Source organism: Embleya sp. NPDC020630 (assembly GCF_044334985.1).
Taxonomy (GTDB): Bacteria; Actinomycetota; Actinomycetes; order Streptomycetales; family Streptomycetaceae; genus Embleya.
The window spans coordinates 228,290-285,960 of record NZ_JBIRUB010000003.1 but is presented as its reverse complement, the minus strand read 5'-3'; the positions used below and the strand labels follow the sequence as shown (position 1 = coordinate 285,960).

At 72.8% G+C, this 57,671-nt stretch carries 50 protein-coding genes and 1 riboswitch (2 of these 51 running past the window's edge); of the genes, 34 read left to right on the top strand and 16 right to left on the bottom strand.

The genetic code is table 11. The features are described 5' to 3' along the window. Both ACH4XV_RS12730 and ACH4XV_RS12725 read left to right on the top strand, forming a co-directional pair. Positions 1 to 601, top strand: the 3' portion of a protein-coding gene (locus ACH4XV_RS12730; protein WP_395789076.1) for a response regulator. It extends 104 nt beyond the left edge of the window; 601 of the gene's 705 nt are visible here — the last part of the coding sequence; its start codon lies beyond the left edge, outside the window; the stop codon is at positions 599 to 601. Positions 602 to 737: 136 nt separating this feature from the next. After that, positions 738 to 1,763 carry a 6-phosphofructokinase gene (locus ACH4XV_RS12725; protein WP_078977559.1) on the top strand — a complete coding sequence of 342 codons (1,026 nt, stop codon included), beginning with the start codon at positions 738 to 740 and terminating at the stop codon, positions 1,761 to 1,763. A gap of 28 nt (positions 1,764 to 1,791) precedes the next feature. On the opposite strand, the gene ACH4XV_RS12720 is transcribed toward ACH4XV_RS12725, so the two are convergent. The 3 genes from ACH4XV_RS12720 to ACH4XV_RS12710 all read right to left on the bottom strand — a co-directional run bounded on the left by ACH4XV_RS12720 (position 1,792) and on the right by ACH4XV_RS12710 (position 6,407). Further along, positions 1,792 to 3,150: a hypothetical protein gene (locus ACH4XV_RS12720; RefSeq protein ID WP_395789074.1), complete on the bottom strand. Its 1,359-nt coding sequence runs from the start codon at positions 3,148 to 3,150 to the stop codon at positions 1,792 to 1,794. A gap of 149 nt (positions 3,151 to 3,299) precedes the next feature. Further along, on the bottom strand, positions 3,300 to 4,193 hold the full coding sequence (locus ACH4XV_RS12715) for a phosphotransferase family protein (RefSeq protein WP_395789072.1): 894 nt from the start codon (positions 4,191 to 4,193) through the stop codon (positions 3,300 to 3,302). Between the two features lie 348 nt (positions 4,194 to 4,541). Beyond that, a complete protein-coding gene (locus ACH4XV_RS12710) occupies positions 4,542 to 6,407 on the bottom strand; it encodes an anthranilate synthase family protein (RefSeq protein WP_395789070.1) in 1,866 nt (621 codons plus the stop codon). 370 nt (positions 6,408 to 6,777) lie between these two features. On the opposite strand from ACH4XV_RS12710, the gene ACH4XV_RS12705 reads away from it, so the two are divergent. Together ACH4XV_RS12705 and ACH4XV_RS12700 are read left to right on the top strand one after the other, a co-directional pair. Next, on the top strand, positions 6,778 to 8,112 hold the full coding sequence (locus tag ACH4XV_RS12705; protein ID WP_380043008.1) for a class II 3-deoxy-7-phosphoheptulonate synthase: 1,335 nt from the start codon (positions 6,778 to 6,780) through the stop codon (positions 8,110 to 8,112). Between the two features lie 80 nt (positions 8,113 to 8,192). After that, complete coding sequence (locus ACH4XV_RS12700; RefSeq protein WP_395789068.1) at positions 8,193 to 9,218, top strand: threonine aldolase family protein; 1,026 nt, start codon at positions 8,193 to 8,195, stop codon at positions 9,216 to 9,218. Here ACH4XV_RS12700 and ACH4XV_RS12695 read toward each other — a convergent pair whose 3' ends face one another. Both ACH4XV_RS12695 and bfr read right to left on the bottom strand, forming a co-directional pair. Further along, entirely contained in the window at positions 9,219 to 9,536 is a 318-nt protein-coding gene (locus tag ACH4XV_RS12695) for a bacterioferritin-associated ferredoxin (RefSeq protein WP_395789066.1), read from the bottom strand. Between the two features lie 155 nt (positions 9,537 to 9,691). Further along, positions 9,692 to 10,174 (bottom strand): bacterioferritin, encoded by a 483-nt coding sequence (gene bfr / locus ACH4XV_RS12690; protein ID WP_078977566.1) that lies wholly within the window; start codon positions 10,172 to 10,174, stop codon positions 9,692 to 9,694. Positions 10,175 to 10,445: 271 nt separating this feature from the next. Here bfr and ACH4XV_RS12685 point away from each other — a divergent pair, with 271 nt between their 5' ends. Continuing rightward, on the top strand, positions 10,446 to 11,090 hold the full coding sequence (locus ACH4XV_RS12685; protein WP_380012653.1) for a sulfite oxidase-like oxidoreductase: 645 nt from the start codon (positions 10,446 to 10,448) through the stop codon (positions 11,088 to 11,090). A gap of 115 nt (positions 11,091 to 11,205) precedes the next feature. Here the strand turns inward: ACH4XV_RS12685 and pknB are convergent, their stop codons facing one another. The 4 genes from pknB to thiO all read right to left on the bottom strand — a co-directional run bounded on the left by pknB (position 11,206) and on the right by thiO (position 15,547). Next, the gene (pknB, locus tag ACH4XV_RS12680; RefSeq protein ID WP_395789064.1) at positions 11,206 to 13,242 is read right to left on the bottom strand and encodes a Stk1 family PASTA domain-containing Ser/Thr kinase; all 2,037 of its coding nucleotides are present in this window, start codon (positions 13,240 to 13,242) and stop codon (positions 11,206 to 11,208) included. Positions 13,243 to 13,338: 96 nt separating this feature from the next. Further along, positions 13,339 to 14,133 carry a thiazole synthase gene (locus ACH4XV_RS12675; RefSeq protein ID WP_395789062.1) on the bottom strand — a complete coding sequence of 265 codons (795 nt, stop codon included), beginning with the start codon at positions 14,131 to 14,133 and terminating at the stop codon, positions 13,339 to 13,341. Between the two features lie 5 nt (positions 14,134 to 14,138). Next, positions 14,139 to 14,366, bottom strand: coding sequence for a sulfur carrier protein ThiS (gene thiS, locus ACH4XV_RS12670; protein WP_395789060.1), 228 nt, complete (start codon positions 14,364 to 14,366; stop codon positions 14,139 to 14,141). Beyond that, positions 14,363 to 15,547 carry a glycine oxidase ThiO gene (gene thiO, locus ACH4XV_RS12665; RefSeq protein ID WP_395789058.1) on the bottom strand — a complete coding sequence of 395 codons (1,185 nt, stop codon included), beginning with the start codon at positions 15,545 to 15,547 and terminating at the stop codon, positions 14,363 to 14,365. Before thiO ends, thiS begins: the two co-directional genes overlap by 4 nt. Beyond that, positions 15,543 to 15,654, bottom strand: a riboswitch (TPP riboswitch). It overlaps the preceding gene by 5 nt. Before the next feature lie 116 nt (positions 15,655 to 15,770). Here thiO and ACH4XV_RS12660 point away from each other — a divergent pair. The 4 genes from ACH4XV_RS12660 to ACH4XV_RS12645 all read left to right on the top strand — a co-directional run bounded on the left by ACH4XV_RS12660 (position 15,771) and on the right by ACH4XV_RS12645 (position 18,670). Continuing rightward, positions 15,771 to 16,955, top strand: a complete 1,185-nt coding sequence (locus ACH4XV_RS12660) for an NAD(P)/FAD-dependent oxidoreductase (protein ID WP_395789056.1) — start codon at positions 15,771 to 15,773, stop codon at positions 16,953 to 16,955. 46 nt (positions 16,956 to 17,001) lie between these two features. Further along, a complete protein-coding gene (locus ACH4XV_RS12655; protein WP_380012671.1) occupies positions 17,002 to 17,367 on the top strand; it encodes an Rv2175c family DNA-binding protein in 366 nt (121 codons plus the stop codon). Between the two features lie 10 nt (positions 17,368 to 17,377). After that, positions 17,378 to 18,022 carry a thiamine phosphate synthase gene (thiE, locus tag ACH4XV_RS12650; protein ID WP_395789054.1) on the top strand — a complete coding sequence of 215 codons (645 nt, stop codon included), beginning with the start codon at positions 17,378 to 17,380 and terminating at the stop codon, positions 18,020 to 18,022. Between the two features lie 135 nt (positions 18,023 to 18,157). After that, positions 18,158 to 18,670 carry a ribonuclease domain-containing protein gene (locus ACH4XV_RS12645; protein WP_395789052.1) on the top strand — a complete coding sequence of 171 codons (513 nt, stop codon included), beginning with the start codon at positions 18,158 to 18,160 and terminating at the stop codon, positions 18,668 to 18,670. Between the two features lie 490 nt (positions 18,671 to 19,160). Here the strand turns inward: ACH4XV_RS12645 and ACH4XV_RS12640 are convergent, their stop codons facing one another. Continuing rightward, positions 19,161 to 20,252 (bottom strand): polyprenyl synthetase family protein, encoded by a 1,092-nt coding sequence (locus ACH4XV_RS12640; protein ID WP_395789050.1) that lies wholly within the window; start codon positions 20,250 to 20,252, stop codon positions 19,161 to 19,163. Between the two features lie 164 nt (positions 20,253 to 20,416). Between ACH4XV_RS12640 and metF the strand changes: the two genes are divergently transcribed. Together metF and ACH4XV_RS12630 are read left to right on the top strand one after the other, a co-directional pair. Beyond that, the gene (metF, locus tag ACH4XV_RS12635) at positions 20,417 to 21,370 is read left to right on the top strand and encodes a methylenetetrahydrofolate reductase [NAD(P)H] (RefSeq protein ID WP_395789048.1); all 954 of its coding nucleotides are present in this window, start codon (positions 20,417 to 20,419) and stop codon (positions 21,368 to 21,370) included. A 232-nt stretch (positions 21,371 to 21,602) separates the two neighbouring features. Further along, positions 21,603 to 21,896: a hypothetical protein gene (locus tag ACH4XV_RS12630; RefSeq protein WP_395789046.1), complete on the top strand. Its 294-nt coding sequence runs from the start codon at positions 21,603 to 21,605 to the stop codon at positions 21,894 to 21,896. A gap of 27 nt (positions 21,897 to 21,923) precedes the next feature. On the opposite strand, the gene ACH4XV_RS12625 is transcribed toward ACH4XV_RS12630, so the two are convergent. Then, the gene (locus tag ACH4XV_RS12625; protein WP_395789044.1) at positions 21,924 to 23,414 is read right to left on the bottom strand and encodes a phytoene desaturase family protein; all 1,491 of its coding nucleotides are present in this window, start codon (positions 23,412 to 23,414) and stop codon (positions 21,924 to 21,926) included. A gap of 536 nt (positions 23,415 to 23,950) precedes the next feature. After that, positions 23,951 to 24,817, bottom strand: a complete 867-nt coding sequence (locus tag ACH4XV_RS12620; RefSeq protein ID WP_395789042.1) for a 1-aminocyclopropane-1-carboxylate deaminase/D-cysteine desulfhydrase — start codon at positions 24,815 to 24,817, stop codon at positions 23,951 to 23,953. Between the two features lie 344 nt (positions 24,818 to 25,161). On the opposite strand from ACH4XV_RS12620, the gene ACH4XV_RS12615 reads away from it, so the two are divergent. The 6 genes from ACH4XV_RS12615 to ACH4XV_RS12590 all read left to right on the top strand — a co-directional run bounded on the left by ACH4XV_RS12615 (position 25,162) and on the right by ACH4XV_RS12590 (position 32,286). Next, entirely contained in the window at positions 25,162 to 25,449 is a 288-nt protein-coding gene (locus ACH4XV_RS12615; RefSeq protein ID WP_126638310.1) for a DUF6504 family protein, read from the top strand. 12 nt (positions 25,450 to 25,461) lie between these two features. Next, positions 25,462 to 25,977 (top strand): SAV_6107 family HEPN domain-containing protein, encoded by a 516-nt coding sequence (locus ACH4XV_RS12610; RefSeq protein WP_395789040.1) that lies wholly within the window; start codon positions 25,462 to 25,464, stop codon positions 25,975 to 25,977. A 56-nt stretch (positions 25,978 to 26,033) separates the two neighbouring features. Continuing rightward, the gene (locus ACH4XV_RS12605; RefSeq protein WP_395789038.1) at positions 26,034 to 29,513 is read left to right on the top strand and encodes a DNA polymerase III subunit alpha; all 3,480 of its coding nucleotides are present in this window, start codon (positions 26,034 to 26,036) and stop codon (positions 29,511 to 29,513) included. A gap of 52 nt (positions 29,514 to 29,565) precedes the next feature. Then, positions 29,566 to 30,324: a methyltransferase domain-containing protein gene (locus ACH4XV_RS12600; protein ID WP_126638308.1), complete on the top strand. Its 759-nt coding sequence runs from the start codon at positions 29,566 to 29,568 to the stop codon at positions 30,322 to 30,324. Between the two features lie 63 nt (positions 30,325 to 30,387). Beyond that, a complete protein-coding gene (gene dinB / locus ACH4XV_RS12595; protein WP_395789036.1) occupies positions 30,388 to 31,599 on the top strand; it encodes a DNA polymerase IV in 1,212 nt (403 codons plus the stop codon). Positions 31,600 to 31,890: 291 nt separating this feature from the next. Beyond that, positions 31,891 to 32,286: a DUF3040 domain-containing protein gene (locus ACH4XV_RS12590; RefSeq protein WP_380012707.1), complete on the top strand. Its 396-nt coding sequence runs from the start codon at positions 31,891 to 31,893 to the stop codon at positions 32,284 to 32,286. Positions 32,287 to 32,517: 231 nt separating this feature from the next. Here ACH4XV_RS12590 and ACH4XV_RS12585 read toward each other — a convergent pair whose 3' ends face one another. The 4 genes from ACH4XV_RS12585 to ACH4XV_RS12570 all read right to left on the bottom strand — a co-directional run bounded on the left by ACH4XV_RS12585 (position 32,518) and on the right by ACH4XV_RS12570 (position 38,339). Continuing rightward, positions 32,518 to 34,971, bottom strand: a complete 2,454-nt coding sequence (locus ACH4XV_RS12585) for a transglutaminaseTgpA domain-containing protein (protein WP_395789033.1) — start codon at positions 34,969 to 34,971, stop codon at positions 32,518 to 32,520. Continuing rightward, positions 34,968 to 36,377, bottom strand: coding sequence for a DUF58 domain-containing protein (locus ACH4XV_RS12580; protein ID WP_380012713.1), 1,410 nt, complete (start codon positions 36,375 to 36,377; stop codon positions 34,968 to 34,970). Before ACH4XV_RS12580 ends, ACH4XV_RS12585 begins: the two co-directional genes overlap by 4 nt. A 1-nt stretch (position 36,378) precedes the next feature. Further along, entirely contained in the window at positions 36,379 to 37,566 is a 1,188-nt protein-coding gene (locus ACH4XV_RS12575; RefSeq protein WP_395789031.1) for an AAA family ATPase, read from the bottom strand. A gap of 248 nt (positions 37,567 to 37,814) precedes the next feature. Continuing rightward, entirely contained in the window at positions 37,815 to 38,339 is a 525-nt protein-coding gene (locus ACH4XV_RS12570) for a beta-class carbonic anhydrase (RefSeq protein ID WP_395789030.1), read from the bottom strand. Between the two features lie 347 nt (positions 38,340 to 38,686). Here ACH4XV_RS12570 and mraZ point away from each other — a divergent pair, with 347 nt between their 5' ends. From mraZ to ACH4XV_RS12485, 17 genes are all read left to right on the top strand, one after another. After that, positions 38,687 to 39,127, top strand: a complete 441-nt coding sequence (gene mraZ, locus ACH4XV_RS12565) for a division/cell wall cluster transcriptional repressor MraZ (protein ID WP_078977589.1) — start codon at positions 38,687 to 38,689, stop codon at positions 39,125 to 39,127. A gap of 283 nt (positions 39,128 to 39,410) precedes the next feature. Beyond that, a complete protein-coding gene (rsmH, locus tag ACH4XV_RS12560) occupies positions 39,411 to 40,364 on the top strand; it encodes a 16S rRNA (cytosine(1402)-N(4))-methyltransferase RsmH (protein WP_395789029.1) in 954 nt (317 codons plus the stop codon). Between the two features lie 25 nt (positions 40,365 to 40,389). Continuing rightward, entirely contained in the window at positions 40,390 to 40,992 is a 603-nt protein-coding gene (locus ACH4XV_RS12555) for a hypothetical protein (RefSeq protein WP_395789027.1), read from the top strand. 1,416 nt (positions 40,993 to 42,408) lie between these two features. Further along, on the top strand, positions 42,409 to 44,172 hold the full coding sequence (locus ACH4XV_RS12550; RefSeq protein ID WP_395789025.1) for a peptidoglycan D,D-transpeptidase FtsI family protein: 1,764 nt from the start codon (positions 42,409 to 42,411) through the stop codon (positions 44,170 to 44,172). Positions 44,173 to 44,220: 48 nt separating this feature from the next. Further along, a complete protein-coding gene (locus ACH4XV_RS12545; protein WP_395789023.1) occupies positions 44,221 to 45,894 on the top strand; it encodes a UDP-N-acetylmuramoyl-L-alanyl-D-glutamate--2,6-diaminopimelate ligase in 1,674 nt (557 codons plus the stop codon). After that, a complete protein-coding gene (gene murF / locus ACH4XV_RS12540) occupies positions 45,891 to 47,312 on the top strand; it encodes a UDP-N-acetylmuramoyl-tripeptide--D-alanyl-D-alanine ligase (protein ID WP_395789021.1) in 1,422 nt (473 codons plus the stop codon). The genes ACH4XV_RS12545 and murF overlap by 4 nt, the downstream gene beginning before the upstream one ends. Continuing rightward, the gene (gene mraY, locus ACH4XV_RS12535) at positions 47,309 to 48,367 is read left to right on the top strand and encodes a phospho-N-acetylmuramoyl-pentapeptide-transferase (protein ID WP_078977595.1); all 1,059 of its coding nucleotides are present in this window, start codon (positions 47,309 to 47,311) and stop codon (positions 48,365 to 48,367) included. The genes murF and mraY overlap by 4 nt, the downstream gene beginning before the upstream one ends. A gap of 20 nt (positions 48,368 to 48,387) precedes the next feature. Then, positions 48,388 to 49,872 (top strand): UDP-N-acetylmuramoyl-L-alanine--D-glutamate ligase, encoded by a 1,485-nt coding sequence (gene murD, locus ACH4XV_RS12530; RefSeq protein WP_395789970.1) that lies wholly within the window; start codon positions 48,388 to 48,390, stop codon positions 49,870 to 49,872. 9 nt (positions 49,873 to 49,881) lie between these two features. Next, entirely contained in the window at positions 49,882 to 51,201 is a 1,320-nt protein-coding gene (ftsW, locus tag ACH4XV_RS12525) for a putative lipid II flippase FtsW (protein ID WP_395789019.1), read from the top strand. A 5-nt stretch (positions 51,202 to 51,206) separates the two neighbouring features. Continuing rightward, a complete protein-coding gene (gene murG / locus ACH4XV_RS12520; RefSeq protein WP_078979537.1) occupies positions 51,207 to 52,301 on the top strand; it encodes an undecaprenyldiphospho-muramoylpentapeptide beta-N-acetylglucosaminyltransferase in 1,095 nt (364 codons plus the stop codon). A gap of 21 nt (positions 52,302 to 52,322) precedes the next feature. Further along, complete coding sequence (locus tag ACH4XV_RS12515) at positions 52,323 to 53,147, top strand: cell division protein FtsQ/DivIB (RefSeq protein WP_395789017.1); 825 nt, start codon at positions 52,323 to 52,325, stop codon at positions 53,145 to 53,147. A 290-nt stretch (positions 53,148 to 53,437) separates the two neighbouring features. Then, positions 53,438 to 54,613 (top strand): cell division protein FtsZ, encoded by a 1,176-nt coding sequence (gene ftsZ, locus ACH4XV_RS12510; protein ID WP_395789015.1) that lies wholly within the window; start codon positions 53,438 to 53,440, stop codon positions 54,611 to 54,613. Positions 54,614 to 54,686: 73 nt separating this feature from the next. Continuing rightward, complete coding sequence (gene pgeF, locus ACH4XV_RS12505; protein WP_395789013.1) at positions 54,687 to 55,418, top strand: peptidoglycan editing factor PgeF; 732 nt, start codon at positions 54,687 to 54,689, stop codon at positions 55,416 to 55,418. A 43-nt stretch (positions 55,419 to 55,461) separates the two neighbouring features. Continuing rightward, a complete protein-coding gene (locus tag ACH4XV_RS12500) occupies positions 55,462 to 56,187 on the top strand; it encodes a YggS family pyridoxal phosphate-dependent enzyme (protein WP_395789011.1) in 726 nt (241 codons plus the stop codon). Between the two features lie 73 nt (positions 56,188 to 56,260). Further along, positions 56,261 to 56,905: a cell division protein SepF gene (locus ACH4XV_RS12495; RefSeq protein ID WP_078977600.1), complete on the top strand. Its 645-nt coding sequence runs from the start codon at positions 56,261 to 56,263 to the stop codon at positions 56,903 to 56,905. 65 nt (positions 56,906 to 56,970) lie between these two features. After that, positions 56,971 to 57,255: a YggT family protein gene (locus ACH4XV_RS12490; protein WP_020552920.1), complete on the top strand. Its 285-nt coding sequence runs from the start codon at positions 56,971 to 56,973 to the stop codon at positions 57,253 to 57,255. 45 nt (positions 57,256 to 57,300) lie between these two features. Then, a protein-coding gene (locus ACH4XV_RS12485) for a DivIVA domain-containing protein (protein WP_078977601.1) crosses the window boundary here: on the top strand, positions 57,301 to 57,671 show its beginning. 919 nt of this gene lie beyond the right edge of the window; the window shows 371 of its 1,290 coding nt (coding positions 1-371); it begins with the start codon at positions 57,301 to 57,303; the stop codon falls past the right edge of the window.

Below are 57,671 nucleotides of genomic sequence, written 5' to 3'. Positions count from 1 at the left end.
CGACCTCGCGGCGGCGGGCTACGACGTGGTCGCCACCGCCGGGGACGGCCCCGAGGCGGTCCGCCGGGCCCGGGCCACCTCGCCGAACGTGGTGATCCTGGACCTGAACCTGCCCAAGCTGCCGGGGGTCGAGGTGGCCCGCGAACTGGTCCGCCACGATCGGGCGGTGCGCATCCTGGTGTTGTCCGCCAGCGGTGAGCAGGAGGACGTCCTGGAGGCGGTCAAGGCCGGCGCGACCGGATACCTGGTCAAGTCCGCGAGCCGCGAGGAGCTGGTCGACGCGGTGCGCCGGACCGCCGTCGGAGACCCGGTGTTCACCCCCGGGCTGGCCGGCCTGGTGCTCGGCGAGTTCCGCCGGATGGCCACCGATCCGCCGCGCCGGGACGCGGCGGGCGGCCCGACCGCGCCGCGGCTGACCGACCGGGAGACCGAGGTGTTGCGCATGGTCGCCAAGGGGCTGTCGTACAAGCAGATCGCGGAGCGCCTGTTCCTGTCCCACCGCACGGTGCAGAACCACGTCCAGAACACCTTGAACAAGCTGCAACTGCACAACCGGGTCGAACTGGTCCGCTACGCCATCGAGAAGGGCCTGGACGACTAGGTCCTGTCCGGGACGCGATCAAGCCGACTCGATCAAGTCGGGTACCTCGAACGGGTGGTGGGAAGAGTCGAGGTGGCTTCTCGCAGCGGTAGCGTGGGCCGCGAATCGTGCCGGACGGAAGAAATCGGAGATTTCGATGCGTGTCGGAGTACTGACCGGCGGCGGCGACTGCCCGGGTCTCAACGCGGTGATCCGGGCGGTCGTCCGCAAGGGCGTCCAGGACTACGGGTACGAATTCATCGGCTTTCGGGACGGCTGGCGCGGTCCGCTCGAAGGCGACACGATGCCGCTCGACATCAAGGCGGTACGCGGGATCCTGCCGCGTGGCGGAACCATCCTCGGCTCGTCCAGGACCAACCCGATCAAGGTCGATCGCGGCATCGAGCGGATCCGGGAGAACCTGGGCAAGTTCGAGGTGGACGCGCTCGTGGCGATCGGCGGCGAGGACACCCTCGGCGTGGCGACCCGGCTGCACGAGCACGACGTCAAGGTCGTCGGTGTGCCCAAGACCATCGACAACGATCTGAACGCGACCGACTACACGTTCGGCTTCGACACCGCGGTCAACATCGCCACCGAGGCGATCGACCGCCTGCACACCACCGCCGAATCGCACCGCCGGGTGCTGATCGTCGAGGTGATGGGCCGGCACGCGGGCTGGATCGCGATCCACTCCGGCATGGCCGGCGGTGCCAACGTGATCCTGATCCCCGAGCAGAACTTCGACGTCGAGGAGGTCTGCGCCTGGGTGGACAGCCGGTTCCGCACCAACTACGCGCCGATCATCGTGGTTGCCGAGGGCGCCATCCCGCTGGCCGGTCAGATGGTGACCAAGGACCAGACGCTGGACGCGTTCGGCCACGTCAAGCTGTCCGGGATCGGCGACTGGCTGGCCTCGGAGATCGAGAAGCGCACCGGACACGAGGCGCGCACCACCGTGCTGGGCCACGTGCAACGCGGCGGCACGCCCACCGCGTTCGACCGCTGGCTGGCCACCCGGTTCGGGTTCCACGCGATCGACGCGGTCAACGCGGGCGAATGGGGCCGGATGGTCGCGCTGCGCGGGACCGACGTGGTCACCGTGCCGCTGGAGGCGGCCACGCGCGAGCTGAAGACCGTGCCGCCGGCGCTGTACGAAGAGGCGAAGGTGCTGTTCGGCTGAGGCCGTGCCGGCGCGCCGGAGTCGGGCGTCAGGCGTCGGGCCCGAGCGGGGTCCCGGCGCCCTGCCGGCGGTTCTTGCGGGCGAAGTACACGATGGTGGCGCCGAGGGCCGCGAGGGTGATCCAGATCGCGACGGTGGCGAACGTGAACGTGTCGTCGTGGTCCTCCCGGCGCTGCCCGGCGGCCGAGTCCGGGGCGGTCGGCGGCAGTTCGGGCCGCAGCGTGGGCGCGCGCGTAGGCCCGCCGGGGTTGGGCACGTGGAGCACCTGGTAGTCGCTGCGCGAGGAGAGGTCGGGGCCCACCCCGTTCGGGGCCGCGCCGCCGGCCAGTACGGCGAGGTCGCCGCCCGCCACCGGCGAGCCGGCCGGGATCGATACGCGGAGCGAGATGGTCGCGAACTCGCCAGGCGGAAGCTGCCGTTGGCCGTCCCACGGCTTGGGCGTCAGCGCACCGGCGAGGTGCGCGTCGCGGCCGTTGGCGGGGTCGGTGAGCACCTGGAGCGACACCGGACTCCAGCCCCGGTCGTAGGAGTCGTACACCTCGACCATCAACTGCCGCGGGGTGATCGGGGACTGGCCGGTGGTGAACACCACTTCCGGCCGCACGCCGGGGATGATCCGGCCGGTGTCGTTGGTGAAGGTGACCTTGAACTCGGCCGCGCCGCCGCCGGCCTGGAGCCGACCGGGCACACCGACGAGGTTGAACGTCGGCCCGTCCCCGCGCCGCGCCGTGGGGAACGTCTTCGCGACACCGCCGGACCGGTCCGGGCCCGCGTTCGGCACGGACGGCGAGCGGGTCTCGTCCGGGGACGGTGGGCGCGTGGGCGCGCTGCCGTCCGGCCCGAGCAGCGCGGCGTCGACGGCGAAGCCTCGGGTGAAGCGCGGCTCGTCGCCGGCGCTCGGGGAGTGGCTTCGTCCGCCCATGGAGACCTGGACGAACTGCGTCGGAACGTTCGCCGCGATCGTGAACCGCATATGGAACTCGACGCTCGCGCCGGGTGCGAGTCGACCCGAGGTCTCGGTGCTCGCGCCCGCGCCGGGGAACGGCAGCGACGCCGAGCCGAGCGTGCCCAGGGCCCTGAGCACCCAGGTGCCGCGGACCGGGTCGAGGACCTCCAGGCGCACCTGCTCCGGGGCGATCCCCCGATCCCCGCCGATCGACACCTCGGGCTCCAGGAGCAGCGGGGTCGGACCGGCGTTGCGCATCGTCGCGGTGATCTCGACGGGAACGGCCGGCCGGATCCGGTCCGGCACCCCGGTCAGCTCGACCTGCCCGTCGGCCGCCGGCACCTCCGCCGCCGGAGCGGTGGGGACCGGCACGGCGCCGGCCGGCGGCGACCCGAGCAGCACGAGGAACGCCGTCGAGGCGAGACAGCGACGCAGACGCATGCGGGGTACCCGTCGTAGGAAGGAGCCTGTTCGACCGAATGTACGAACGGCCGGAGCCTACCGGGCGGTAGACCGTCGGACCCAGGGGATATCCGGGCAGCCTGGTCGGCGGCCTCGCCGGCGGGGGATGGGCCCAGGGGTGGCGGGGGTCAGTCCAGTGTCGAGCGGCGGCGCGAACCGACGGGGCGGGTGAGGCAGGCGCGGCGGTGGGTCCGGGCGGCGCGGGCCTCGGCCAGAGCGGTCAGACGGGCGTTCCAGGGGGCGGCGTCGGCGGCGCCGATACCGCGCGAGCACTGGTTGGTGGCGGCGAACACGAAGGTCTCCATCGCCTCCCGCGAGACGGTGCGCCAGCACGCGAAGCGGTCCGCCCAGGACGCCGCCTGTTCGGCGGTGTGGCCCTCGTCCATCAGCCGGCCGGCGACCATGGTGACCTCGATCCAGGCCGGGCCGCGGGCCGGTTGGGCCCAGTCGACCAGGTACGCGCGCGGCCCCCGGTCGCCGATCAGCACGTTGTGCGGATGCAGATCGGTGTGCAACAGGCTTTCCCCACGCAGCAGTTCGAGTTGACGGTGGGTCAACAGCGAACGCCAGCGGTCCTCGATCCGCGGCAGCGGCAGGTCTCGTACGGCGACCCGGCCGAGTCGGCGCAGCGCGTCGGCGACCAGCGGCAGATCGGCGGTGCCCGGCGCGAAGTCGGCGTGTCGGCCGGTGATGTGGTCGAAGCCGAGCAACACCCAGTCGTCCAGCCGCACCTCCCAGCGCAGCCGGGGCGCGACGGTGTGCACATGCGGCGCGACCCGGACCTCGATCCCCTGCTGCGGGGCGGCCGGATGATCGCGCGGAACACCCTTGACGAAGAAGCGTGATCGTTCGGTGGTCACCGTGGCGGCGAACTCGCAGTTGAATCCGGCCCACACCGTGGCGACCCCCAGCACGCGCCCCGCACACCGTTCGACCGCGGCGCGCGCGTCGGTGGGCAGTGCGTCCCACGGAGTGCGCGGCGCCGTATGGAAGTTCGGCGGCGGGGGCGGCGAATCAGCCATCTGCGTCCGGTGGCGAGGGGGGCAGCGGGCGCGGTCCGCCGAAGGTGACTCCACACTTGCGACAGCGCTTGCGACCGCTCCAGTCGACGGGGTCGTGCGGCGGACAATCGGAGCCCACGGGAACCCCCTCCACTGGGATCGGTCAACGAACGGGGTCGAGCATCCTCCGTCGTACCGCGGCGAGCAACGCGATTATGTTCGCATGCCGGTGCGACACCGGAGGCGTACCCGCCGGAACCGCGCCCCCGTGAGCGACCCGGCGCCCGACCGCGCGCCGCCCGGCGCGGACCGGGTGTCCACCCGGCCCGCGCCCGCCGTCGGCGCCCACCCGCGGTGCCCTCGCGGCGCTCACAATCCGGCGAGCAGCTCCCGCATGATGGCCAGGCCGTTGTGGGTGAGTACCGACTCGGGGTGGAACTGCACCCCCGCCAGCCGCATCCGGCTCGACCGCAGCGCGTGCACCCGGCCGCTGAACGAGTCCGCGGCGAACTCCACGTTGGGCACCCCGGCGGTCGGCCGCAGCGCGGTGAACGCGTTGTAGAAGCCGACCCGTTCCGGTCGGCCGAACAGGTCGATGGTCTCCTGCTTGCCCTGGTACGGCCGCTGTTCGCGGATCAGTTCCAGGCCCAACTCGTGGGCGAGCAACTGGTGTCCCAAGCAGACCGCGAGCAGCGGGGCGCTCGCGTCGAGCCGGGTCCGCAACAACGCGCCCATCAGCCGGATCTTGCGGTGCGCGGTGTCCCGGGGATCACCCGGCCCGGGACCGAGCACGACCAGGTCGGCGGTGCGCACCCGCCGCGAGGTGACGTCGTCGTGCGACCTGACCTCGACCCGCAGGCCCAGCGTGCGCAACACGTGCGCGAGCATCGCGGTGAAGGTGTCCTCGCCGTCCACCACCAGGACGTGCCGCCCCGCCAGCTCCGGCGCGCGCAGCGCGTGCCCGTCCCTCGGCCGCAACCAGAACGGGGCGAGCGCGGCATTACGCTCCGCCAGTACCGCGTGCACCTCGGGATCGGCCGCGAGCGCCGTGTTCCCGGCGACCCCGGCGGCCGGTACCACGCCGAGCGCGGCCAGCACCCCCGCCGCCTTCGCGTGTGTCTCGGCCACCTCGTTCTCGGGCGTGGAGTGCCGGACCAGGGTCGCGCCCGCGGGCACCCGCAGGCCGCCGTCGGGGGTGATGTACGCGGTCCGGATCAGGATCGGCGCGTCCAGGGTGCGTCGCCCCTCCCCGTCGCGCCCGATCAGCGCGAGTACGCCCGAGTAGTAGCCGCGCCCGGTCGGCTCGTGCCGACGGATCACCCGGCACGCGTTCTCCAGCGGGCTGCCGGTCACCGTCGGCGCGAACATGGTGCCGCGCAGCACGGTGCCCACGTCGTGCGAGGTGACCCCGCGCAGCAGGTATTCGGTGTGCGTGAGGTGGCCCATCGGCTTGAGGAAGGGGCCCTCCACCGCGCCGCCGAGGTCGCACACCTCGCTCATCATCTTCAGTTCCTCGTCGACGACCATGAACAGCTCGTCGATCTCCTTCGGATCACGCAGGAAGGCCAGCAGCCCCTCGCGCGAGGGCCCCTCGGCGGGATGCCGATACGTTCCGCTGATCGGATTCATCACCACCTCGCCGCCGATCGAGCTGACGTGCCGCTCGGGGCTGGCGCCGACCAGGGTCAGCTCGCCGGTGTGGATCAGGTAGGTCCAGTACGCGCCGCTCTCCCGGGTCAGCAGCCGGTGCAGCAGGGTGCCCGCGGAGGCCGGCGTGTAGTCCTCGATGTGGTCGCAGTAGTCGCGGCGGATGACGAAGTTGGCGCCCTCGCCCCGGCCGATCTCCTCCTCGATCACCCGCTTGACGATCACGGCGTAGCTCTCGTCGTCCACGTCGAAACCGCCGCCGCGCAGCGCGACCGGCACCCGCGGCAGCGCGGCCAGCACCTCGGCCAGGGGCAGCTCGTGCTGCTCGGTGACCCGCAGGCAGCGCAGCGGCGTGCCGTCCTCGCGGTACTCGAACCCGCGCTCGCGGATCTGCCCGTACGGCACCAGGGCGAGCAGTTCGTGCCCGGGCCCGTCGCCGGCGGCCGGCAGCGGCAGCGCGTCGAGGCCGGGCGCGTCGACGATCTCGCCGGTCAGGAGTTCGACCACGGACGAGTTCTCGCGCCGGATCAGCGCGAACGGCGGCGGGGCGGCGCAGAACAGCGGGGACAGGACGTCGGCGGTGCGCATGGGTGCTCCTCGGTCGAGAGAGACGCCCTCCCGACCGGGCGATCCGCCGGTTGTCCGTCCGGCTCGGGCGGGTGTGCCGCCGGGTCCGGGACAAACAAAGGGCCGCCCTGCCGGGCGGCCGTCGGATCGTGGGGTGATCGCGAAGTCAGTGGGCCGCCGCAGGGACGGGCCACCAGGAGTGCCGATGGAAGCTGATCGCGATCACGCCCGAATCCTAGTGCCTCGACCGCGCGGGGTCACCGCTTTCCGGCGGGGTTCGCCGCTTCCCGGGGATTCGCGCCGGGCACCGGGCGCACCGGGCCCGATGCTCGGCGTCTCGCTCTCCGGGCGCCGGCCTCAATCGGGTTGCCACTCCGCTTAGTCTTGAGCGGTGACCCTGAACGACATCGAATCCTGGCGAACCCTCCCGGCGGCGCAACAGCCCGAGTGGCCGGACAACGAGGCCCTGGGCTCCGCCCTCGCGGACCTCCGTTCCTATCCGCCGCTCGTCTTCGCCGGCGAGTGCGACCAGCTTCGTGGTCGGCTCGCGTCGGTGGCCAAGGGCGAAGCGTTCCTGCTCCAGGGCGGCGACTGCGCCGAGACCTTCGCCGGCAACACCGCCGACGCGATCAAGAACAAGCTCAAGACGCTGCTGCAGATGGCCGTCGTGCTGACCTACGCGGCCTCGGTGCCGGTGGTCAAGGTCGGCCGGATGGCCGGGCAGTACTCCAAGCCGCGCTCCAGCGGCACCGAGACCCGCGACGGGGTGACCCTGCCGTCCTACCGGGGCGACGCGGTCAACGAGCTGGCCTTCACCGAGGCCGCCCGCATGCCGGATCCCGAGCGGCTCAAGCGCATGTACCACTCGTCCTCGGCGACGCTGAACCTGGTGCGCGCGTTCACCACGGGCGGCTACGCCGACCTGCGCCAGGTGCACGCCTGGAACCAGGACTTCGTCGCGCTCTCGCCCTCCGGCGAGCGCTACGAGCGGCTCGCGGCCGAGATCGACGGCGCGATGCGCTTCATGCACGCGTGCGGGACCGACCCCGAGGAATTCCGCACCGTGGAGTTCTACGCCAGCCACGAGGCGCTGATCCTGGACTACGAGGACGCGCTCACCCGGGTCGACTCGCGCACCGGCGACCTGTACGACGTGTCCGGCCACATGGTGTGGATCGGTGAGCGCACCCGGCAGCTCGACGGCGCGCACATCGAGTTCGCCTCCCGGATCCGCAACCCGATCGGCGTCAAGCTCGGCCCGACCACCTCTCCCGAGGACGCGCTCGCGCTGATCGACAAGCTCGACCCGAACCGCGACCCGGGCCGGCTGACCTTCATCGTCCGCATGGGCGCGGGCAAGGTCCGGGACAACCTCCCGGCCCTGGTGGAGAAGGTGGCCGCGGCCGGCGCGCAGCCGGTGTGGGTGTCCGACCCGATGCACGGCAACACGTTCGAGGCGTCCAGCGGGCACAAGACCCGTCGCTTCGACGACGTCCTCGACGAGGTCAAGGGCTTCTTCGAGGTGCACCGCGCGCTCGGCACACACCCGGGCGGCATCCACGTCGAGCTGACCGGCGACGACGTCACGGAGTGCGTGGGCGGCGGCGACGAGATCTTCGTCGACGACCTGCACCAGCGCTACGAGACCGCGTGCGACCCGCGGCTGAACCGCAGCCAGTCGCTCGACCTGGCCTTCCTGGTCGCGGAGATGTACCGCAAGAGCTGATCCGGCCCGACCCACACGCCCCGAGGGCGGACCCTCCGACCGGAGGATCCGCCCTCGACGGCGTCTGTAATGCTGCCGCCATGACCTTCACCGACCTGCGCAGCGATACCGTCACCAAGCCCGGCCCCGCGATGCGCGCGGCGATGGCCGCCGCCGAGGTGGGCGACGACGTCTACGCCGAGGACCCGACCGTCCGGGCCCTGGAGGAGTACGTCGCCGACCTGTTCGGGCAGCCGTTCGCGCTGTTCACGCCGACCGGCGTGATGGCCAACCAGCTGGCCGTACGGCTGGCCGTCCCGGCGGGCGGCGAGCTGGTCCTGGACGCCGACGCGCACATCGTCGCGCACGAGGACGGCGCGGCGTCGGCACAGGGCGGCGTCCAGACCCGGACCACGCTCAGCCCGCGCGGCCTGCTCGACCCGGCCGACCTGGCCCGGTTGATCCGGGTCGGCAACCCGTACACGGTCGGCACCGACCTGGTCGCGGTCGAGCAGACGCACAACCGGGGCGGCGGCTCGGTGTACCCGCTGGAGCAGCTGACCGCGATCCGCGAGCTGGTGAGCGGATATGGCCTGCCGCTGCACTGCGACGGCGCGCGGATCTGGAACGCGCACGTGGCCACCGGCACCCCGCTGCGCAGTTATGGGGCGCTGTTCGACTCGCTCAGTGTGTGTCTGTCCAAGGGGCTCGGCGCGCCGGCCGGGTCGGTGCTGATGCTGCCCGCGGAGTACGAGGCGGAGGCGCGGCGGATGCGGCACCGGATGGGCGGCGGCATGCGTCAGGCGGGCATTCTCGCCGCGGGCGGCCGGTACGCCGTGGAGCACCACGTCGAGCGGCTGGCCGAGGACCACGAGCACGCGCGGGAGCTGGCCGGGCTGTTGCGCGACGCGGGCTTCGCGGTGGCCGACCCGGAGACCAACATCGTGCTGGTCGAACTGGGGGAGCGGCAGCCGGACGCGGCCACGATCGCCGAGCGCTGCCGGGCGGAGGGGGTGCTGGTATCGGCGTTCGGGCCGAGGCTGGTGCGCCTGGTCACCCACATGGACGTGGACGCGGCCGGTTGCGCGCGCGCCGCGACGGCGATCGTGCAGGCGGCGAAGGGCTGATCAGGCGGCGGAGTGCCGGCGAAGCGGGACCACGTTGTCGGGCAGGGCCGCGGCGACGACGGTCGGCATCGGCAGCGCGACGGGCTCGACGGTGCTCTCGCACGCGGTCGCGCAGGTGTCCGCCTCGCCGCACAGCTCGCGCCGCCGGCGTCGGGACTCGTCGCGGGGCAACATCGCGGTGATGCTCTTGACGCACCGGCCGCAGTCGGTGCCCGCGCCGCCGCAGGACTGGGCGATTTCGCGCATGGTGCGGGCGCCGTCGGCTATCCGGTCGTTGACCTGACGGTCGGTGACACCGAAGCACATGCAGACGTACACGGAGATTTCCCCCCAGCGGCGAGGTTACTTAGGTAAGGGTAACCTCAGGGCTCGCCGGGGGGAATACCGGGTGATCGGTGACACAAGCCCCGATCGCTCGTGCGCTTCGGGTCGGGGCTCGGTCGGCTCGCGCTCGGCGCTCGGCCGGCTCCCGGTCAGCTCTCGTTGGGCTGCTTGAGCAGGCCCGCGATGTAGAGCTGCTCGCCCACCTCGGAGAGCAGGCCGAGCTGCGTCTCCAGGTAGTCGACGTGCTCTTCCTCGTCGGCCAGGATGTCCTCGAAGATGTTGGCCGACGTCACGTCGCCCTTCTCGCGCATCAGCGGGATCCCGCGCCGCAGCCGCTCCACGGCCTCCATCTCCACCGCCAGGTCGGCGCGGAACATCTCCTCCAGGTTCTGGCCGATCCGCAGCGCGTTCAGGCGCTGGTAGTTCGGCAGGCCCTCCAGCATCAGGATGCGGTCGGTGAGCCGTTCGGCGTGCTTCATCTCGTCGATCGACTCGTGGCGGGTCCAGGCCGCGAGCTTGATGTAGCCCCGGTGCTCCTGCATCTTCGCGTGCAGGAAGTACTGGTTGATCGCGGTGAGTTCCGCCGTGAGCTGTTCGTTCAGGAGCTCGATGATCTGCGGGTCACTGTGCATCGCGACGCACCTTCCGGTGTGGGACGGGCTGTGAACATGGGAGACGTGGGGGAACCCCGGGCACACGTGGGGCAGGAGTTCCTCCGAATCCTGTCACTTTTGGTAGTACTTCCGCCACGAAGGGCAGCCTTGCCTTCCAATGTCGAACATGTCCTGCCGCGTGCCTCCTGCCCGCCGGTCTCGGGCGGCGCCGGAAAACGGGTCGGTCCGCGGCTTCGGCGCCGGCAGGGGCGGTCGAGAGTCGGTCGGGGCGTCTGGGACCATGTGAGGTATGGGGCATACGGAAGCGGCACAAGGTGGGACCGAGGCTCCGGATCGCGATCCGCGACTTCCGCCGGGCCAGCGGATCCAGCGCGGCTGGCCCGTTCTGCACTACGGACCCGTCCCGCGGTTCAAGCCCGAGATCTGGGACTTCCGCGTCTTCGGCGCGACCGCCTCGGGGGAGAAGCACTGCTGGAACCACGACGAGTTCTCGGCGCTGCCGCACGAGACCGTGGTCGCCGACTTCCACTGTGTGACCAAGTTCAGCATGCTGGGCAACGAGTGGACCGGGCTGACCATAGCCAAGCTGATGGAGATCGCCCCGCCCGCGCCGGAGGTCACCCACGCGATGGTGTGGGCGGAGTACGGCTTCAGCTCGAACCTGCGCATGTTCGACTTCGCGAGCGACCAGACGATCCTGGCCACTCACCACAACGGCGAGCCGCTGACCGCCGAGCACGGCTTCCCGGTCCGGCTGATCGTGCCGCACCTGTACGCCTGGAAGGGCCCCAAGTGGGTGCGCGGGATCGAGTACATGGTCGCCGACAAGCGCGGCTTCTGGGAGGAGCGGGGCTACCACAACATCGGTGACCCGTGGCAGGAGCAGCGCTACTCCTACCAGGAGGAGACCGGCCAGGGCCCCGCGCTGACCTGAGCCGAACCCGCCCGGACCCCGCGCACACCCGAAGGCCCCGCCCGACGCGAGTCGGAGCGGGGCCTTCGTACGGGTCGCCCCGCCGGGCCCGAAGAGCCGGCGGGGCGGAGCGCGCCTAGAAGTTCGAGATGAAGACCTCGCTGTTGCGCTTGACCATCGAGCCGGCCGCCGGGTCCTGCTTGCCCACGTTGGCGGGGATCAACGGGATCATCCGGTTGTTGACCCGCAACCCCGCGGCCTGGAGCGCGCGGCCCGCGTCGTCCGGGTTCATCCCCGTCACCGGCGGTACCTGGACCAGGTCCGGACCCTTGGACAGCACCACCACGATCTTCGTGCCGTACTGCACGTTGGTGTTGACGCCCGGCACGAACGACATGATCCGGCCCTGCGGCACGGTGTCCGAGAACTGCGGAGTCGGGTCCGCCTCGACGGTGACCCCGGTCGTGGGCTGGAACCGGGCCTTGGCCTCGTCCAGGCTCAGTCCGGTCAGGTCCGGCACCACGGTGTCCGGGCCCCGGCTGACCGTCAGGGCGACCACGCTGTCCCGCTGCAACTGCTCGCCGGCGGCCGGCGTGCTGCCCACCACCGTGCCCGGCGGCTTGGGGCTGGCCACCTTGGTCTCGGTGCCTGGCTTGAGCGCGGCGTCGGCGAGTGCCTTCTTCGCGTCCTCCAGCTTGAGGTTCGCCAGCGCCGGCACCAGGTGCCGCTCCGGGCCCTTGGACAGCTTGACCTTGACGGTCGATCCGCTCGTCACGTTCTTGCCGGGGGCCGGGTCGGTGGAGATCACCGAGCCCTTGGCGACGATCTCGTTGAACTCGCCGTCGCCGACGTACTGCACCTTGAGGCCGGCGTTCTTGATGCGCTTCTCCGCGTCGGCCTGGGTCATGTTCAACACCCCGGGCACATCCGCGTAGCGGCCCGAGCCGTACCACCACGCGCCGCCGCCGATCGCGGCCGCCACGAGCAGCACGACCGCCAGCACGAGCACGCCCCGCGACGGCCCGCGCCGGCGCCGTCGGCCGGGCAGCGCCGGCTGGTGGGGATACCCGCCGCCGGTGGCCTGGGCCGGCACGCCCGGGGCGGCGGCCGGCGCGTAGACCTGGTGCTCCTCGGAGTAGGGCTCCTCGTAGCCCCCGCCGTAGCGCGCCTGCTCGTCGTCCATCGAGTCGACGCTCAACCCGAGCGGCGCCAGATGCGGCGGCAGCATCACCTCGCCCGCCCGGAACACGCTGGTGGCGTTGTCGTTGATCGGCTCGGGCGGCGGCGGCAGGCGCAGCGCCGCGCCGAAGTCCAACTCCGCGTCGGGCATCGCGTGCCGGGTCCGGCGGACCAGACCGAGCAGCTCCTCCGCGTCGCTCGGCCGCTGCTCCGGGTCGCGCACGGTGGCCGTGCGCACGAGCGTGTCCAGCGTGGTGGACAGGCCCGGCACCGCGTGCGAGGGCGGCGGCACGTCGGCGTGCACGTGCTTGTAGATGACCTCGACCGCGGTCGCGCCGTGGTGCGGCTGACGTCCGGTCAGCATCTCGTAGAGCACCACGCCCGCCGCGTACACGTCGGAGCGCGGGGTGGACTCGCCGCGTTCGACCTGCTCGGGCGCGAGGTAGGCGACCGTGCCGACCAGGACCTTGCCGGTCGCCGCGGTCGCGGTCGTGGTGGTCGCGCGGGCCAGCCCGAAGTCGCCGAGCTTGATCCCGCCGTCGTCGGAGATCAGTACGTTCTCCGGCTTGACGTCGCGGTGCACGAAACCCGCCCGGTGTGCGGCGGAGAGCGCGGCGAGCATCGGCTCCAGCACCCCGAACGCCTCGCGCGGGGTCATGTTGCCCAGGTCCTGCAGCAGTTCGCGCAGCGTGCGGCCCTCGACGTATTCCATCGCGAGGTAGGCGACGGTGCCGTCGGTGCCCTGGTCGAAGACGTTGACCACGTTGGGATGCGACAGCCGGGCGGCGGCCTTCGCCTCCAGGATGAAGCGGCGGGTGGACTCGGGGTCCTGGGCGAGCCCGGCGTGCATCACCTTGAGGGCGACGACGCGATCGAGTCGAGTGTCGAGCGCCCGGTACACCGTGGCCATGCCACCTGCGGCAACTCGGGCATCGACCCGGTATCGACCGTCGAGCAGCCGCCCGACGAGCGGATCATTCAAGGTCGTGTCCATGTTCAGGAGTGTAGGGTCCACTGCCTCGTGGACGCCGACGGTCTTCCCCATGGTTCCCCCGTCGCCGGGCCGACGCGGCGCACGGGCCGGTACGGCTCAGAAGGCGGGATGTTCGGGGCTTGCGTCCAGCATGCCGGCCATGGGTGACGACGCGTGCGCGTGGTGCCGCATCGGGATGCGCCCGGCGCGGTACGCGAGTCGGCCCGCCTCCACCGCGTGCCGCATCGCCTCGGCCATCAGCAGCGGCGACTGCGCCCGGGTGACCGCGGTCGCCAGCATCACCGCGTCGCAGCCCAGCTCCATCGCGAGCGCCGCGTCGGAGGCGGTGCCCAGACCCGCGTCGAGCACCACCGGGACGCCGGCCTGCTCGGTGATCAGTCGGATGTTGTGCGGATTGCGGATGCCCAGACCCGAGCCGATCGGCGACCCCAGCGGCATCACCGCCACACAGCCCACCTGTTCGAGCCGGCGTGCGAGCACCGGGTCGTCGTTGGTGTACGCGAGCACCCGGAAGCCGTCGTCGACCAGCCGTTCGGCGGCGTCCACCAGTTCGACCCCGTCCGGCAACAACGTGCGCTCGTCGGCCACGACTTCGAGCTTGACCCAGTCGGTCTCCAGCGCCTCCCGGGCCAGCCGCGCGGTGAGCACCGCCTCGCCCGAGGTGAAGCACCCGGCGGTGTTCGGCAACACCCGGATGCCGAGGCGGCGCAGCACGTCGAGCACCGAGCCCGCGGTCCCCGGGTCCACCCGGCGCATCGCCACCGTGGTGATCTCGGTGCCGGACGCGATCAGCGCCTGCTCCAGCACCTCCAGGCTCGGCGCACCACCCGTTCCGGTGATCAACCGCGACGTGAAGGACTCCCCGCCGATCACCAGCTTGTCGTCGGCCATCGTGGTCACCCTCCCTGCACGGCGGTCAGCACCTCGACGCGGTTGCCCGCGTCGAGCACGGTCTCGGCCCACGCGCCGCGCGGCACCACGGCCTCGTCGACCGCGACCGCCACACCCTTGGCGGCGGTGGTCAGCGTGGCCACCAGATCGGCCACGGTGGTGCCGGTCGCCACATCGCGCCGGTCGCCGTTGACGGAGACCTCGATGCTCCCGATGTCGTCGATGTCGGTCATGCCATCACCTTCCGGGCGGCGCTCGTCGTGAAACGGTCGGGCCCGAAGGGCGCGATGAGGTCGGGGGCGGTGCCGTGCGCGAGCACGTCGGCCACGGTGTCGGCGGTGATCGGGGTGAGCAGGATGCCGTGCCGGTAGTGGCCGGTTGCCACCACCAGACCGGCCAGCGCGGAGCGACCCAGGATCGGCGCGTTGTCCGGGCTGCCCGGGCGCAGCCCCGCGAGCGTCTCGACCAGCGGCAACTCGGTCACGCCGGGGACGAGTTCGTGCGCGTCGCGGAGCAGTTCGTAGACCCCGCCCGCGGTGACCTCGGTGTCGAATCCGAGGTCGTGCTCGGTGGCGCCGATCACCAGTTCGCCGTCCACGCGCGGGACCAGGTACATGCTGCCGCCCTTGACCACGCCCCGGATGTTGCGGGACAGCAGCGGGCGCAGCGCCGGCGGCACGGCCAGCCGCAGGATCTCGCCCTTGACCGGACGCACCGGGGGCACCACCTCGGGCGGCAGGCCCGGGATCCGCGCCGAGCGGCACCCCGCGGCGAGCAGCACCTGATCGGCGGTCAGCGCCCGCCCGTCGCGCAGCCGCACACCGTACGCGCGCTCGTTCGCGACCAGCACCCGTTCGACGCCCTCGCGCACGATCGTCACGCCCGCCCGCGCGCAGGCCGCGAGCAGCGCCGCGACCAGGGCGCGGTTGTCGATCTGGTGGTCGTCCTCGACGTACAGGCCGCCGGTGATCGCCGGGGACAACATGGGTTCGAGGCGGCGGCACTCGCGGCTGGTCAGCCGGTCCGAGCGCAGGCCGAGGCGTTCCTGGTAGGCGTGCAGGTCCTTGAGCACCGCCCGGTCGTCCGCGTCCAGCGCGACCGCGATCGTGCCGCACGCGCGGTAACCCGAGGGCAGCCCCGCGGCGTCGGCCAGCTCGGCGGCGAACTCCGGGTAGCGCCGGGCGGATTCGATGCTCAGCCGAAGCAGGCTCTCCTCGCCGTACTGGAGTTCGGAGACGGGCGTGAGCATGCCCGCCGCGGCGTGCGAGGCGCCGGTGCCGGGGGCGGGGTCGACCACGGTGACCGCGAGGCCGTGCCTGGTGCGGGCGCGCCAGGCGATCGACAGTCCGACGACGCCCGCGCCGACGACCACGACGTCGACGCCCGGGGGGCCGGCCGTGCCGGTGTTGGACATGATGAGCAGAACTCCCTTCGCCGGTATGACCCGGATCAGGTTCGGACGGTCGGGGGCTCGCAGCCCCCCTCTCAGCCCGGTCTCACCGGGCTCCCGTGACCTCTCCACACTACGACACGTCCCGGACGCCATCCGGGGCGCCCGAGCGGCACCCGCCGATCTCCTTGACTGAGTCAAGACCCTGCTCGTCGGCGACCCGGGCGCGCGTCATAGGCTGCCCCGCATGGACAACGTGCTCGTCGTGGGTGCCGGCATGGCCGGCCTGCAAACCGTGGTGGCGCTGCGGGAACAGGGGTACGCCGGGCGCGTCACCCTGCTCGGCGCCGAGGCGCACGCGCCGTACGACCGCCCGCCGCTGTCGAAGGAGGTCTTGGCCGGCAAGACCGACGACACCTCCTTCGAGGCGGACTGGGCCGCGCTCGACACCGAGGTGCTGTTCGGCCGCACCGCCACGGGGCTGCGCGAGGGTGTGGTGGACACCGACGCGGGACCGATCGCCTACGACCGCCTTGTGATCGCCACCGGATCGCGCGTGCTGCACCTGCCCGGCGCCGCCGAGGTGCCCGGCGTGCATGTGCTGCGCACCATCGACGACGCCCGCGCGCTGCGCACCGCGCTCGTGCCCGGCGCGCACGTGGTGATCGTCGGCGCGGGCTGGATCGGCGCCGAGGTGGCCACCGCCGCGGCCGCCGCCGGCTGCCCGACCACCGTGGTCGAGGCGCTGCACGCCCCGCTCGCCGGGCCCTTCCCCGACGCGATCGGCGAGCGTTTCGTGCCCTGGTACGCCGAGGCCGGCGTGGAACTGCTGCTCGGCGCGCGGGTGGATCGCCTGGAGCCGGGCGCGGTACACCTGAGCGACGGCCGCCGGCTGCGCGCCGACGCGATCGTGGTCGGCATCGGCGTGCGCCCGGCCACCGACTGGCTGGCGGGATCCGCCGTCGCCCGCAACGCGCAGGGCTTCGTCGAGGTGGACCAGTACCTGGCCACCTCGATGCCCGGGGTCCACGCCGTCGGCGACTGCGTCGAGTTCCCGTCCGCCCGTTACGGCACCCGGATGCACGTCGAGCACTGGGACAACGCGCTCCAGGCGCCGCGCGTGCTCGTGGCCAACCTGCTCGGCGGCGAACAGGCCTACGACCCGGTCCCGTACTTCTGGTCCGACCAGTTCGGCCGCATGGTGCAGTACGTCGGCCGGCACGGCGAAGGCGACGAACTGGTGTTCCGCGACGCCGGCGAGGACGGCAAGTGGTCCGCGGGCTGGTTCGCCGGCGACCGGCTCGTGGCGCTGCTCGCGGTGGCCCGTCCGCGCGACCTCGCCCAGGGCCGCAAGCTCGTGCAGCTGGCCACCCCGGTGGACCGGGAACGCTTCGCCGACCCGGAGAACCCGCTCAAGTCGACGGCCCGGTGACCGGCGCCGGCAAGCGGGACCGGCCGCGGAACCTAGACTTGGCCGGATGAGCGAGATCGACCCGAAAATCGAAGCCCTCGTCCCCGCCTGGGTGACCCTCCCCGAGATCGCCGAGATCCTCGGTGTGGACATCCTCAAGGTCCGGCAGCAGCTCAAGGAGCGCAAGTTCCTCGCGGTGCGCCGCGGCGAGCACCGGGCGCTGCAGGTGCCCGCCGACTTCTTCCAGGACGGCAACATCGTCAAGGGCCTCGTCGGCACGCTGACCCTGCTCGCCGACTCGAACTTCTCCGACGAGGAGGCGCTCGAGTGGCTGTTCACCGCCGACGACACGCTGCCGGGCACACCGGTACAGGCGCTGCAGGAGAACCGGATGACCGAGGTGCGGCGACGCGCCCAGGCGCTGGCGATCTGAGGCCGGGCCGATGACGAGCCGTCAGGAACGGTTGGCCGACGCGCGCCTGTACCTGTGCACCGACGCGCGGGAGCGGCAGGGCGACCTGCCCGCGTTCCTGGACGCGGTGCTCGGCGCGGGCGTGGACATCGTGCAGTTGCGACAGAAGGGCCTGGAGGCCCGACCGGAGCTGGAATACCTGGAGGTGTTCCGGGACGCCTGCCGCCGACACGGGAAGCTGCTCGCGGTCAACGACCGGGCCGACGTCGCGCACACGATCGGCCCCGACGTGCTGCACCTGGGACAGGACGACCTGCCGGTCCCCGCGGCCCGGGCGATCATCGGCGGCGACGTGCTGATCGGGCGCTCCACGCACGCCGAGGCCGAGGTGGACGCGGCGATCGTGGAGCCGGGGGTGGACTACTTCTGCACCGGACCGGTGTGGCCGACCCCGACCAAGCCCGGCCGCCCCGCGCCGGGCCTGGACCTGGTGCGGTACACCGCCGAGCTGCGCCCGACCCGGCCGTGGTTCGCGATCGGCGGCATCGACCTGACCAACCTCGACCGGGTGCTGGCCGCCGGGGCGACCCGGGTCGTGGTGGTCCGGGCGATCACCGAGGCCGCGGACCCGGCCGAGGCGACGGCCCGGTTCGTCGAACGGCTGACCTCGGGCTGACCCCGGGCCGACCTCGGGCCGACCTCGGGCCGACCGACCGCGCCCGAGCGGCGGTGTACGCGGTTCGGGTGTCGTTCGGCGCGTACGTCCGCGGGCTCGGCTCGGTGCGGCGGGTGGGCCGGCACGATGCGGGACATGTCCGGTGCCCAGCGGCGCAATCTGATCGTCGTCACGGTGCTCGCGCTCGTCGCGGCACTCGCGTTGGTCTTCGCGCTCACACGCGGCGACGGCGGCGGCGACGGGTCGCGTCCCGGCGCCGGGGCGACCCGGGCGCCTGTGGCGTCCACCGCGGCCGGCACGTCCGTCGGCACCGCGTCGGTGTCGCGCCGCGGCGACACCGCGTCCGCGCGTCCCACCTGGGTGCCCGCCCGGATGCGTACCGTCGCCGCCGGCGACCTGCCCGCCGAGGCCCGCGAGACGCTGGCCCTGATCGCGGCCGGCGGCCCGTTCCCGTACTCCCGCGACGGCATCGTCTTCGGCAATCGGGAGAAGCTGCTCCCCGGCAGACCCGACGGCTACTACCACGAGTACACGGTCCGCACCCCCGGGTCCGCCGATCGCGGCGCACGGCGGATCGTCACCGGAAAGAACACCGAGCGCTTCTACAGCGACGACCACTACGCGAGCTTCGCGGCCGTCCTGCCCTGACCCGCGACGCGGTGTGCGCCGATCGGGTGGTTGGGCTCGCGGATGGCGCATTCCGGCCGAACCGGATCGATCCGGCGGCCAGACTGCCGAGATGGACACACCCGACGTCTCCTTCCGTCCGGGGTCCGCAGAGGATGCCCGCGCCCACGACCTGCCGCACCCCGCGACACCCACCACGACGCCCGGCCGGACCCGGATCCCGACCCCTCGGCTCGCGGTCGGCGCCCCCGGGACGCCGGTGTCGCGCCCGAGCGCGACACCGGACAACGGGGGCGCGCTGCTGTTCCCGCTGCTCGTCCTCGTCGCCGTGATCGGCGGGATCTACCTGGTCGGCCGCAATCCGCCGCAGGCGCTGTCCGAGGACGGGGACGAGCACCCCGCACACCCGCACCGGGGACGGATCGCCGAGCCCGAACACCACCGACCCGCGGCCCTCGGCACACCCTTCGCGCTCGCTCCGGACACCCCGCCAAGATCCGCCGGACAGGGCCTAGACGCTGCGCACCGTGGCGGCGTCGACCAGCTCGCGCAGCACTTCGCGCGCGTCCTCGGCGATCGGCGCGCCGGCCAGCGCGGTCAGGGCCCGCGCGGTCAGGTCGGTGATCATCGTCTCGACGTCGGCGAGCGCGCCGGTGTCCTCGATCACCGCGCGCAGCTCCTTGACCCCGGTGTCGCTCAGCGCCGGATCGCCGACCAGCGCGGTGAGCACCTCGCTCTGGGCGGCGTCGGCCCGCTCGCCCGCCAGCGCGAGCAGCACGGTCCGCTTGCCCTCGCGCAGGTCGTCCCCGGCGGGCTTGCCGGTCAGCTCGGGGTCGCCGAAGACGCCGAGCACGTCGTCGCGCAGCTGGAAGGCCTCGCCGAGGGGCAGCCCGTAGGCGGAGTAGGCGGCGAGGGCGGCCGGGTCCGCGCCGGCCAGAGCGGCCCCCACGTGCAGGGGGCGCTCGATCGTGTACTTGGCGGACTTGAACCGCATCACCCGTCGTGACCGCTCGACCGAGCCGCCGCCCATCGCCTGCTCCAGCACGTCGAGGTACTGGCCCGCCATCACCTCGGTGCGCATCACGTCGAACAGCGGCTTGGCCGCGCGCAGCGCCCGGTCGTCCACCCCGCTGGCACCGAACATCTCGTCGCACCAGGACAGGCACAGGTCGCCGAGCAGGATCGCCGCCGCCGAGCCGAACGACTCGCCCGAGCCCGTCCAGCCGCTCTCCCCGTGCAGCCCCTCGAACCGGCGGTGTACGGCCGGCTTGCCGCGCCGGGTGTCGCTGCTGTCCATCAGGTCGTCGTGGATCAGCGCGCTGGCCTGGAGCAGCTCCAGCGCGGTGGCCGCCCGCACGATGGCCTCGTCCGCCTGTCCCGGACCGGCGATCCCGCGCCACCCCCAGTAGCAAAAGCCTGGGCGCAGCCGCTTGCCGCCGTCGAGCACGAAGTCGTTCAGCGCCGCGGTGACCGGGACCATGCCCTCGCCCACGTCGGCGAGCACGCGCGCCTGTCGGTCCATGAACTCGCCCAGCGCGGCATTGATCCGCTGCCGGAGGCCGCCCCGGTCCAGGGGGTGTACGGGGAAGGATTCGGCAGCCATGGAGTCTTCCGTCGAAGGCGGGGAAACGAACAGGAAATACGGGGCAGCCTAACTTGCGCCGGGTGCGAGTCCCCTGGTCGCCCGCCGCCGAGCCCGGCGCGCCCGGTCGTCTCGCGGAGTGGAAGGTCTACCTCGCCGCGCGGAACGCCCGATAGCCTGCCTGCATGTCTCTCGGTGCGGCAGCCACCCGAATCAGTCGAACTCCGGCCATTCGCGATCTCCTCGCGGACGGCACCCGGTCCTTCTCCTTCGAGTTCATGCCCCCACGCACGGAGGCGGGCACCCGCACCCTGTGGGAGGCCATCCGCCGCGTCGAGGCCCTGGCACCGACCTTCGTCTCGGTCACCTACGGCGCGGGCGGCTCCAGCCGGGGCCTGACCGTCGACACAACCGAGCGGATCGCCACCGAGACCACGCTCACCCCCGTGGGGCACCTCACCGCGGTCGGCCACTCGCGCGCCGAGCTGCGCAACATCATCGGGCAGTACGCCAACGCGGGCGTGCGCAACGTGCTCGCGCTGCGCGGCGACCCGCCGGGCGACCCGAAGGGCGAGTGGATCGCCCACCCCGACGGCTTCACCTACGCCGTCGAGCTGGTCGAGCTGCTGCGCGCGTCCGGCGACTTCTGCGTGGGCATCGCCGCGTTCCCGGAGATGCACCCGCGTTCGAACAACTGGGACGAGGACATCCGGCACTTCGTGGCCAAGTGCCGCGCGGGCGCCGACTACGCGATCACCCAGATGTTCTTCGACGTCGAGGACTACCTGCGCCTGCGCGACCGGGTCGCGGCGGCCGGGTGCGACATCCCGATCATCCCCGAGGTGATGCCGGTGACCAGCCCGACCACGCTGGTGCGTGCCGGCGAGCTGAGCGGCTGCTCGGTGCCGGCCGACCTGTCGGCGGCGGTCGAGGCGGCGGGCGACGACCGGGCGGCGGTGCGCACGATCGGGGTGGAATACGCCACCCGGATGTCCGAGCGGCTGCTCGCCGAGGGCGCGCCGGGCCTGCACTTCATCACCTTGAACCGGTCGACCGCGACCACCGAGATCTACCAGAACCTCGGGCTGGACAGGGAGGCGGGCGCGGCGCGGGGCGCCGGCTCGACCGAAGTCGGCTGACACGCTTGCGTCCCGACGGCTGGTTCACCCTCTAGTACGTGTCTTCAGGCCCCCGTCGGGCTCCGCGGCGTTCGGTGCCGTGCATCGGCGTGCCGGAGAAGCAGGTGCAGAGTGGTTCTATTCGCCTGTTTCTCCGGGGTGGCGAGGTGCGGTGCCGGGTGTCGTGGAGCCCGACGGGGCCTGAAGACGCGCGCTAGGGTGAGGCCACGAACCGGTAACGGAGGGATCGACCGTGCAGTTCGGCCTGGTGGTGCTCTACATCCTGTTCGTGCCGATCGGACTGTGGCTGCTGACCGAGGTGTTGTGGCAACACGGCGCCCCGTTCCGCTACCGCGTGCTGGCCTTCGTCGGCTTCGTCGGCGTGGCCGCCGGTGTCGGCATCAAGAACCCGGTGGTGGTCGGCATCGGCGTGTTCTGTTTCGCGGTCGGCCAGTTCCTGACCACGCGCTATGTGCGCAAGGCGTACCACCACGGCTGGACGGTCAGCGGTCGCCGCCCGAAGGGCCGCCGGGCCAAGGCCCGCTGAACCCGGCCGCACACCGCGAGCCGCGCCCTACGCGCGCCCGATCAGCTCGGCCACCAGCGCCGCCGACATGCCGACCCGGGGCAGCCCGCCGCCCGGATGGGCACTCGCGCCGACCGAGAACAGGCCCGGTACGGCCGACCGGTTCGGCACCCGGCGCGGCGCGCTGCGCGGCCCGTCGGCGCCCGCGCCCGGCACCGCGCCGCCCGGGGCACCGGTGGCCGCCGCCACGTCGGCCGGGGTGCGCAACTCCGACCACAGGACCCGGTCGCGCACGTCGAGGCCGCGCCGGGCCATCAGGTCGAGCAGGGTCGTGGGGTAGGCGTCCCGGACGGCGGCCGAGGCCCAGTCCACGATGCCGTGCGGCGGCACGCGCAGCTGTACCGTCCACGCGCTGTGCCCCTCGGGGGCCAGCGTCGAGTCGTCGGGGGCGAGCACGCACACCGTCGGATCGTTCGGCGGCGCGGGGCGTCGGGCGAACAGCGCGTCCGGCTCCCGGCCCGGATCGTCCGCGAACAGATAGGTGCGGTGCGGCGTCCCGGGGGTGTGCCCACGCAGCGCGAGATGCAGTTCGAGCGTCGCGGAGGCGGCCGGCACCCGCCGCGCCCCGGCGGCCCCCGGGCCGGACAGCAGCCCGGCCGCGTGCGGGTCGGTGGGCAGGTCGGTGATCACGATGTCGGCGGCCAGGCGCCCGCCGTCGGCCAGGCGCACCCCGCCGACCCGGTCGCCCTCGCGCTCGATCGCGACGACCTCGGTGTCGGTGCGCACCTTCACCTTCCGCTGCAGGCAGCGCGCGTGCAGTGCCTCGGTCATCCGGTGCAGGCCGCCGCGCACCCACCACACCCCGAAGGTCTCCTCCAGGTAGGGCAGCGTGGCCAGCGTCGCGGGCGCCTTGCCCGGATGGCAGCCCGCCTCGGCGGCGAAGCGCTCCAGGTGGGCGCGCAACCGGGGATCGCTCAGCGTGGCCCGGCCGAGCGAGCGCAACGAGCGCCACGGGGCGGTGACGCGCAGGTCGGCCCGCCCGCTCCCGGCACTGCGCAGCCGCTCGGCCCGCCGGGCCGGGTCGGCCAGCAGCGGCGCCTCGATGAAGCTCTTCCGGGTGACCCCCCACATCTCGCCGGCCCGGTGCAGCAGCCGCTGCCAGTCGTCGCCCGCGCCCGCCCCGAAGCCCGTCTCGAACGCGTCGTGGGTCCCGGACCGGGAGGCGTTGGGGAGGTCGACGACGGTACGCGCCCCGGTCGTGGCGGCGAACGACTCGCGGGTGGGGGAGGCGAGCGGGACCAGGTCCACCACGTCCTCGATCGCGGCGCCGGTCTTGAGGAACAGGTCACGGTAGACGGCCGGCAGCGTGAGCAGCCCGGGGCCGGTGGTGAAGGTGAAGCCGTCGCGGACGATCGACCCGGAGGCGCCGCCGGTCGAGGACGATCGTTCGCAGATCGTCACCTCGTGCCGAAGCGTGGCCAGCCGAGCGGCCACCGCCAATCCACCGATACCTGCGCCGACGATCACAATGCGAGCCACGTCGGTAGAGCGTATATGCGGAAGCGGGGGACCAGGCCCGCCCCCCGGGCCTGGTCCCCCGCTCCGTCCCGCGACCGCTCCCCACGGTCTACGGGCCCACCCCCCAGCGGGTCACGATTGGTAAGACTCGCGACCCCCGTCCAGGGTTGTACGCGCGGGGAAGATTTATTTCCCCGGATCCGCGGTGCCCCGAAAACGATGATCGACGGGGGATATGGGCGCCCGTACTCGGTGCGTTTCTGAGTATTCGTACGGATGTCGCGCCTTCGTGCCGACCGCCAGAGTTGTCTGCACGGGGAGAGCCCAGGGGGAGCCTCGGGGAGTGCCGTTCGAGGGGGACGGCGGAGGCGAGCGACGACATCGGGACCGGCGACACGGGGCGACGGAACGGATGGACGGGGACGACGGCCGCGGGGGCGGCGGGTCGTTCGGAGCGGTGGTCCGGTCGTGGGGACGGCGGACCACCGCTTTTCGCGGCGCGCGGCCCGGCCCGCGCGCGCCGGCCGGCCCCGGTTCGAGCGCGTCGGGCGGCCGGGTCAGCCGGTGACCACCGCGACCAGGCGGCTGCCCGGGGCGAACACGCCGCGCTCGGCGAGGGCGAACAGCCCGAACAACATCTTGCCGACGTAGACCGGCTCGGGCGCGAAGCCGTGTCTGGCCGCGAAGTCGGCGAGGAAGGTGTCCAGTTCCGGGCCGCGCCGGGCGTAGCCGCCGTGGTGGAAGTCGTTCTCCACGTGCCAGTTGTCGGTCGGCGCGCCGTAGGTGCGGCGCTGGAGGTCTGCCACCTCGTCGGCGAGGAAGCCGCCCCTGAGCGCCGCGAAGCCGATCGCGCGCCGCCCGGCGGGCAGTCCCGCCGCGATCCCGGCCAGTGTGCCGCCGGTGCCCACCGCGACGCAGACCGTGTCGACGTCGTCGCCGAGTTCGGCGGGCAACTCCGCGCATCCGCGCACGGCGGCCTCGTTGCTGCCGCCTTCGGGCAGTACATACGCGGGTCCGTGTGCGGCGAGCAGTCGCTCCAGCACCGGTGGCGTGTGCTTGGCCCGGTAGGTGGCGCGGTCCACGAACACCAGCCGCATGCCGCGTTCGGCCGCGAAGGCGAGCGACGGGTTGAGCGGGCGGTCGGCGAGTTCCTCGCCGCGCACCACGCCGACGGTGGCCAGGCCGAGCGCGCGGCCGGCGGCGGCGGTGGCCCGGAGGTGGTTCGAGTAGGCGCCGCCGAAGGTCAGCAGGGTGTGCTCGCCCCGCTCGCGGGCCGCCGCCAGGTTGTACTTCAGCTTGCGCCACTTGTTGCCCGGCACCTCGGGATGGATCAGGTCGTCCCGTTTGAGGCACAGGCGCAGGCCGAGGGTGGTCAGCCGGGGATCGGACAGCTCGCACAGCGGCGAGGGCAGACGTGGTCGCACCCGGGCAGGGTCGCACGTCGGCCGGCTCGGCGGCGGAATCGATGGCGGCGTCGGTGGTCGGAGTCGTTGGCGGGTCGGCTGTCGGAGTGGCCTGTCACGGTGGACGGGACGGGGGTCGTTCGACGCGAACATGCTCGAACATCGATCGAACACGCCGGTTCGCCCGGTACTGCGGCAATGACGTTGACGTGGGTGGGGGAGCGAGCTTTACTGGCAAACGGGATCGAACTTTTGTTCGATAGAAAAGTTCGACTCGAACGGCACGGGGCAAACGGATGGGCAGCCGGGGTCGCGGTGCGTGGGGAAGCGCATCGCGGCCCGGGCCTCGGCAGAGGAGGAGCCGTATGACGCGTCTGCACACCGATCCGGTGGAGGTGCTGCGCAGTGGTGGGGACCCCGCGCGGTTCCTGTGGCACGACCGGCTCTACGTGGTCCGGGAAGTGCTCGGCCACTGGGTCGAGACCGGCGAGTGGTGGCAGCACGCGCGTTCGCGGGCCGCCGTCGTGACGACGGGGGAGCGCGAGGTGTGGCGGGTGGAGGCCGGAGCCGGTCGCAGCGCGCCACTGGGTGTCTACGACCTCAGCCTGGACGCCGGCGCCGGGACCTGGACGCTGGCTCGGACCGCCGATTGAGGAGGTGACTCCGTGAGCGCAAGCGCGAGCGCGAGTGTGCGCACGAGTGTGAACCAGTCCGCCCACATACCCGAGCCGCCGCCGATCCGACGGGCGCCGGTGCGCTGGTCGTCCGCCCCGCGCGGCGCGCTCGACCTGCTGGCCCAGGCCCGGCGCGGGCTCACGGAGGCCGCTGTCAACCCCGACGCGGCGGAGCGCTACGCCACCGCCCACCTGGCCGCGCTGCGGGTGGCCGCGGCCGTGCTCGCCGCCCGGGCGCAGGCCGACGAGCAGCGTCCGGGCCGGCGTCGGCGGGCCCCGCGCAGCGCATGGGAGCTGCTGCCGAAGGTGGCGCCCGAGCTGGTCGAGTGGGCCGTCTTCTTCGCGTCCGGCGCCCGCAAACGCGCCGCCGCCGAGGCGGGCCTGCCCGGCGCGGTCACCGGCCGCGAGGCCGACGACCTGATCCGCGACGTCGAGACCTTCTTCCGCCTGGTGGTGCGCCTGCTCGCGCTGCCCCCGATCCCGGCCCCACCCCCGCCCGTCGACTGAACGCCGTTCCTCGAACGCCCCGCCACCGAACCCCCACCCAAGAACCGGCACCACCCATGAACCGACCGAATCGATCGAACCGCCCCTTCGCCCACCTGCACGTCGCGTCGGGGCATTCGATGCGCTACGGCGTCTCGCACCCGAGCACCCTGATCGAGCGCGCGGTCGAACACGGCCTGGACACCCTCGCGCTGACCGACCGGGACGGGGTGTACGGCGCGGTCGCCTTCGCGCGCGGCTGCCTCGCGGCGGGCATCCGGCCGATTCTGGGCGCCGAGCTGGGGGTGCTGCCCGTCGAGCCGGATCCCGTCGCGCCGGGCCGGATCCGGCGCACCCCCGCGCGCGGCGGCGCGTTCACCGACCCCGGGCATCCCCGGGTCACCGTGCTCGCCCGGGGCAAGGCGGGCTGGGCCGCGCTGTGCCGGCTGATCAGCGACGCGCACCGGCGCGACCGGGCCAACCCGGTGACCACCTGGGAGGCGCTGGCCGCGACCGACGGCGCCGTGGTCGTACTGGCCGGACCCGACTCCGAGATCGGCCGGGCGCTCGCCGCCGACCGGCCCGCGCTCGCCGAACGACTGCTCGCCCGGGCCCGCGCCGGCATGCCCGACGACGCCCTGTACCTCGAACTGGTGTGCCACCTCGCGCCGCCGGGCCGCGCCGGATCCGCCGTCCACGCGGCCCGGATGCTCACCCTCGCCGACACCCACCGCGTGCCCGCCGTGCTCACCAACGCGGTGCGCTACGCCGACCGCGAGGACGCCGTGGTCGCCGACGTGCTCGACTCGGCCCGCCGCCTGGTCCCGCTCGGCCCGCACCACCTGGCCCGCACCGGCTCCGAGGCATACCTCAAGCCCACCCTCGACATGGTCGCCGTCGCCGCCGAGATCACCTGCCTGGCCGGCCGGGGCACCGCCGCCGCGCTGCTCGGCGCCGGCCGCGCGCTGGCCGACGAGCTGGTCCTGGACCCGGCCCGGGACCTGGGCCTGGGCAGCGTGTTCTACCCCGAGCCGGAGGTGCTGGGCGTGCCCGCGAGCCGGGCCGGCGCCGAGCTGCGCGCACGGTGCGAGGCGGGCCTGGGGCTGCGCGGCATCGCCCCCACCACCGAGGCGCTGGGTCGCCTCGACGACGAGCTGGCGCTGATCGGCCGACTCGGCCTGCCGTCCTACTTCCTGACCGTGGCCGGCGTGGTCGACCTGATCCGGGACATGGGCGTGCGCTGCGCGGCCCGCGGCTCCGGCGCGGGCAGCCTGGTCAACCACCTGCTCGGCATCTCCGGCGTCGACCCGCTCCGACACGGCCTGCTGATGGAGCGTTTCGTCTCGGACCGGCGCACCGCGCTGCCCGACATCGACGTCGACGTGGAATCCGCCCGCCGTACCGACGTCTACCGGCGGATCATGGAGGTCTTCGGCCCGGAGCGCTGCGCCTGCGTGTCGATGGCCGAGACCTACCGCGCCCGGCACGCCATCCGCGACGTCGGCGCGGCCCTTGGCCTGGCCGCCGGCGAGATCGACGAACTGGCCAAGGCGTTCCCGCACATCCGCGCCCGCGACCTCGGCCCGGCCCTGCGCGACCTGCCCGAACTGCGCAACCACCGACTCGCCCGGGACGGCGGCTTCGACGGCCTGTTCGCGCTCGCCGCCCGGCTCGACGGCCTGCCCCGACACCTCGCCCTGCACCCGTGCGGCGTACTGCTGTCCAACCCCACGCTCCTCGACCGCACCCCCGTGGAGACCTCCGCGCAGGGCTTCCCGATGAGCCAGTTCGACAAGGAGGACGTCGAACACCTGGGACTGCTCAAGCTCGACGTGCTCGGGGTGCGGATGCAGTCCGCGATGGCGCACGCGGTGGCCGAGATCGAACGAGTCGACGGCGCCGCCCCCGACCTGGACACGATCGCGCACGACGACCGGGCCACGTTCGACCTGATCCGCTCCACGCGCACCCTCGGCTGCTTCCAGATCGAATCGCCCGGACAGCGCGAGCTGATCGGCAAGTTCGCCCCGGAGACGTTCGAGGACATCATCGTGGACATCTCGCTGTTCCGGCCCGGCCCGGTCAAGAGCGACATGGTCACCCCCTTCCTGGCCGCCCGCCAGGGCTGGACCGAGCCCTACTACATCCACGAGAACTTCCGCGAGGCGCTGGCGGAGACCTGCGGCGTGGTGGTCTTCCACGAACAGGTGATCCGGATCATCCACATCGCCACCGGGTGCGACCTCGCCCGCGCCGACGTGGCCCGCCGCGCGCTGGGCAGCCACGAGCGAAAACCCGCCGTCCGGGACTGGTTGTACGAACTCGCCGCGCACCGCGGCTACAGCCGGCCGGTGATCGACAAGATCTGGGACGTCCTGGAGGCATTCGCCTCGTTCGGCTTCTGCAAGGCGCACGCCGCCGCCTTCGCGCTGCCCACCTACCAGTCCGCCTGGCTCAAGACGCACCACACCGCCGCGTTCCTGGCCGGCGTGCTCACCCACGACCCCGGGATGTACCCCAAACGGCTGATCCTGGACGACGCGCGCCAGTTCGGCGTGCCGATCCTGGGCGTCGACGTCAACCGCTCCGACGACGTCTACCGGGTCGAACCCCTCCCCGAGGGGCCGCCCGGCATCCGGATCCCACTGGCCGAGATCAAGGGCATCGGCGCCGACGAGGTCGCCCACGTGCTGGCACACCGCCCGTACACCTCCCTCGTCGACTTCCGGGCCCGCAGCGGCGCGTCCCGCCCGACCACCGAACGGCTGATCACCATCGGCGCGTTCGACGCCGTGCACCCGGCCCCGACCACCCGCCGCGACCTGCTCCTGCAACTCGCCGACCTGAACCGCCTCGGCCGGGCCGGCCGGGCCCGGGGCAGCCGACACCAGGAGGGCGCCGAACTCGACCTGGGCCTGGCCCCCGACATCCCGCCGGCCACCGGCCTGCCCGAGTTCACCGACGTGGAACGGGTGCGGGCCGAACTCGACGTGCTCGGCCTGGACGCCGGCCGCCACGTGCTCGACTTCCACGCGCCGTTCCTGGCCGACCTGGGCATCACCCGCGCCCGCGACCTGCTGAACCGGCGCAACCGCGCCGAACTGCTGGTCGCCGGGGTCAAGGTGGCCACCCAGACACCGCCGATCCGCTCCGGCCGCCGGGTGATCTTCCTGACCCTGGACGATGCCACCGGACCGGTCGACACCACCTTCTTCGAGGACGCCCAGGACCCGTACGCGGCCACGCTGTTCCACTCCTGGCTGCTGGTGGTGCGCGGGGTGCTGCGCCGCACCGGACCGCGCGGTGTGTCGCTGCGGGCCACCGGCTGCTGGGAGTTGGGCGCGCTGCACGACGCCTGGAGCATCGGCGGGGTCCCGGCGGTGCACGAGCTGATGGCCCAGGCACGGCCGGCGCCCGCCGCGCCCGCCGAGCGCCGGGTCCTGGTGCACGCCAGCGGCTTCAAGGTCTCCCCGTACGCCGACCTGCGTCCCGCCGGCACCGCCGCCAAGCAGGCCCCGCGCAAGCTGTGGCACGCCAGCCCCGGGAGCGCGGGATGACCTCCGTACACGCTCTAAGGTGGAACCCGACCGGTTCCGGAGGAGGGTGTTCGTGTCCGACCAGACGCGCAGGCGCAGCTCGATGCGCACCGCCGTCGTGTGGCAGGTGCTGCGCGAGGCGTTGGACCGACGGGCCGAGGCGGCCGGGCGGGACGTCCTCGACGTGCTCGACACCGGCGGCGGCACCGGCAACCTCGCGGTGCCCATCGCCCGACTCGGACACCGGGTCACCGTCGTCGACCCCAGCCCCGACGCGCTCGCCGCGCTGGAGCGCCGGGCAGCCGAGGCCGGGGTCACCGACCTGGTCCGCGCCCTCCAGGGCGACACCCACGACCTGTTCGACGTGGTCGAGCCGGACGCCGCCGACGTGGTGCTGTGCCACGGCGTCCTCGAGGTGGTGGACGACCCCGCGGCCGACCTCGGCCGGATCGTCCGCGCGCTGCGCGCCGGCGGCACGCTCAGCCTGCTCGCGGCCAACCGCACCGGCGCGGTCCTGGCCCGCGCCCTCGCCGGGCACTTCGACCAGGCCCGCGACCTGCTCGCCGACCCCGAGGGCCGCTACGGCCCGGCCGACCCGATGCCGCGCCGGTTCACCGTCGCCGACCTCACCGCGCTGGTCGCCAAGGCCGGCCTGGAGGCGGGCCCGGTGCACGCGATCCGGGTCTTCGCCGACCTGGTCCCGGGCGTCCTGGTCGACGACCCGGGCTCGTTCGACGCCCTCCTCGACCTCGAACGCGCCGCGGCCGAACAGCCCGAGTACCGCGCCCTGGCCACCCAGCTGCACCTGCTCGCGGGCAAGCCGGCGAACTAGGACCGCTTCCCGCCCGGGGCCCGCTTTCCGCCCCGGCCGCGACGCCCGGACGGGCGGTGCCGGATGAGCACCGCCCGATCCGCGCCGCCGCAGGCGATCATGCACGTCGACATGGACGCCTTCTACGCGTCCGTCGAGATCCGCCGCGACCCGACCCTGCGCGACACCCCCCTGGTGGTGGCCGGCCAAGGCCCGCGCGGGGTGGTGCTCTCCGCCACCTACGACGTGCGCGCGCTGGGCGTGCACGCCGGCCAGGCAACCTCCCGGGCCCGCCGGCTCGCCCCGCACGCGCTCTTCCTCTCCCCGGAGTACGACGACTACGCCCGCGTCTCCGGCGGCGTCATGGAGGTGCTGCGCTCGATCACCCCACGCGTGGAGCCGCTGTCTCTGGACGAGGCGTTCCTCGACCTCGCGGGCGTCACCCGCCGCCTGGGCCCGCCGGAGATCGTGGGCGAGTCGATCCGCGCCCGGATCTTCGACGAGCAGGGCATCACCTGCTCGGTCGGCATCGCGGACACCAAGTTCACCGCCAAGCTGGCCGGCGCGCTGGCCAAACCCGACGGGCTCAGCGTGATCCGCCCCGAGGAGGTGGTGGACTTCCTGCACCCGCTCCCGGTGGACCGCCTGTGGGGCGTCGGCGAGCGCACCGGCGCGTTGTTGACCGATCTGGGCCTGACCACCATCGGTGATGTCGCCCACACTTCGGTCGAGACGCTGAGCCGCGCGCTCGGCGCCGCCGCGGGCCGCGGGCTGTACGAACTCGCCTGGGGACGGGACCGCCGGCCGGTGATCCCCTGGGAACCCGAACGCAGTATCGGCGCCGAGGAGACTTTCCCCACCGACGTGGACGACCCGGTGGCGATCCGCCGCACCCTGCTCGCCCTCGCGCACCGCACCGCGACCCGGCTGCGCCGGGCGAAGACGGCCGGGCGGACCGTCACGATCAAGATCCGGTTCGCCGACTTCAGCACCATCACCCGCAGCCGGACCCTGCGCGAGGCCACCGACGTGGGCCACGAGATCTACCACGTGGCCTGCCTGCTGCACGGCGCGCTGGGCCTGGAACGGGCCCGGCTGCGCCTGGTCGGGATCCGGGTGGAGGGCCTGGTCGGCGGCGGCTCTCCGCGCCAACTGGTGCTCGGCGAACGGGATCCGGGCCGGCGCGAGGTGGAGCGCGCGGCCGACGCGGTGCGCGGCCGATTCGGCGACTCGGCGCTCACCGCCGCCACCCTGCTCGGTCGCGGGCCCCGGACACGGGGTCCGCGAGGGCGCTGAACCGCCGCCCGCCGCCGACCCCGGGCACCCCGCGCGCCGCCCACCCGGACCCACCCGGCCCCATCCCTCAGCGCGAACCCGCCCGGGCCGCATATCATCGAAGCCCTGACCGGGGGACATGAGCGTGCGTCGGGCAGGGCACAAGTGTGGGAAGGGGCGGGAATCGATGTGGTGAACCCTCACGCGGTGTCGGGCGTCGAGCCCGTGCCGAGGGTGGCTTTCACGACAGCGATTACCTGCCTATCCTGAAAGGGCCGCAAGGTCGCGTCGCGGCCGACGAAGGAGGACGCCGTGCCGCTCTCAGAGCACGAGCAGCGCATGCTTGAGCAGATGGAGCGAGCGCTCTACGCCGAAGATCCCAAATTCGCGACAGCGCTCGAAGCAGCCGGCATGCGCCGGCATACCCGGCGACGCACCGTTCAGGCGATCCTCGGATTCCTGCTCGGCATCGTCCTGTTGATGACCGGCATGATGGTCCAACAGATCTGGGTCAGTGTCATCGGCTTTCTGGCGATGCTCGGTGGGGCGCTCCTCGCGGTCACCGGTTGGCGTCGGGGACCGGCGACGGCCGACGCGGGCGAAGGCGGCGGCGCGGGCCGCGGCCGTGCACCGCGGCGGCGCAACAAGGCCAAGGTGATGAACCGCATCGAGGACCGCTGGCGTCGTCGACGCGAGGAGAACGGCTGACGTTCGGCGCATACCGCACCGCGTCGACGACGCGACCGGGGAGACCCGGTCGCCACGGGTGGAGTCCCGGGCGCGACGTCGAGACGGGGCGGCATACGAAACGACAACGCCGGTGGCGGTGACCTCCGAGGGAATCGGAGGTCACCGCCACCGGCGTTTTGTCGTCGTGCCCCGGTGCCCAGGGCGGCCGGGCGGCCCCGGGTCGGGCGGGCGGCCGGGGCCGCCCGCCGCTCAGCCGAGGTCGGCCGGCTTCGGTGTGCCGCCCGGGCCCCCGCCCCGGCGGCGCCGCGGCAGCCGGGGCCGGAACCGCTCGGCGAGCGTGTACCGCCGCTCGGCCCGGCTCGGCCCGCCCCGGCGGCGCAACGACGGCGGGAGCAGGCTCGCCCGCAACCGGCGACCGCGTCCGGCCTGGGCCAGCAGACCCCGGCGGACCGCCCGCACGTCCTCGCCGAGGCCCGGCTCGCGGACCGGCGGGGTGGCCGCGTACAACAGCCGTTCGGTGGCGAGCGCGATCCGCGGCAGCGCCTCGCGGGCGGCGAGCACGGCCGATCCCGCCGCGAGTCGCCCGGTGTCGTCGGCGTCCCCGGCATCCTCGCCGGCGGCGGCGTCGACCGCCAGCACGGCGAGCAGCCGTTCGGCGGCCTGGCGCGGGGTTTCCGCGTCCGGCGCCGGATGGCCCAGGTCGCGGGCGGTGTCCAGCACCTCGGCCCACCCGCCGAGCACCGGCCCGGCGCGGTCGTCGGCATCGACGTCGGCCGCCACGTCCCGGGTGAGCGCCGCGAACCGGCGTCGGCGTACCCGGGTGCGGACCAGCATCGGCGCCACCACGAGCAGCAGCACGAGCAGCACGGCGCCGCCGATCAGCAACACCCGGCCGGACAACCGCGGCCCGTCCGAGGAGGCGCCGACGGCGGCCGGCGCGCTGGTCGTGGCGGTCGACGGCCCGGCACTCGGCACCGTCTGCGGCTGCTTGGTGGGCAGGTCGCCCGCACTGCCCGGTGTGGCCGACGGCGCGACCGGTGCCACGTCCTGCTGGGCGTAGGACGGCGAGTTGCCCCGGGAGGGGGTCGGCTCGAACCGGATCCAGCCCGCGCCGGAGAAGTACAGCTCCGGCCACGCGTGCGCGTCGTGGCTGCTGACCTTGTAGCTCATGTCGGCCTGCTGCGTGCCGGGGATGAAGCCGACCGCGATCCGCGCCGGGATGCCCAGGGTGCGGGCCATCACCGCCATCGCGGAGGAGAACTGTTCGCAGTAACCGACCTTCTGCTCCAGGAAGTTCTCCAGCGCCGAGGCGCCGTTGCCCGGCGGGACCTTGGTGTCGTAGCGGAACTGGTTGGAGCGGGCGAACCACTCCTCCAGGTTGCGGGCCCGGTCGTAGGAGGTGCCGTTGCCGCCGATCCGCTGCGCCTGCTGACGGATCCGGTTCACCATGTCGGGCGGCAGGTTCAGCGCCACGTAGGGCGCGAGCCCGGGCGGCGGCGGGCCGGCGGCCTTGAGCTGCGCGGGGGTCGGTTCGACGTCGAGGCTGGTCACCGTCCAGCCGAGGCCGCGCAGGCCCTGCTTGTTGTCGGCCAGCAGCAGGCGACCCTCGGGCTCGTAGCGCCAACTGCCCTTCACCTGGACCTGCGTCGCCGGGTAGGGCATCGGCAGCGAACCCTGGTCGTAGTCCCGGTCGGACTCGACCCGGGTGACCACCTCGGTGGTGCGCACTCCCTGGTCCAGGCCCGGCGGCTTGGGGAAGTCCTTCGGCACGTCGGTCAGTTGCCGCTCCGATGGCTGCCAGGAGCGGCCGTCGAACCGGTCGAGGGAGGAGATCCGCAGATAGATCGAGCCGGGCGAGGCGGCGTTGGTGCGGTAGCGCATCAACTCCCGGTTCTCCGCCCGGTTCAGCTCGTCGGAGAGCTTGACCACGGGGTTGATCGTGGTCAGCCGATGCGACTGCGGCCCGTTGTCGTTCTTGTCCAGGAGCCGGTTGGCGCTCAGCGGGATCAGCGCGGGCACCGCCACGGCCACCGCGAGCGCGGCCACGCCGATCCGGCCGCCGCCGCGGGCGGGCGGGCGGTACTGGCGCATCGGCGGATAGCCGGGCGGTATCGGCGGGGCCAGCGGCCTGCCCCAGCGCAGCAGCCGTTCGCGGCCCTCCGCGAGCAGCAGCAGGACGTAGGCCAGCGCCGCGATCAGGAAGACCGCCCAGCCGAGGCCGGACTTGGACAGCGCGGCGGGCACGCTGTAGAGCGCGAGCAGCGGCAGGCCCGCCGGGGCGGCCTGCGCGTAGGTCACCGCGATCATGTCCACGATCACGGCCACGCCGCCCATCACCGTGAGCAGGATCGCGACGATCCCGGGCGTGGCGGGCGCGGGCGTGCTGAACTCGCGGATGTCCTGTCCGCCGGTGCGCATCAACTCCACGAACGCGTCGACGCTGCTCGGGGTCGGGATCGGGCCGCTGGCGTCGGGGACGCAGACCAGGAGCAGATAGGGCACCAGGGCGGCGACCTGGGTCAATCCCACGATCGGACGCGGCACCCGAATCCGCCGGGCCCCCTCGCCGACCAGGGCGACCAGCAGGATCGCGCCCAGTCCCTGGGCGATCCAACGGCCCGCGTCGACCAGCGGGAGCAGTGCGGACGAGGTCAGCGCGGTCGCGAGGGCCGCGACCAGGGCCAGACGCAGTCGGCCGGTCATGGCCGTTCCCCTCCGTCGACGGTGGAGCCCCCGATCGTGGGCGCCGCGCGGGGGCGCGGCGGCGGGCCCGAGGCGGCGGGCGTGGATACCGGCGCGGGAGCCGCGGGGGCGGCGGCGCGCGCGGTGCCGGCGTAGGACATCGAGCCGGCGGCGGCCGGGTCGCCCACCCGGCCGGCCGAGCGCCACAGCTCGGACAGCCGGGAGCCGGCCCGGGCCGAGAGCACCCGCCAGCCGGCCTGGCGGAGCAGGCCCACCGCGCTGTCGTGCGGCAGCGCTCCGGGCACCCGGCCCCACGTGCTCACGTCCAGGACGATCGCGACCCCGCGCCCGGAGCGGTGTCGGGCCCGGCCGAGCCGCTTGACGTCGTCCTCGGTCAGCGCGCCGAGCACGGCGACGGTCAGCCCGCCGCCCGCCGGGTCGCGCAGCGCGGGCTCGGCCTGGTCAAGGGCGTTCACCGGCACCGTCTCCACCACCGCGAGCGCGTCGAGCAGGAAACCCTCCAGGTCGCCGGGCGCGGCCCTGATGCCCTCCAGGTCCCCGGCGAGCGCGTCGCCCTCGGCGTCGAGCAGGCGGGTGGTGTAGCCGCGCCGGCACAGGTGTACACCCACCGACGCGGCGGCCGAGACCACCCATTCGAAGGACGAGGCCGGTCCGTCGCCGACGTGCGCGCCGGCGCGGGTGTCGATCAGTACGGTGGCCCGGTTCTGCCAGGCCTGTTCCTCGCGGCGCACCATCAGTTCGCCGCGGCGGGCGGTGGAGCGCCAGTGCACCCGGCGTACGTCGTCGCCGTGCCGGTACTCGCGCGGGACCACGTCCTCCTCGCCGGACGCGGACACGTTGCGGGCGTGGCTGTCGCCGTAGCCGGTCCACTCGCCGCCCAGGTCCACCGCGGGCAGCGGCTGCACGGCGGGGGTGACCACGAGGGTGTCCCGGGCGGCGAAGGAACGGGTCAGCTCGCACATCCCGAACGGGTCGGCCATCCGCAACCGCAGCGGACCCACGGGGAAACGCCCGCGCAGATCCGAGCGCACCCGGTAGGACACGTGCCGGTTGCCGTGCGGCTCGATGCGGTCCAGCACGAAGCGGGGCCGCGAGCCGAGTACGTAGGGCACGTGGTCCTCGAGCATCAGCAGACCGGTGGGGATGCGCGAGACGTTGTCCACGCGCAGCCGCACCTGGGACTCGTGGCCGGCCGCCACCCGTGGCGGCTCCAGCCCGCGGGCGCTGGTGACCAGGTGCCGGGTGCGGGCGACGATCAGGACCGCCACCAGCGGCAGCGCGGTGAGCAGGAAGCCGACCCGCAGCAGGTCACGTTGGCCCAGGACCACCGCGCAGATGCTCGCGGCGATCCCCGCCGCGAGGAAGGAGCGCCCCCGGGTGGTCAGGCCCGACAGTGCGGTACGCACGTCAGCGCGCCGCCCCGGAGCCCGTGCCGCCGAGGCGGCCGTCGGACGGCACCGGCGCGTAGCCCTCGTGCGCGGTCGGCGCCTGCGTCGGGTACGGCCGGCCGCCGTTGTGGTGCGGGACGCCGCCCGGGTAGGGCTGGTGGGCGGGCGGCACCGGCGGGGCGGGCACGATCTGCGGCGCGCCGGCCGCCCGGCCCTGGGCCGGTTGCGGGGCCTGGCCGGTGGGGGCGCCGGGGACCGGGACCTGGCGCACGATGTCGGCGACGATCTGCTCCGGGGTGCGCCGGGCCATCTGCGCGTCGGCGGTGGGCAGCAGGCGGTGGGCCAACACCGAGACGGCCAGGGTTTGCAGGTCGTCCGGCAGGACGTAGTCGCGGTTGTCCAGCGCGGCCGCCGCCCGGGACGCGCGGACCAGGTGCAGGGTGGCGCGCGGCGAGGCGCCCAGGCGCAGTTCGGGCGAGCGGCGGGTGGCGTTGACCAGGTCGACCGCGTAGCGCGCGACGGCCGGGGATACGTGCACCCGGCGGACCGCGTCGGCGAGGCGGACCAGGTCGCGCGCGTCGGCCACCGGGGTCAGGTCGGTCAGCGGGGAGCCGGCGCTGTGGCCGCCGATCATCCGCAACTCGGCGTCGATCGCGGGGTATCCCATCGAGACGCGGGCCATGAACCGGTCCCGCTGCGCCTCGGGCAGAGGATACGTTCCCTCCATCTCCACCGGGTTCTGCGTCGCGATCACCATGAACGGCGCGCTCAACTCGTAGGTGGTGCCGTCGACGGTGACCTGGCGCTCGGCCATGCACTCCAAGAGCGCGGACTGGGTCTTCGGCGAGGCCCGGTTGATCTCGTCGCCGACCACGATGTTGGCGAAGATGGCGCCCGGCTTGAACTCGAACTCGCGCTTCTCCTGGTCGAAGACGCTGACGCCGGTGATGTCCGACGGCAGCAGGTCCGGGGTGAACTGGACCCGACGCATGTCGCAATCGACGGATCGCGCGAGGGCCTTCGCCAGCATCGTCTTGCCGACTCCCGGAACGTCCTCGACGAGCAGGTGGCCCTCGGCCAGCAGCACCGTCAAGGCGAGGCGGACGACCTCGGGCTTGCCCTCGATCACGGTCTCCATGGCCCCGCGGATCCGATCGGTGGTGACCGTCAGATCCCCCAGACCGGCCTGATCGTTGAACGTCGACACCCGTGCCCCTCCCTGGAACCGCGTTGTGCATGCCCTGGGTCAGGGCCACAGGCCGATTCTCCCGGTAGCGTGCGCTGCCGTCACCCCGTTGGACGGCCCGGACAACGCGCGTTGCGACTCCGGACGGTAGCCGACGCGGCGTGGAGGGCGATCCGGTCGGCACAAAAGGGCTTCGGCCGAGACGGGTCGATCCCCTCGATGGTGCCGCGCCGATCCGGAATTCGGGTCGGCGGGAGAGGCGACGGAGCCTATGACTGCGCGGAGGCGTCTTCCGGTTGCACGTCGGAGAGCGGGAAAACCTCGCGCAACAGGCCGGTGGTGACGTCGTAGACGAAACCGCGCACGGTCTCCCGGTGCGGGAGGAACGGGGAGCGGAGCACCCGGTTCATCGACTGGCGCACGTCGCCGTCGAGATCGACGAACGCCTCGACCGCCCACTGCGGGCGCAGGCCCGTGTCGGCCTCCAGTTCGCGGCGGAAGTCCTCGGTGACGGTGAGCATGCCGCACTGGGTGTGGTGGATCAGTACCACCTGCGTGGTGCCCAGGTGCCGCTGACTGATCGTCAGCGAACGCACCACGTCGTCGGTGACCACGCCGCCCGCGTTGCGGATCACGTGCGTGTCGCCCAGGTCCAGACCGAGCATCGCGTGCACGTCCAGGCGGGCGTCCATGCAGGTGACGACCGCCGTGTGGCGGACCGGCATGGCGGACATACCGGGGTTCCGGTACTGCTCCGCGTAGAGGCGGTTGGCTGCGACAAGACGATCGACCATGGTCAGGACGTTAGCGATTGCGGGCCCGATCCGCTTCGTGGTGGGAGTCACACCGTCCGTATGCGGATGGATCGCCGCATTTTTGCGTTATGAGTGCTAATCCCCGAATGGGAGATTCATACCGGGAGCCCAGAGGTGAAAAGGCCGAAACCCGCGCCCGATGCGGGGGAGTGGCGTGCGGGGGGCGCGCAATCGGGTGGTTCTTCCGCGTCACCCCTTCTGACCTGGGCTTTTGTCATCAGTGGGAACAGAGTGACGCGCCCGAAAAGGGTTGACCGTGGGGTTTGGTGGAGTAGAGTGGCGGGAAATGGAGCCCACAAGCTCCTGACGGCGGCCGGAGGTGCTCGGTGTTTCTGGGCACATACGAGCCCCGGTTGGACGACAAGGGCCGGCTGATCCTGCCGGCGCGGTTCCGGGACGAGCTGGCGGAGGGCCTTGTGATCACAAAGGGGCAGGAACGCTGCCTCTATGTGTGGCCCATCGCGGAGTTCACCCGGATCGCCGAGCAATTGGGCCGAGCCCCGGTGACCTCGAAGGCGGCGCGCGACTACATGCGCGTGCTCTACGCCGGGGCCTCCGACGCGGTGCCGGACAAGCAGGGGCGGGTGCTGGTGCCGCAACCCCTGCGCGACTACGCGGGCCTGGACCGGGACAGTCGGGACTGCGTCGTCATCGGGACCAACACCCGGGTCGAGCTGTGGGCGGCCCAGACCTGGCACGACTACCTCGCGGAGCAGGAGCGGTCCTTCGCCGTGTTGTCCGAGGAGGTGCTGCCGGGCTTGATCTGAGCCGATCCGAGCGCGGCGATGCCCGTCGCGTCTTCTCGAGCTCCCCGAGTCGCAACCTCACGAACGTGGTCTCGCCCGGCGCACCTGCGGCGAGGTCTCCACCCGCTCCGAGCTTTCTGGCACTCCTTCCCCGGTGCCAGAGGTCACTTCCCCAGACGAGCGGGCGGGGACCTGGCTGCATGGTTCGCGGCATGTTCCGCGAGAAGGTTGCACCTTGGCCTCTAGACTGCGGGTTTCCGCACGACGAAGGGCCCGGAGTGAACGCGACGATGGTGGAGGGGCCGTGACGGCACCCGCCCACATTCCGGTCCTGTTGGAGCGGTGTGTCGACCTGTTGGCCCCCGCGTTGCGCGCACCCGGAGCGATCGTGGTGGACGCGACGCTGGGCATGGGCGGACACAGTGAGGCCCTGCTCACCGCCTTCCCCGAGGTGCGGCTGATCGGCCTCGACCGCGACCCCGAGGCGCTGGAGCGCTCCGCGGCCCGGCTCGCGGGGTTCGGCGAGCGGGCGACGCTGGTACACGCGGTCTACGACGAACTGCCCGAGGTGCTGGAGCGGCTCGGGATCGAGCGGATCAACGGCATCCTGTTCGACCTCGGCGTGTCCTCGCTGCAACTGGACCGGGCCGATCGCGGCTTCGCCTACGCGCAGGACGCGCCGCTCGACATGCGGATGGACCCGACCGTGGGCATCACCGCGGCCGACATCCTGAACGGCTACACCGCAGCGGAGTTGGCCCGGATCCTGCGCGACTTCGGCGAGGAGCGGTTCGCCCGCCGGGTGGCCGACGCGATCGTGCGCGAGCGGGAGAAGGAGCCGTTCACCACGAGCGCGCGGCTGGTCGACGTGGTGCGCACCGCGATCCCGGCCGCGACGCGGCGTACCGGCGGCAATCCCGCCAAGCGCACCTTCCAGGCCCTGCGGATCGAGGTCAACGGGGAACTCGCGGTGCTGGAGCGGGCGTTGCCCGCCGCCGTGCGGGCGCTCGCGCTGCACGGGCGGATCGTGGTGATGTCCTACCACTCGCTGGAGGACCGGATGACCAAGCGGGTGTTCGCGGCGGGCGCGGAGAGCAAGGCGCCGCCGGAGCTGCCGGTGGTGCCGGAGGAGTTGCAGCCGCGGTTCAAGCTGCTCACGCGCGGTTCGGAGAAGGCGAGCGAGCGGGAGAACGAGGAGAACCCGCGCGCGGCATCGGTGCGGTTGCGGGCCGCGGAGCGGGTGCGGGAAGACCGGTGAATCGACGCGGCGGACGGGGGAGCCGATGAGCGGCGCGGCGAAGACGATGACCCGGATCCGCCTGGCCGCGCGCCGGGCGAAGGGGACCACGCGTACACCATTCGTGGTGCTCGTGGTCGCGCTGCTCGGCGGCGGCCTGTTGTCCCTGTTGCTGCTGAACACCGCGCTCAATCAGGGCTCGTTCGAGGTGGGCCGGTTGCAAAAGCGGCAGGACCAGCTCACCGACGACCGCGAGGCGTTGCAGCGCGAGCTGGACGCCAGGGCCGCGCCCGGCGAACTCGCCCGGCGGGCCCAGGAGCTGGGGCTGGTTCCGGGCGGCAGCCCGGTCTTCATCGACCCCGCGACCGGGCGGGTGCTCGGGGTGCCCAAGCCCGCCACGTCCAAACCGCCGTTGGTTCCGGAGGCCCCGGCGACACCGCCCGGTGCCACGGCTGCCCCGCCCGCCGGTGGGGGGCCGGGCGCGCCGGTGGCGGCCCAGGCCGGGGCCGACCCGGCCGGGGCTCCGGCGCCGGCGACTCCGGCAGCGCCTGCGGCGCCTGGCGCCGAGACGCCGGCGACCTCCGCCGCGCCTGTCGCGGAGACTCCGGCGGCCCCGGCGACTCCCGCCGGGCCGGAAGCGGCCCGTTGACGCGAGGCTCCGCCGGTCGTGTCGCCCGCCCGGGTGCGCGGTCCATGGGCGGGCCGGGGCCTTGGGGTGCCGTGCGCCGTGAGAGGGCGGCGCGGTTCGACGTGTCGGGTCGGGGCAACGGGCGGATCGATGTGGTCGAGTGGGGGCGGGTGGGGTTTCGCCCGGCGCCGCTCGTGCGTCCGCTCGTTGTACGGGTGTGCCGCCGAGTGCGGTGCGCTGTCGCGTTCGACCCGCTGTCGCGTTCGACTTGTTGTCACATTCGGCTTGCTGCCGCATTCGGCTTGAAGGGACCCCGCGTTGACCGACGGACGCCGTGACCCCCGTGATCCGCGTGATCCCGACGAGCCGCGTTCCGCCGGAAGGGGCCGTCGTGACGCCGGCGCCGACCCGGCCGGGTCCTCGGCGCGCCGACCCCGGCCGGCGGCCGACCGCACGGGTGCGCCGGACGCGCGCCGACCGCGCCCGCGCGGTCAGGACGACCCGGCCGCGCCGCGTGGTGCGGGTGCGCGCGACGGGGAACGGGCGGAACCCGGAGGCCGGGCCGGCCGACCCGGGCGACCGCGCCGACCGGGCGACGAGACCGATCCGCCCGCGCGGCGCACCGGGCGACCCGCGAGCCCCGACGCGCCCCGCTCGGGCCGTTCGCGCGCCGGTGACGGCGGCTCCGGCGCGGGCGCGGGCCGTTCTCGGGCCGAGGATGCCGCCGCCCGGGACGGTTTCGGCCGTTCGCGGGCGGCCGGCGTGTCCCCCCGGGACGGCTCGGGTCGGTCGCGGGCGGACGGCGTCCCTTCCGGGGCCGGTTCGGGGCGTTCGCGGGGCGATGGCGCCTCGCCCCGGGCAGGGTCCGGGCGGGTGCGGGACGCGGACGGGGCCGCGCGTCGAGGGGCGGAGCGTGCTCGGGCCCAGGACGGCGCTTCCCGGCGCGATTCGGGTCGGTCGCGGGGCGATGGCGTGTCCTCCCGGGCGGAGTCCGGGCGTGCGCGGCGCGAGGACGGGTCCGCGCGACGGGGTTCGGGGCGCGGCGAGAACGCGGTCCCACGGGCCGAGGGTGCCTCGTCGGGCCGGCCGCGCGTGGACGGTGCGTCCTTGCGGGCCCGGTCCGGGGAGGATCGTGGGCGGCTTCGGGCGTCGCGGGCGCGGGAGCGTGGTGGAGCGGAGAGCGGGCCCCGGCCCGTGCGGCGGGCCGGGGATGCCGCCGCCACGCGGGACGAGCGTTCGGCCGCCCGACGACCCCGGCCGGTGGACGGCTCGGGGGAGCGATCGCGGCCGCCTCGCGCGGCCTCCGGTGACGGTTCCGGGCGGCGGGTTCGCGAGGCTGCCCGGGCCGAGCGGGCCGGGGCCTCGGGGCGGGCGCGGCCGAGTGCCGCCCGGCCCGCCCGTCCGCGCGCCCCGCGCCGGCCCGTACGCCCCGCCCGGATGGGCGACCCGCGCAAGCGGCTGCGGATCGGGCTGATCGCGCTCGGCGTGGTGCTGACCCTGTTCGCCGGCCGGCTGCTCCAACTCCAGGCCCTGGACGCGCCCGCGTACGCCGCGCAGGCCGCCGCCAAGCGCACCCAGACCGTCACCGTGCCCGCCGAGCGCGGCTCGCTCACCGACGCCTCCGGAGTGAGTCTGGCCAAGTCGGTGGACGCCTACGACGTCACCGCCGACCCCACCCAGGTGCAGAAGTACGACCCGCACGCAACCGCCCTGGCGCTGGCCCCGCTCGTGGCCGGCGACCCGGTGGCCATCGAGGCCAAACTGCGCACCCCCAAGTCCCGCTACGTCGTGCTCGCCCCGCAGGTGGACCCCGCCGTGTGGAACACCATCCGCCAGGCGCAGAAAGACCTCGGCAGGATGCGCCGCGACGACCTGGTCGGCATCTACTCGACCAAGCACAGCAAGCGGATCTACCCGGCCGGCCCCGTCGGCGCGAACCTGGTCGGCTTCGTCAACGCCACCGGCCACGGCGGCGGCGGCCTGGAGATGACCCTCGACGGCCGACTCGCGGGCAAGGACGGCCGCACCACGCAGGAGATGGTCTACGGCCGCCGAGTGCCCACCTCCGACCTCACCGGGACCCGGGCCGTGGCCGGCTCCGACGTGCAGCTGACCGTCTCGCGCGACCTCCAGTGGTACGCCGAGCAGTTGATCGGCGCGAAGGTCGCCGAGACCAAGTCGGAGTCCGGCACCGTGGTGGTCCAGGACGTGCGCAGCGGCCAGATCCTGGCGATGGCCACCGCACCCGGCTACGACCCCAACCACATCGGCCCGAACGACGTGCACAACCTGGGCAACCGGGCGGTGGAGGAGGCGTACGAGCCGGGCAGCACCGGCAAGGTGATGACCATGGCCGCGGTGATCCAGGAGGGCCGGGCCACCCCGGGCACCCACGTGACCGTGCCCAACCGGCTCGCCCGCGCCGACCAACTGTTCAAGGACGAGCACGACCACCCGACCCAGCAGCTCACCCTGGCCGGCGTCCTGGCCAAGTCCAGCAACATCGGCACCATCCTGGCCTCCGAACAGCTGGGGCCTGGCCGCGCCGAGGCCAACGCCAAGCTGCACGAGTACCTGACCCGGTTCGGCGTCGGGCAACCGTCGGGGCTGAAGTTCCCGGGCGAGACGCCGGGCATCCTGGCCCCGCCGCAGAAGTGGAGCGGGTCACAGCAGTACACGATCCCCTTCGGCCAGGGCCTGTCGGTCAACTCGGTCCAGGCCACCTCGGTCTTCCAGACCATCGCCAACGGCGGCGTGCGGATCGAGCCGAGCCTGGTCAAGGGCAGCACCGACGCGGACGGGAAGTTCAAGCCCGCCGCCGCGCCCAAGTCCACCGTCGTGGTCAGCCCGGAGACCGCCCGCCAGGTGAGCGACATGCTGGAGACCGTGGTCGCCGACGACGGCGGCACCGGCAAGAACGGTCGCATCCCCGGCTACCGCGTCGCGGGCAAGACCGGCACCGCCAACCGGTTCGACCCCAAGACCGGCCACTACAACGGCTACACCACGTCCTTCATCGGCTTCGCCCCAGCGGACAATCCGCAGGTCGTGGTGTCGGTGACGCTCCAGGCGCCGGGCATCGACGGCGGTGGCGGCAGCCTGTGCGCGCCGGTGTTCCAGCAGGTGATGACGTTCGCCCTGCAGAGCCGTCGGATCGCCCCGAGCGGCACCGCGCCGCTCGATCTCCCGATCGAGTGGTGACCGGTGCCGGCACCAGGCGAGGGGCCAAAGCGCGGTAGCCTGCCCGCCGTGCCCAACCGTGATCTGCGCCGCCCTGCCGAGGTGCGCCCTCAACCGCTGACCGGCCTGGCCGGGTTTCTCGCCGTCCCCCTCACCGGGGGCCCGAGCGATCCGGAGGCGACGCTGACCGGCGTCACCCACGACTCGCGGGCCGTGCGCCCGGGCGATCTGTACGCGGGGTTGCAGGGCGAGCACGTACACGGCGCCGCGTTCGCCGCACAGGCCGCGAAGGCGGGTGCGGCTGCGCTGCTCACCGACCCGGCCGGCGCGGCCATGGCGGCCGACAGCGGCCTGCCCACCCTCGTGGTGGCCGATCCGCGCGGCCGACTGGGTGAGATCGCGGCCTGGGTCTACGGGCGGCCCGCCGAGCACCTGACCATGTACGGCGTCACCGGTACCAACGGCAAGACCACCACCGCCTACCTGCTCGACGGCGGGCTGCGCGCGGGCGGCGGCGTCACCGGGATGATCGGCACCGTCGAGACCCGGATCGGCGAGGAGGTGGTCCCCAGCGTGCGCACCACGCCGGAGGCCACCGACGTGCAGGCGCTGCTCGCGTCGATGCTGGAGAGCGGCGTCACCGACGCGGTGATGGAGGTCTCCAGCCACGCGCTCGCGCTCGGCCGGGTCGACGGCACCGTCTACGACGTGGCGCTGTTCACCAACCTGTCCCAGGACCACCTGGACTTCCATCCGTCGATGGAGGACTACTTCCTGACCAAGGCCGACCTGTTCACGCCGCGCCGCTCGCGACTGGGCGTGATCGACGTGGACGACGCGTACGGCCGCCGGCTCGCGAAGCTGGCGAGCGTGCCGGTGCTGACCGTGTCCGCGACGGGCGACCCGGACGCCGACTGGCGGGCCGAGAACGTCGAACTCGGCCCCGACGGCAGCCGCTTCACCGTGGTCGGGCCCGACGGACACAAGGCCGAGGCGCGGGTGTGCCTGGCCGGCCCGTTCAACGTGTCCAACGCGCTGCTCGCGATCGTCGCGCTGACCGCCGGCGGCGTCTCGCTCGACGACGCCGTCGAGGGCGTGGGCCGCACGCCGGGCGTGCCCGGGCGGATGGAGCGGGTCGACGTCGGGCAACCGTTCGAGGCCGTGGTCGACTTCGCGCACACCCCGGACGCGGTCGAGACGCTGCTGCGCGCGCTGCGCCCGGTGACCTCCGGCACGCTGAGCATCGTGCTCGGCGCGGGCGGGGACCGGGACCGGGCCAAGCGCCCGCTGATGGCCGCGGCCGCCGCCCGGTTCGCCGACGTGGTCGTGCTCACCAGCGACAACCCGCGCTCGGAGGACCCGAACACGATCCTCGCCGAGATGCTCGCCGGGATCGGCGCGGCCGACGCCTCGCCGGGCGCCGTGCTGGTCGAGCCGGATCGGGTCGCGGCGATCGCGCTCGCGGTGGACCGGGCCGCGCCGGGCGACACCGTGGTGATCGCGGGCAAGGGACACGAGCAGGGCCAGGAGTTCGCGAACGGGATCAAACACCCCTTCGACGACCGCGTCGAGCTGCGCGCGGCGTTGGCCAGAACCATGCACGCCGGCCCCGCGTCCCCCAAGCAGTCCACCGATGCGAGGATCGTGGCTCCCGCACCATCAACGCACACCCCGACGTCCGAGACCCCGAACCCAGGCGTCCCGGCGACCGGCACCTCGCGTGCCGAGGAGACGAACCAGTGATTTCCACCACTCTTGCCGAGATCGCCACCGCTCTCGGAGGGCGGCCGGCGGGCGGCGCGGATCCGCACGCGCACATCACCGCAGGGATGGTCGTGGACTCCCGCAAGGCCGGCCCCGGCACGCTTTTCGTGGCCGTACGCGGCGAGCACGTGGACGGGCACGACTACGCGCGCGCCGCGATCGAGGCCGGCGCGGTCGCGGTCCTCGCCGACCGCGAGACCGGCACCCCGGCGATCCTCGTCGACGACGTGGTCCGCGCGCTCGGCCGACTCTCCCGGACGATCCTCGACCGGCGTCCCGAGACCGCGGTGATCGCGCTGACCGGCTCCTCCGGCAAGACGAGCACCAAGGACCTGCTCGGCCAGGTGCTCGCCCGCCGGGGCCCGACGATCGCCCCGAGCGGCAACTTCAACACCGACATCGGCCTGCCGATGACCGTCCTGGGGGTGACCGAGGAAACCCGCTACCTGGTCGCCGAGATGGGCGCGCGCCACGTCGGCGACATCGCCTACCTGTGCACCATCGCCCCGCCCCGGATCGGCCTGGTGCTCAACGTCGGCTCCGCGCACATGGGCGAGTTCGGCGGGCGCGAGGGCATCGCCAAGGCGAAGGGCGAACTGGTCGAGGCGCTGCCCGCCGACGGGGTGGCCGTGCTCAACCGGGACGACCCGTACGTGCGCGCGATGGCCGCGCGTACCAAGGCCCGTGTGGTCACCTTCGGCGAGAGCGCCGAGGCGGACGTACGGGCCGAGAACGTGACACTCGACGAACAGGGACGGGCCTCGTTCACGCTGTGCGTGCCGGAGGGCAGTGCGCCCGTGATCTTGCGCCTGTACGGTGAGCACCACGTGGCGAACGCACTCGCGTGTGCCGCCGTGGCACGCGAAGTGGGCATGACCGTCGAGGACATCGCGGCCGCCCTCGGCGCGGCAGGTACGATCTCCCGCTGGCGGATGGAAGTCACCCGCAGGGACGACGGGGTGACCGTCGTGAACGACGCGTACAACGCCAACCCCGAGTCGATGCGGGCCGCGCTCAAGGCCCTGGTCGCGATGGCGGGCGGCAATCGTACGTTCGCCGTGCTGGGCGCCATGCGGGAGTTGGGCGAGGAGTCGCTGACCGAGCACGACGCGATCGGGCGACTCGCGGTACGCCTGAACATCCACCGACTGGTGGCCGTGGGCGGCAGGGAGGCCGCCTGGATCGACATGGGCGCGAAGAACGAGGGTTCGTGGGGTGAGGAGTCGGTGCTGGTGCCCGACGTAGAGGCGGCCGTCGAACTACTCCGGGGCGAACTGGCCCCGGGCGACGTCGTACTGGTGAAGGCGTCCCGAGGGGTCGCCCTGGAACGGCTCGCGGACGCGCTGTTGGCGGACGCCGCCGGGGACGACGTGAGCAACGCGGAGGTGCACGGGTGAGGGCCATCCTCATCGCCGGCGGCATCGCCCTGGTGCTGTCGCTGATCGGTACGCCGCTCGCGATCCGGATCCTGGTCAAGCGCGGCTACGGCCAGCTGATCCGGGACGACGGTCCGGCCGGACACCACAGCAAGCGCGGTACGCCCACCATGGGCGGCGCGGTGATCATCCTGGCCGCGCTCATCGGCTACGGCGCCGCCAAGGCGATCACCCTGGAGACGCCGAGCGCGTCCGCGCTGTTGGTGCTGTACCTGATGGCGGGCCTGGGCCTGGTCGGCTTCGTCGACGACTTCATCAAGATCGTCAAGCAGCGCAGCCTGGGTCTGCGGGCCAAGGCCAAACTGGCCGGACAGTCGTTCGTGGGCATCTCGTTCGCGCTGCTCGCGATCCAGTTCAAGGACGCGCGCGGGTTCACCCCCGCGTCCACACACCTGTCCTTCGTGCAGGACACCGCGCTCGACCTGACGCCTGTGTTCTTCGTGATCTGGGCCTACATCCTGATCGCCGGCCACTCCAACGGCGTGAACCTCACCGACGGTCTGGACGGTCTGGCGACCGGCGCCTCGGTGATCGTCTTCGGCGCGTACACCTTCATCGGGGTCTGGCAGTACGGCCAGTCGTGCCTGAACGCGCCCGGCGTGGGCTGCTACGACGTGCGCGATCCGCTCGACCTGGCGATCGTGTCCGCGGCGATGATGGGCTCGTGTTTCGGCTTCCTGTGGTGGAACACCTCGCCGGCCAAGATCTTCATGGGCGACACCGGTTCGCTCGCCCTGGGCGGCGCGCTCGCCGGGCTGGCCATCCTGACCCGCACCGAGTTGTTGTCCGCGCTCATCGGCGGCCTGTTCCTGATCATCTCGCTGTCGGTGATCATCCAGGTGGGCTACTTCAAGATGACCGGCAAACGGGTGTTCAAAATGGCGCCGCTCCAGCACCATTTCGAACTCAAGGGGTGGACCGAAGTACTCATCGTGGTTCGGTTCTGGATCATCGCCGGCCTGTGCGCCATTCTCGGGATCGGCATCTTCTACGCGGGCTGGGTTACGGGAACGTAAGAGACGTGAGTACGAAAGACCTGAGCACCTTCACCCATCACGGCGCGCCGTGGGCCGAGTTGTCGTTCTGCGTCGCGGGCACCGGGGTCACCGGCGCGTCCGCGGCGCGGGCGCTGCACGGCCTCGGCGCCCGGGTCGTGGCGATCGACGGCAGCGCCGACGACAACGCGCGGCGCCGCGCCGAGGAGTTGGGCGCGCTCGGCGTCGACGTGCGGCTGGGCGACGACGAGACGCTGCCCGAGAACACCGACGTACTGATCACCTCGCCCGGACTGCCGCCCACCAAGCCGCTGTTCGCCGCCGCGCGTGCGGCCGGCGTACCGGTGTGGGGCGACGTGGAGTTGGCGTGGCGGTTGCGGCCGCGCGTGGACCCCGCGCCGTGGCTGGCGATCACCGGCACCAACGGCAAGACCACGACCGTGCGGATGCTCGCCTCGATCCTGGAGGCGTCCGGCAAGCGGGTCGCCGCCGCGGGCAACGTCGGCACGCCCGTGGTGGACGCGGTGCTCGCCCGCGACGCGGACGGCGAACCGGCGTACGACGTGCTCGCCCTCGAACTGTCCAGCTTCCAGCTGCACTGGCTGCCGACCTGGGAGGAAAGTCCCAAGGACGACGCCGGCGCGCCGCGGATGCTGGCCGCCGCGGTGCTCAACATCGCGCCGGACCACCTGGACTGGCACGGCTCGCCGGAGGCGTACGCGGCGGACAAGGGCCGGATCTACGGCGGGTGCCAGATCGCCTGCGTATACAACCTGGCCGACCCGCAGACCGAACAGCTCGTGCACGAGGCCGAGGTCGAGGAGGGCTGCCGCGCGGTGGGCTTCGGGCTCGGGCCGCCGGGGCTGTCGAACTTCGGGGTGGTCGACGACCTGCTGGCCGATCGCGCGTTCGTGGCCGACCGGCACAGCACCGCGGCGGAGCTGGCCACCGTGGGCGACGTGAACCCGCCCGCGCCGCACAACGTGGCCAACGCGCTGGCCGCCGCCGCACTGGCGCGCGCCTACGGCGTGCCGCCCGTGGCGGTGCGCGACGGGCTGCGCGCGTTCCGGCCCGACGCGCACCGCATCGCGCATGTGGCCACCGTGGCCGGCGTCGACTACGTGGACGACTCCAAGGCCACCAACGGACACGCCGCGGCGGCCTCGCTGGCCGCCTACCGGGACATCGTGTGGATCGCCGGCGGCCTGGCCAAGGGCGCGTCCTTCGACGACCTGGTCTCCGGCGCGAAGAGCCGGCTGCGCGCGGTGGTGCTGATGGGCGCCGACCGCGCGGTGATCCGGGACGCGCTCGCGCGACACGCCCCCGATGTCCCCGTGGTGGAGGTGGCCGCGACCGACACTGGGGCCATGGAAATGGTCGTGGGCGAGGCGGCGGCGCTGGCGCGTCCGGGTGACACCGTGCTGCTCGCGCCCGCGTGCGCCTCGATGGACATGTACGCCAACTACGGCAAGCGCGGCGACGCGTTCGCCGACGCGGTCCGCGGGCTCGGGCCGGCGGCGGGCTGACCGGGCGCGATGGCCGCCGGTCCGCAGACCCGCGAGGCACACCCCGCGTCCGCCGACGAGCGGCGGCCGCGGGGCGACTCGCGGCTGCCCGCGCCGCGTCCGGCCGCCGGGGCGCGCCGGATCGGACCGGTGCGGCGGGAGTTGCGCCGGGCCATGGACAGCCCGCTGACCGCCTACTACCTGCTGCTCGGCTCCGGCCTGCTGCTCACCGTGCTCGGCCTGGTGATGGTGCTGTCCGCGTCGCAGATCACCTCGCGCACGATCTACGGCTCCTTCGACGAGATCTTCACCAAGCAGTTGATCGCGGTCGCGATGGGCTTCCCGCTGATGTGGATCGCGTCACGTCTGCCGCTGCGCTGGTACCGCCGGTTGGCCTATCCGTTCCTGCTCGGCTGCGTCGGCGCGTTGTGTCTGGTCCTGGTGCCCGGTCTGGGCATCGAGGTCAACGGCAACCGCAACTGGATCGGCTTCGGCTCGTTCCAGATCCAGCCCTCGGAGTTCGCCAAGCTGGGCCTGGTGTTGTGGGGGGCCGACGTGCTCACCCGCAAGCGCCGGTTGCTGGGCCAGTGGCGGCACATGTTCGTCCCGCTGCTGCCCGGCGCGCTGATCATCCTGTTCCTGGTGCTGCTCGGCGGCGACATGGGCACCGCGATGATCATCACCGTGCTGGTCCTGGCGCTGCTGTGGATCGCGGGTGCCCCGGGCCGGTTGTTCGCCATGGCGATCGCCGTGGTGAGCGTGCTGGCCACCGTGCTGATCGTGCTCAAGCCGCACCGGGCCGCCCGGTTCGCGGGATTCCTCGACCCGTTCTCCGACCCCGACGGCAGCACGTTGCAGGCCGCCCAGGGCATCTATTCGCTGGCCACCGGCGGTTGGTTCGGCAGTGGAATCGGGACCAGCTATGGCAAATGGGGCACTTTGCCCGAGGCGCACACAGACTTCATCTTCGCCGTCATCGGCGAGGAATTGGGTCTCGTGGGGACGCTGTCCGTACTCACCCTCTTCGCGGCCCTAGGCTATGCAGGTATCCGCGTCGCGAGTCGGACGAAAGACCAGTTCGTACGGCTCGCCGCGGGTGGCGCGACCGCGTGGATCATGGCCCAGGTCATGATCAACGTCGGGGCGGTGCTCGGCCTGCTGCCGATCGCCGGAGTGCCGTTGCCATTGGTGTCCTACGGAGGTTCCGCCCTGCTTCCGACCATGTTCGCCGTGGGCATGCTGTTGTCCTTCGCCCGAGGTGAACCAAAGGCCGAGGCGGCGCTCGCCGCACGCGGGCCCGGGGCGGTTCGTCGAGCGTTCGCGCGGATCCTGCCGCGCAGGGATGGGTGAATCAGGTGCATGTCGTCCTTGCCGGCGGAGGAACCGCCGGGCACATCGAGCCCGCTCTGGCCTTGGCGGACGCGCTGCGCCGCCAGAACCCGAACGTGGGTATCACGGCGCTCGGCACGGCCAAGGGCCTGGAGACCAAGCTCGTTCCCGCTCGCGGCTACGAACTGGCGTTGATCCCGGCCGTGCCGTTGCCGCGCAAGCCCACGCCCGAGCTGATGACCGTGCCCGGCCGGCTGCGCGGCACGATCCGCGAGGCCGCGGCCGTGTTGGAGCGCACCCAGGCGTCCTGCCTGGTGGGCTTCGGCGGCTACGTCGCGCTGCCGGGCTACCTGGCGGCCAAACGCCAGGGTGTGCCGACCGTGGTGCACGAGGCCAACGCCCGTCCGGGCCTGGCCAACAAGATCGGTGCCCGCTACACCCGATTCGTCGCGGTGAGCACGCCGGACAGCAAGCTGCGCGGGGCCCGCTACATCGGCATCCCGCTGCGGCGCGCGATCGCCACCCTGGACCGCAACGCGCTGCGCGACGAGGCCAGGGCGATGTTCGGCCTGGACCCGATGCGGCCCACGCTGCTCGTGTTCGGCGGCTCGCAGGGCGCCCGGCGGCTGAACGAGACGCTGGCCGCGACCGCCCGGCAACTGCTCGCCGAGGGGGTCCAGGTGCTGCACGCGGCCGGCCCCAACAACGAGCTGAAGATCGACTCGCCGCCCGGTGGACCGGCCTACGTCGTGGTGCCCTACCTCGACCGGATGGACCTGGCCTACGCGGCGGCCGACATGGTGCTGTGCCGGGCCGGCGCGATGACCTGCGCCGAGTTGGCCGCGGTCGGGCTGCCCGCGGCCTACGTACCGCTGCCCATCGGCAACGGCGAGCAGCGGCTGAACGCCCAGCCGGTGGTCAAGGCGGGCGGCGGTCTGCTGGTGGACGACGCCGATCTGACCCCCGACTGGATCCGCTCCTCGGTGCTGCCGGTGCTCACCGACGCGCGTCGCCTGCACGACATGGGCAAGGCCGCGGCCGAGTTCGGTCGGCGCGACGCCGACGAGGAACTGGTCCGGATGGTCCACGAGGCGATCGCCGCCGCGCGGTTGCCCCAGTAGCCGCCGGCCCGAGGAGCGTCCTTGCCCGACACGAAGGAGCGCGCGCCGGCGCGCCCGGCCAGGCCCGGCCGCGCGCCGCGGCGGCGCTGGACCAATCTGCGCCCGCTCCTCGTCCTGGTGGTGCTCGTGGTGCTCGCGGGCGCCGGGTGGGGGATCGTCTACCACTCGCCGCTGTTGGACGCCCGGACGGTGTCCGTCGGCGGGCCGGTCGTGCTGCCCAAGGACCAGGTCGCCAAGGTCGCCGCGGTGCCGGTCGGCGAGCCGCTGGCCGGGATCGACCTCGACGCGATCCGGGCCCGGGTGGCCGCGATCCCGCGCGTGGCCTCGGTCCACGTGGAACGCGACTGGCCGCACACGGTGCGGATCACGGTTCGCGAACGCACCACCGCCCTGGTGGTGCCGGACGCGGACCGCTACGCGGAGATCGACAAGGACGGCGTACGGTTCGGTACGGTGGATGCCGCGCCCGCCGGGGTGCCGATCGTCAAGGTCGACGCCAACACGGTGAGTCGGGAAACGCTACGGGGGGTGGTCCAGGTGGTTTCGGCGCTGCCGCCGCCGATCGCCCAGCGGGTACGGGACATCACCGCCCGGACGCGCGACGACATCGTGCTGGTGCTGGACAAGGGCGAGACCGTGTCGTGGGGCGGGGCGGAGGCGTCGGATCGCAAGGCGCTCGTGCTCGCGGTGCTGTTGACGCGGCCGGCGAAGTTCTACGACGTCAGCGCGCCCGACGCGCCGGTGACCCGAACCCAACCGTTTCCCTCGCTCGCGCCGCCGGCGCCCGCGCAGTCGTTGGCTCCGGGGGCGTCCGGCGCGGCGGTTTCGACCCCGAGCACGCCGTGACCGGGGACGGAAGCACTCGGCCACTGCGATAAAACAATAGGGACAGGTTCGGCGTGTTCGTTGAACCGCGTCCGATGGGGACCTAGTGTCGGCCTAGCCCCAGGTTGACAAAGCAGTTATCCGCACTGTTCGGATCGGCGGCGTTCGATGCGAACGGGGCTGACTCTATACCTGAGGGTGAGGGTTTTGGTGGCTCGCGGAAATCGCGTCCCGACCTCCCCAAGTCGGCAAATGTCGGCATGCCGGAACCACGGCACGCCGACCGGAACTCGAGGCGAGAGGCCTTCGACGTGGCAGCACCCCAGAACTACCTCGCAGTCATCAAGGTGGTCGGTATCGGCGGTGGCGGGGTCAACGCCATCAACCGGATGATCGAGGTCGGTCTCAAGGGCGTCGAGTTCATCGCGATCAACACCGACGCCCAAGCCCTCCTCATGAGCGATGCCGACGTCAAGCTCGACGTCGGCCGCGAACTCACCCGCGGCCTGGGGGCCGGGGCGAATCCCGATGTCGGGCGCAAGGCCGCCGAGGACCACCGCGAGGAGATCGAGGAGGTCCTCAAGGGGGCCGACATGGTCTTCGTCACGGCGGGCGAGGGCGGCGGCACCGGAACCGGCGGCGCCCCCGTGGTGGCCAACATCGCCCGCTCGCTCGGCGCGCTCACCATCGGCGTGGTCACGCGCCCGTTCACCTTCGAGGGACGGCGCCGCGCGAACCAGGCCGAGGACGGCATCGCGCAGCTGCGCGACGAGGTCGACACGCTGATCGTGATCCCCAACGACCGGCTGCTGTCCATCTCCGACCGGCAGGTCAGCGTCCTGGACGCGTTCCGCTCGGCCGACCAGGTGCTGCTGTCCGGTGTCCAGGGCATCACCGACCTGATCACCACGCCCGGCCTGATCAACCTCGACTTCGCCGACGTCAAGTCGGTGATGTCGGAGGCGGGTTCGGCGCTGATGGGGATCGGCTCGGCGCGCGGCGACGATCGCGCGGTGGCGGCGGCCGAGATGGCCATCTCCAGCCCGCTCCTGGAGGCGTCGATCGACGGCGCCCGGGGCGTGCTGCTGTCCATCTCCGGCGGCTCCGACCTCGGCCTGTTCGAGATCAACGAGGCCGCGCAGCTGGTCAGCGAGGCCGCGCACCCCGAGGCCAACATCATCTTCGGCGCGGTGATCGACGACGCGCTCGGCGACGAGGTTCGGGTCACCGTGATCGCGGCCGGCTTCGACGGCGGACAACCGCCGTCCAAGAGCGAGTTGGGCAAGCCGGCGGTGGCGCCTCCGCCGCCGCCCGCCCGCCCCGAGCCGACCGGTCGCCAGGGCGGCTCGGGCATCGGGCAGGGTGTGCTCAACGACCCGCCGCAGACGACCTACCCGACTCCGACCACGCCGGGTCCGCGCACCCCGTTGGTGCCGGAACCGATCAAGGACGATCTGGATCTCGACATCCCGCCGTTCATGAAGTAGAAGAAAAACGTCGTCGGCAGTCGGCGACGCAAGAGTTCGAAACAATTCGACACGACCACGAGGTGGCCCGAACGTGTTCACGCGAAGGGCCGCTTCCGGCGGCGCCCGTTTCGCCTTCACCGATCGGTGGGGCGGCACGGGCGCCGCGCCGTATGACGAGTTGAACCTCGGCGACCACGTGGGCGACGACCCGGAGGTGGTGGCCGCCAACCGGGCGCGCACCGCCGAGGCGTTGGGCCTGTCGGCCGATCGGGTGGTGTGGATGAACCAGGTGCACGGCGACACGGTGACCGTGCTGACCGGTCCGAGCGCCGAACCGGTGCCCGGCACCGACGCCGTGGTCACCGCGACCCGCGGCCTCGCGCTGGCGGTGCTGGTCGCCGACTGCACCCCGGTATTGCTCGCCGATCCGCACGCCGGCGTGATCGGCGCCGCCCACGCGGGCCGTCCGGGGCTGGCCGCCGGCGTGGTGCCCGCCACGATCGAGGCGATGCGCGGCCTCGGCGCCGACCCGGAGCGGATCGAGGCGTGGACCGGACCGGCCGTCTGCGGCGCCTGCTACGAGGTTCCCGAGGCGATGTGCGACGAAGTGTCCGCACTCGTCCCCGCAGCCCGCGCACGCACCCGCCAGGGCACGCCCGGGCTCGATATACCGGCCGGAGTGTGGGCGCAACTCGCCGCGCAGGGGGTCGTGTCGGGTGAGAAATCGCACATCTGCACGCGCGAGTCGGCCGACCATTTCTCCTATCGGCGCGACCGCGCCACGGGTCGGATCGCCGGCTACGTGTGGCTCGCCGAGGACTGACCCCGCCCGGGCGCGGCGGGCCGGCGTCGGCGACGATGGGCCCATGGACACGCCCGATTCAGCGACCGCCACGACCGCCCACCGGCGGGCCGAGCTAGCCGCCAACCTGGCCGACGTCAGGGCCCGGATCGCCGCCGCGTGCACCGCGGCCGGCCGCTCGCCCGAGGACGTCACCCTCGTCGTGGTGACCAAGACCCACCCCGCGAGCGACGTGCGCCTGCTCGCCGAACTCGGCGTCCGCGACGTCGGCGAGAACCGCGACCAGGAGGCCGCGCCGAAGGCGGCGGCCACGAAGGACCTCGACCTTCGTTGGCACTATGTCGGCCAGTTGCAGACCAACAAGGCCAAATCGGTGGCCGGTTACGCCGATGTGGTGCACTCGCTCGACCGGATTCGACTCGCCCACGCGCTGTCCGCCGCGGCCGAGCGGCAACAACGTTCGATCACCGCGCTGTTGCAGGTCAGCCTGGACGAAGACCCCGCCCGCGGTGGGGTGTCCGCGACCGACCTGGCCGAACTCGCCGACGCAGTGGCCGAGGCACCGCGGCTGACCCTCGGCGGAGTGATGGCGGTGGCCCCGCTCGGCGTCGAACCCGCCCGCGCGTTCGCCCGGTTGCGAGAAATCGCAACCCGCCTACGCGAAGCCCATCCGGCTGCGAACATGGTTTCCGCGGGGATGAGCAACGACCTCGAAGCGGCCATCGAGGCCGGGGCGACACATGTACGCATCGGTACTGCGGTGCTCGGAGTCCGGCCCTCCCTCCGGTAGCGTCGCCGTGAAGTGGATCGCACGACCCACGGTGACCTCAGCCGATCCACCGTGAGACCGGAGGAAGCGGAACATGGCCGGCGCAATGCGCAAGATGGCGGTCTACCTCGGCCTCGTGGAGGACGATGTCTACGAGTATGACGATTACGATGAGGACGACATCGGCCAGGACGGCCGCGACCGGGTCGAGCGCACCGATCGTCGCGAGGAGCGACGGGACGAGCGTCGTGAGGAGCCACGTGAAGTACGCGAACCGCGTGGGGAATCGCGGGAACGTCGCGACGATCCCGTTCGTGGAGCTACTGCCCTCCGCGAAGCGGGGGCCCTTCGCGACGAAGGCCGCCTCGAAGAACACCGCGCAACAGTGTCCGCCATGCCCGAACGCCGTCCCGAGAGCAGCACACCGGTGACCGTACACAAAGTCGTCAGCGAACGTGAGCCCTACCGCATCACGACGCTGCACCCGCGTACCTACAACGAAGCCCGCACGATCGGCGAGCACTTTCGCGAGAGCACGCCCGTGATCATGAACCTGACCGAAATGGAGGACACCGACGCCAAGCGCCTGGTGGACTTCGCCGCGGGGCTCGTGTTCGGCCTGCACGGCAGCATCGAACGGGTCACCCAAAAAGTCTTCCTCCTATCGCCTGCTAACGTCGATGTGACAGCCGAGGACAAGGCCCGCATCGCCGAGGGCGGGTTCTTCAATCAGAGCTGAGGTGTGCGAAAACTGAGGCTAGGTGCGGTCCTGACCAGAGGGACGGCACACGAGGGGGCAGGTAAATGAGCATCGCGCTGGAGATCATCCGCATCGTGCTCTACTGCTTTTTGATCGTGTTGTTCTTCCGCTTGGTGATGGACTACGTGTTCCAGTTCGCGCGGTCGTACGAGCCGCGCGGGGCCATGGTGGTACTGCTGGAGGCGACGTACTCCATCACCGATCCACCGTTGAAGTTGCTGCGCAGGTTCATTCCTCCGCTGCGCCTCGGGGGTGTAGCACTCGACCTGTCCTTCTTCGTACTGATGATCATCGTCTACATCCTGATCTCCGTCGTGGGCAGGCTGTAAGCGGTACCGTCTGTCCGATGCCGACGATCACGCTGAGGTGAAGAGATGCCGTTGACCCCCGAAGACGTGCGTAACAAGCAGTTCACGACCGTCCGTCTCCGCGAGGGCTATGACGAGGACGAGGTCGATGCGTTCCTCGATGAGGTCGAGGGCGAACTGACCCGACTTCTCCGGGAAAACGAGGATCTGCGAGCGAAACTCGCGGCGGCGACCAGGGCCGCCGCGCAGAGTCAGCAGCAGGCCCAGCAGCGCAAGGAGCGCGAACGCCCCGACGCACCCGTCCCGGCAGCCATATCCGGGCCGACCCCGGTTCCCCCGCCGCCCCAGATGGGTGGCCCGCAGGGAATGCAGGGCGGCCAGCACCCGATGCAGGGCGGCCCGCAGCAGCTCGGTCCCGGTGGACCGCAGCAGCACCC

Coding starts and splice junctions, on each gene's coding strand:
- ACH4XV_RS12725 (WP_078977559.1), top strand. CDS start 738: ATGCGTGTCGGAGTACTGACCGGCGGCGGCGACTGCCCGGGTCTCAAC.
- ACH4XV_RS12720 (WP_395789074.1), bottom strand. CDS start 3,150: ATGCGTCTGCGTCGCTGTCTCGCCTCGACGGCGTTCCTCGTGCTGCTC.
- ACH4XV_RS12715 (WP_395789072.1), bottom strand. CDS start 4,193: ATGGCTGATTCGCCGCCCCCGCCGCCGAACTTCCATACGGCGCCGCGC.
- ACH4XV_RS12710 (WP_395789070.1), bottom strand. CDS start 6,407: ATGCGCACCGCCGACGTCCTGTCCCCGCTGTTCTGCGCCGCCCCGCCG.
- ACH4XV_RS12700 (WP_395789068.1), top strand. CDS start 8,193: ATGACCTTCACCGACCTGCGCAGCGATACCGTCACCAAGCCCGGCCCC.
- bfr (WP_078977566.1), bottom strand. CDS start 10,174: ATGCACAGTGACCCGCAGATCATCGAGCTCCTGAACGAACAGCTCACG.
- ACH4XV_RS12685 (WP_380012653.1), top strand. CDS start 10,446: ATGGGGCATACGGAAGCGGCACAAGGTGGGACCGAGGCTCCGGATCGC.
- pknB (WP_395789064.1), bottom strand. CDS start 13,242: ATGGACACGACCTTGAATGATCCGCTCGTCGGGCGGCTGCTCGACGGT.
- ACH4XV_RS12675 (WP_395789062.1), bottom strand. CDS start 14,133: ATGGCCGACGACAAGCTGGTGATCGGCGGGGAGTCCTTCACGTCGCGG.
- thiS (WP_395789060.1), bottom strand. CDS start 14,366: ATGACCGACATCGACGACATCGGGAGCATCGAGGTCTCCGTCAACGGC.
- thiO (WP_395789058.1), bottom strand. CDS start 15,547: ATGTCCAACACCGGCACGGCCGGCCCCCCGGGCGTCGACGTCGTGGTC.
- ACH4XV_RS12660 (WP_395789056.1), top strand. CDS start 15,771: ATGGACAACGTGCTCGTCGTGGGTGCCGGCATGGCCGGCCTGCAAACC.
- ACH4XV_RS12655 (WP_380012671.1), top strand. CDS start 17,002: ATGAGCGAGATCGACCCGAAAATCGAAGCCCTCGTCCCCGCCTGGGTG.
- thiE (WP_395789054.1), top strand. CDS start 17,378: ATGACGAGCCGTCAGGAACGGTTGGCCGACGCGCGCCTGTACCTGTGC.
- ACH4XV_RS12645 (WP_395789052.1), top strand. CDS start 18,158: ATGTCCGGTGCCCAGCGGCGCAATCTGATCGTCGTCACGGTGCTCGCG.
- ACH4XV_RS12640 (WP_395789050.1), bottom strand. CDS start 20,252: ATGGCTGCCGAATCCTTCCCCGTACACCCCCTGGACCGGGGCGGCCTC.
- metF (WP_395789048.1), top strand. CDS start 20,417: ATGTCTCTCGGTGCGGCAGCCACCCGAATCAGTCGAACTCCGGCCATT.
- ACH4XV_RS12615 (WP_126638310.1), top strand. CDS start 25,162: ATGACGCGTCTGCACACCGATCCGGTGGAGGTGCTGCGCAGTGGTGGG.
- ACH4XV_RS12605 (WP_395789038.1), top strand. CDS start 26,034: ATGAACCGACCGAATCGATCGAACCGCCCCTTCGCCCACCTGCACGTC.
- dinB (WP_395789036.1), top strand. CDS start 30,388: ATGAGCACCGCCCGATCCGCGCCGCCGCAGGCGATCATGCACGTCGAC.
- ACH4XV_RS12585 (WP_395789033.1), bottom strand. CDS start 34,971: ATGACCGGCCGACTGCGTCTGGCCCTGGTCGCGGCCCTCGCGACCGCG.
- ACH4XV_RS12570 (WP_395789030.1), bottom strand. CDS start 38,339: ATGGTCGATCGTCTTGTCGCAGCCAACCGCCTCTACGCGGAGCAGTAC.
- ACH4XV_RS12555 (WP_395789027.1), top strand. CDS start 40,390: ATGAGCGGCGCGGCGAAGACGATGACCCGGATCCGCCTGGCCGCGCGC.
- ACH4XV_RS12550 (WP_395789025.1), top strand. CDS start 42,409: ATGGGCGACCCGCGCAAGCGGCTGCGGATCGGGCTGATCGCGCTCGGC.
- ftsW (WP_395789019.1), top strand. CDS start 49,882: ATGGCCGCCGGTCCGCAGACCCGCGAGGCACACCCCGCGTCCGCCGAC.
- ACH4XV_RS12500 (WP_395789011.1), top strand. CDS start 55,462: ATGGACACGCCCGATTCAGCGACCGCCACGACCGCCCACCGGCGGGCC.
- ACH4XV_RS12495 (WP_078977600.1), top strand. CDS start 56,261: ATGGCCGGCGCAATGCGCAAGATGGCGGTCTACCTCGGCCTCGTGGAG.
- ACH4XV_RS12490 (WP_020552920.1), top strand. CDS start 56,971: ATGAGCATCGCGCTGGAGATCATCCGCATCGTGCTCTACTGCTTTTTG.